The following is a 57,671-nucleotide window of genomic DNA, read 5'->3' as shown; positions in this document are numbered from 1 at the left end:
TTTTAGAACGTCGAGATACCATCGTGGTAGCATCCGTTTCTGCAATTTATGGTTTGGGTGATCCTGATAGCTATTTACAAATGATGTTGCATTTACAACAAGGTGCCATTATCGATCAACGCCAAATTTTAGCTAAGTTAGCTGAATTGCAATATACCCGCAATGATCAAGCATTTCAGCGTGGGACTTTCCGTGTTCGCGGGGAAATTATTGATATTTTCCCTGCGGAATCCGATGATCGTGCCGTGCGTATTGAATTATTTGATGATGAAATTGAACGATTAAGTTTATTTGATCCGCTCACGGGCAGTAGTTTTGGTGCAGTACCACGTTTTACGATCTATCCTAAAACGCACTATGTTACTCCAAGAGAACGTATTTTAGATGCGATAGAAAACATCAAAAAAGAACTAGTATCACGCCGTGAATACTTCATTAAAGAACATAAACTTTTAGAAGAACAACGCATCAGCCAACGTACCCAATTTGATATTGAAATGATGAATGAATTGGGCTATTGCTCGGGCATTGAAAACTACTCTCGCTATTTGTCGGGCAGAAATGAAGGCGAGCCACCACCAACATTATTTGATTATATGCCCTCTGATGCTATTTTAATTATTGATGAATCTCATGTAACTGTGCCTCAAATTGGTGGGATGTATCGCGGCGACCGTTCACGTAAAGAAACCTTAGTCGAATATGGTTTCCGTTTACCGTCCGCATTGGATAATCGTCCGTTACGCTTTGAGGAATTTGAACGCTTAGCCCCACAAACCATTTATGTTTCCGCAACACCAGGGCCTTATGAATTAGAGAAATCAGGTAGTGAAATCATCGATCAAGTGGTTCGCCCGACTGGTTTGCTTGATCCGCTCATTGAAATTCGTCCAGTGTCTATTCAAGTGGATGATTTACTTTCTGAAGCTCGCCAAAGAGCGGATAAAAATGAGCGAGTTTTAGTGACAACACTCACTAAAAAAATGGCGGAAGATTTAACAGATTATTTGGATGAACACGGGATTCGTGTGCGTTATTTACATTCCGATATTGATACTGTGGAGCGCGTCGAAATTATCCGTGATTTGCGTTTGGGCGAATTTGATGTATTGGTTGGAATTAACTTATTGCGTGAAGGTTTAGATATTCCGGAAGTGTCTCTTGTGGCGATTTTAGATGCGGACAAAGAAGGATTTTTACGTTCCGAACGCTCTTTAATCCAAACCATCGGTCGTGCTGCGCGAAACTTAAATGGTAAAGCGATTTTATATGCGGATAGCATCACAAAATCCATGGAAAAAGCCATTACTGAAACCAATCGTCGTCGTGGAAAACAAACCAAATACAATGAAGAACATGGCATTGTGCCACAAGCATTAAATAAGAAAGTCGGTGAATTGTTAGATATTGGGCAAGGTGCAAATCAAAAAGCGAAAGCCAATAAACAACGTGGAAAAATGGCGGCAGAACCAACCGCACTTTATAATGCACCGAAAAATGCTAAAGAATATCAACAACAAATCAAAAAACTGGAACAGCAAATGTATAAATTTGCACAAGATTTGGAATTTGAAAAAGCCGCGGCAATTCGTGATCAATTACATCAATTGCGTGAACAGTTTGTTTTTGATAACTAAAAGAAACGCCAGTTTAAGCTGGCGTTATGTTTATTTATTTTCATCTGAATAATACAACCGATTCTTATATAAATAGCTGCCTAATAAAGCGTGAGCCAATGCCTCTTTTTTCATTGCATCAGGCACCTCTTTTGGCGTTAAAGTTTCTGAAGCTTTATCATAATGATAACCTTGCGCTGCTTTATTTGGCATTTGAATTACTACATCATTATTGCCTTTCATCATTGCTTGAGTTTGATCGTATTGCATAAAGGCACGATCTGGGTTCACATCTTGCGTTAAATCAAAACCAATCATTGGATAATTACCACTTACACCTGCTAAAGAAAGTAACGTGGTTGGCATATCAATTTGGCTCACAAGACGGCTGTCACGACGTGGCATAATGCCCTCCCCGATAATCAAAGCTGGAATATGGAAATGCTTAATCGGCACAAGACTTGCTCCACCTACACGAGAATCGTGATCCGCAACAATTAAGAAAATCGTATCTTTCCAATAATTAGACTGTTTTGCCATTTTAAAGAAATGACCTAAGGCATAATCCGCATATTTTGCTGCATTATTACGAGTGGCTTTTGGTTGTTCATAAAGCTCAATCCTGCCGTCTGGATATTCAAATGGATCGTGATTGCTAGAGCTAAACACTAAACTAAAAAACGGTTTACCTTCATTTTGTAATTTCGTGAAAGTTTCATTGGCTTTATCAAATAAATCCTCGTCACTCACGCCCCAAGTGCCAGTAAATTTTGGATTCTGGTAATCTTGTTGATCCCAAATATCTTTAAAGCCATTACCGTAGAAAAAGCTCGCCATATTGTCGAAGTGCTTTTCTCCGCCATAAATAAAGGAAGTGTTATAACCTTGTTTATGTAATAAATCCGCAATAGTAAAGAAACCACTTTGAGCATTATTAAGTTTCACCACTGCACGAGCCGGCGTTGGCGTAAAACCTGCGATTGTTGCTTCAATACCGCGTACTGAACGTGTGCCTGTTGCATAAAGATTTTCAAATAACCACCCTTCTTTTGCAAGCTGATCCACATTTGGAGAAAGTGGTTTGCCACCGAGCGTTCCAATAAATTGAGCACCGAGACTCTCTTGTAACACAATCACGATATTTTTAGGTTTACCCTGATAAGTCGCGACATTTTTCGTTAAAGTTGGGTATTTATCTGAAATGTAATCGCTGTCTGGACGGCCACGGCTGGCTTTAACAATACGAAACATTTCGTCTGCATCCATTTTTCCATACATCTCTGAAGATTTTTCTTCATCTTTAAACTGCTGTGCGGCATAAATCACGGAATAGCCCGAATTAAGCACCAAAGAATTCACTAACGCATCAGAGGAAAATGCCACCATGGCGGGATTAATACCGCGGTGTTGAAAACTTGAACGCGCCCCAAGGAAGCTCACGACAATAACAAGCAAAGCAATCACAGAACGAAGTTTCCAACTCATTGAACGTAAATTTTTGACTGCCCAACCAGAAATTTTCCAATAAATCACGGCAGCTAAAATCGTGAAAACAAGGCTAAAAATTACCGCACTTAAATGCCCTTCCGCCAGCATTGAAAAAACTTCTTTCGGATAAATCAGATATTCGATAAATAAACGATTTGGGCGGTAATCATAGGTTTCAATAAAAGCAGGTGTGGCAATTTCCATAAAGATAATGAACACGCTACCAAGGGTTAGCCAAAGGCGTAAAATTTTTAGCCAAACTTTGCTGCAATGGAACAATGTTGTGAGCAATGCAGGTACGCCAAATAAATAACAAAGTGCCACAATATCCATTCGTACGCCTTGCAAAAATAATTGCAACCAGCCATCTACGGCGGATACACGTTCTGATTGCCACACAGCAAGTCCAAAACGGGATAAGGAAAGGATGATGAGATTAATCAACACAAATGTGAAGATGGGAAATAAAGGGGAATGCGCTTTTTTCATTGTGAAAACCACTAAACAACGGCATATAAGCCGTATTAAATTAAAGAAAGATAGGCTATATGTCTATCAGCTCCTTTTCGACAAGATAAAAGCCTTAAAGTGCGGTAAATTTTCGCATAGTTTTACTTAATCTCAAATGCAAACAATATGCCGAATTCTGTGTAGAACAATTTTAGCTAATCACATTCAATAGAATTACAAAAAATAAAGCCTCGAGAAAAATCGAGGCTTTGTTAAGTAAACGGCGGAAATTTAATAAAAATTCACCGCACTTTTTCAATTACTCTTGTTGTGCTTTCACCGCAGCATAGGCAATCATATTAATAATACGGCGAACAGATGCACCCGGATTAAGAATATGCGCAGATTTGTTCATACCCATTAAGATCGGGCCAACGGTAATTGCCGTAGTAGTGCCGCGTAATAAGCTATAACTTATACGTGATGAGCTCAAATCAGGGAACACTAATAAATTTGCACTTCCTTTCAATGGGCTATCAGGCATGACTTCTTTGCGGTGAGCTTCGTTCATCGCTAAATCGCCACGCATTTCACCATCGATCATTAAGTGTGGATTACGCTCTTTTACGATCTGTAATACATCTCGCATTTTTGGTGCACCGAGTGAATTAGATGAACCAAAATTAGAATGGGAAAGCAAGGCAACTGCAGGTTCAATACCGAAACGATGGATTTCTTCTGCTGCCATTAAGGTAATTTCAGCTAATTCTTCTGTTGTTGGATTACTGTTTACATGGGTATCAGTTAAGAATACGTTACCAGTCGGTAATACAAGGCTATTTAAAGCAGCAGCAGTTTTCACACCATCTTTTAAGCCAATAATATCGCGAATAGATGTAAGGTGTTTTCCGTATGAACCAAATAAGCCACATACTAAAGCATCTGCATAACCTAAGCTAAGTAACGTAGAAGCTAATACGGTAGTGTTAGAACGCACGACACGTTTTGCGATTGCAGGCGTGATACCTTTACGTTTGGTAAGCTCGTAATAATGTTTCCAACATTCTTCATAGCGAGGATTATCTTCGTTATCCACAATTTCAAAATCTACACCAGCAGTTAAACGCAAACCAAGTTTTTTAATTTTTTCTTCAATCACGCTACGGCGACCAATTAAAATTGGATTTGCCAAGCCCATTGAAATTACTTCTTGGGTTGCATGCAATGCTTTATTTTCTTCCCCTTCCGCTAAAATAATGCGTTGTTTTTCTGCTTTTGCTTGGCTGAAAATAGGACGCATAAACAAGCTCGTTTTGTAAACAAACTGAGTTAGTTTTTCAACATAAGCATCCCAATTTTGAATTGGACGAGTTGCCACACCAGATTCCATTGCAGCTTTTGCTACCGCTGGTGCGATACGCACAATCAAGCGAGGATCGAATGGACGAGGAATCACATAATCTGCACCAAAAGTCGCGCCTTCACCACCGTAAGCTGAAGTTACCACTTCGTTTTGCTCTTCTAATGCAAGGTCAGCGATAGCATAAACTGCCGCACGTTTCATTTCTTCATTAATAGTGGTTGCGCCCACATCTAATGCGCCACGGAAAATGAATGGGAAACAAAGCACGTTATTTACTTGGTTTGGGTAATCGGAGCGGCCTGTACATACAATCGCATCGGGACGAACCGCTTTCGCTTCTGGCGGGGTAATTTCAGGATTTGGGTTAGCTAAAGCAAGAATAATTGGATGCGCAGCCATGGTTTTCACCATATCTTGTGTAAGCGCACCAGCCGCAGAACAACCTAAGAAAATATCGGCATTTGGAATCGCATCGCCAAGTTTACGCCAGCCATTATCTTCAATTGCATAATCTTTTTTGGTTTGATCCATTTTGTCATCACGGCCTTTATATACCACGCCTTTCGAGTCGCAAACTGTGATGTTTTCACGTTTCATACCTAAAGAAAGCAATAAGTTCAAGCACGCAATAGATGCCGCACCCGCACCAGAAGCCACAAGTCGAACATCTTCAATTTTTTTACCTACAATACGAAGAGAATTTATGATCGCGGCAGCACTGATGATCGCTGTTCCATGCTGGTCATCATGGAACACAGGAATATTCATTCTCTCACGCAATTTTTGTTCGATATAGAAGCATTCAGGTGCTTTAATATCTTCAAGATTTACCCCACCAAAAGTTGGTTCTAACGAGGCAATAATATCTACAAGTTTATCGGGATCATGTTCATTTACTTCAATATCAAATACATTGATACCTGCGAACTTTTTGAACAATACGCCCTTCCCCTCCATTACAGGTTTGCCCGCAAGCGCGCCAATATTACCAAGCCCAAGTACCGCTGTACCATTGGAAATCACCGCCACTAAATTGCCACGCGCCGTATATTTGTAAGAGGCGGCAGGATCTTTTTCAATTTCTAAACAAGGCTCTGCCACACCTGGTGAATAAGCTAAAGCCAGATCGCGTTGGGTTGCTAATGATTTTGTTGGGGTAACTTCAATTTTTCCAGGAATTGGAAATTCGTGGAAATCTAAGGCTGCTTGACGTAATTGTTCGGTCATAATAAGTGCTCCATTTTCTTGAAATAGGATTGAAATATCGCGTCGATTATATCTGTTTTTTATTCAAAAATTTGTGACGAACTGCAAATTTTTACAACTTTATAACAAAATTTTTTTGATGCGAGGCATTAGCTAGACTTTTCATTTTTCAGCAAAAAAGGTAGGATTTTCGCAACAAAAGGATAAAGGATAAGAAAATGAATCCATTTCAAAAAATTAAAAGTGCGGTGAATAAATGCCAAAGATTTTTCATTAATCGCACTCTGCAACGTAAACTAACAAATCAAGGTATGACTGTCATTTCTGCCAATTGCGTGGGGGCTTTTATCTTACACGATTTACACCAGCCGTTTAATTCGCCTTTTGTGAATCTCTATCTCTCGCCACAGGATTTTTTGCGTTATTTACAAAATATGGATTTCTATCTCAATCAACCTCTCACATTTGTGCAAACGGAAAAAAGTTATCCCGTGGGAAAACTTGCCGATCTTGAAATTCATTTTATGCACTATCACAGTGAACAAGAAGCCAATAAAAAATGGCAACTTCGCACGTCACGAATGAATTTCGATAATCTTTTTATTATGATGACAGATCGAGATGGTGTAACCGAAAAAGACATTCAACTTTTTGATCAACTCCCTTTCAAAAATAAAGTGATTTTTACTCATAAGCCCTACCCAGCTTTTAAATCCGCTTATTATATAAAAGGCTTCGAGAAGCAAAATCAGGTGGGCGATATTTTTGAATTTTCTGGCTGGAATGGGAAAAAATATTACGATCAATTCGATTACGTGAAGTGGTTTAATCAAGCTTAATAGATAAAGGCTGCATTGCAGCCTTTTTTGTTTCGTTCTAAAAGCAAAAACCTGTACAATGCCTAGCGAATTTTAACAAGAGAAAACATAATGAGATTAGATAAATTTATTGCTGAAAATACGGGATTAACACGTTCTCAAGCAACGAAAGCAATCCGCCAAAGTGCGGTAAAAATTAATGGTGAAATTGTCAAAAGTGGCGCGGTACAAATTTCACAAGAAGATGAAATCTATTTTGAAGATCAATTATTAACGTGGGTGGAAGAAGGCCAGTATTTTATGTTGAATAAGCCACAAGGCTGTGTTTGTTCTAATGATGATGGCGACTATCCAACAATTTATCAATTTTTCGATTACCCTTTAGCGGGCAAATTACATAGCGCGGGTCGCTTAGATGTGGATACAACAGGTCTCGTCTTGCTTACCGATGATGGACAATGGTCACATCGCATCACTTCCCCCAAACATCATTGTGAAAAAACCTATTTGGTAACTTTAGCTGATCCCGTAGAAGAAAATTATGCAGCGACTTGTGCGGAAGGCATTTTATTGCGTGGAGAAAAAGAACCCACTAAACCAGCAAAATTAGAAATTTTAGATGATTACAATGTAAACCTAACCATTTCTGAAGGTCGTTATCATCAAGTAAAACGTATGTTTGCCGCACTTGGGAATAAAGTTGTTGGATTACATCGCTGGAAAATTGGGGATGTTGTACTAGATGAATCATTAGAAGAAGGCGAATACCGCCCATTGACTCAAAGTGAAATTGAAAGGTTGGTGAAATAAAATGAGTCAGCAAAAATCTACTTTTATCTTTATTCTTACACTCGGCATTCTCTCCATGCTACCGCCTTTTGGCGTGGATATGTATTTGCCGTCTTTTTTAGAAATTGCGAAAGATCTCGGCGTGAGTCCAGAACAAGTACAACATACACTAACCTCTTTTGCCTACGGTATGGCATTCGGTCAGCTTTTCTGGGGGCCTTTTGGCGATAGCTTTGGGCGAAAACCGATCATTTTACTCGGTGTCATTGTAGGTGCGCTAACCGCTTTAGTACTCACCGAAATAAATTCGGTCGGAAATTTCACCGCACTTCGTTTTGTGCAAGGTTTCTTTGGTGCCGCACCTGTTGTACTTTCTGGCGCATTATTGCGTGATTTATTTAGTAAAGATCAGCTATCCAAAGTGATGTCCACCATCACGTTAGTATTTATGCTTGCACCTTTAGTTGCGCCAATTATTGGTGGTTACATCGTTAAATTTTTCCACTGGCATGCGATTTTTTACGTTATTTCGCTCGTGGGATTATTAGCCGCAGCATTGGTCTTTTTCATCATTCCAGAAACCCATAAAAAAGAAAATCGCATTCCGCTGCACTTAAATATTATCGCTCGCAATTTCCTTCTGCTTTGGAAGCAAAAAGAAGTGCTCGGCTATATGTTTGCCGCCTCTTTTGGCTTTGGTGGGTTGTTTGCTTTTGTTACTGCAGGATCAATTGTCTATATCGGCATTTATGGGGTTCCTGTCGATCAGTTCGGTTACTTCTTTATGATGAATATCGTTACGATGATTTTTGCCTCCTTTTTGAATAGCCGATTTGTTACTAAAGTGGGCGCAGAAACAATGTTACGGATAGCCCTCACAATTCAATTCCTTTCTGGAATGTGGCTAATTTTGACCGCACTTTTAGATCTCGGTTTTTGGCCTATGGCAATTGGCGTCGCCTTTTTCGTCGGTCCAAATCCTGTGATTTCATCAAATGCAATGGCATCAGCTTTAGAAAGATGTCCTCAAATGGCAGGAACGGCAAATTCTTTGATTGGTAGCGTACGTTTTGCAGTGGGTGCAATTATGGGAAGTTTAGTCGCATCAATGAAGATGGATACTGCCGCACCAATGCTCTTTACTATGGGAGCATGTGTCGCGATTTCCGTGTTGGCGTATTACTTTCTAACCAGCCGAAATTTAAAAAGCCGTGGGTAAATTCCCCACGGCTCAATGATTGCTTTCTTTATTAAACGAAGACCATCCATAAAGGTAAGCAAACAGCAATAAATAATAGGATAAATAAACTATTAGCAGATAATTTCCACTTTTGGAAACTATGCAGAATCAGAATAGCCGCAATAACAAAATGGCAAACAAAATAAATGATGTAAGCAAAAATACTGTCAGAATTAACCGCACTTTCCATGCCATTTAAAAGTAAAAATAAGAACATTGCCAAGGCATTTAAAGCAAGCAATATAATCATTGCTAAGGGCAACAATGCAATAAAACCTTGTAAACGATTTCGTGCAATCACAAGCGAAAGATTTGCTAAAATCACACCAGATAAAATCGGTGCAAAAGGGTTATATTCAGCAAAATCACTCGCAGGAAGCACGGTAAAAATCATTAAATAACTCAAGCAACCTAAACCCGCAATTAATGCAGCCATCAATAAAAAGCTGTTACGGATTTTTTCAGTTTTTGGTTGTTTCCAAATAAAATACACGACAGAAAGACCACATACGCTCATCACGTTAGTAAGTGTATGATTATTCTGCAATAAACTTATTACTAACCACGCTGCCCAATAAATAGCAAAAGTCAGATTAACTTTGATTAAACGACTACGTTGTCCCGGGCAAATTTCGCCGCGATAAAACACCAATAAAGAAATTAACTGTGCAACCAATACACCTACACTCAAGTGAGGTATTACTTGCTTTTCAACTTGCAAAGAAAAAATAAATAGATCGATGCCAAGCACCATTGAGATAGATAATACCGCAAGCAATGCCGCAATATATTTAGAAGATTGTTCTGACATAATTTTGACGACTGAAAAATAATGCACCATTATGCTAAAAATTCATTAAATTTTAAAGTAGAATGAAACCAATTTTAACCGCACTTAGGTACATGAATGTTACTTAGTATTTTATATATCATCGGTATCACCGCTGAAGGAATGACTGGTGCACTTGCGGCTGGTCGTGAAAAAATGGATATTTTTGGCGTGATAATTATCGCATCTGTTACTGCCATTGGTGGCGGTTCTGTGCGTGATGTACTGCTTGGGCATTATCCTCTCGGCTGGGTTAAGCACCCAGAATATTTTTTAATGGTGGCAAGTGCGGCGGTAATTACCGTATATGTTGCGCCATTCATCAATCATTTTATGCGCTACTTTCGCACTATTTTCTTGGTGCTCGATGCGATGGGTTTGGTGGTGTATTCCATTATTGGCGCACAAATTGCGATGGATATGGGACATAGCCTTACAATTGTAAGTATTGCAGGCTGTATTACGGGTGCCTTTGGCGGGGTTTTACGCGATATGCTATGCAATCGAATTCCTCTCGTGTTCCAAAAAGAACTCTACGCCAGCATTGCGTTATTTGCCACGCTGACTTACTACGCATTAAGCACACTTCAAGTAGAACATACGCTTGCCGTGTTACTCACACTTATTAGCAGCTTTACTTTACGTCTTTTAGCTATTCATTTCGAATGGGGGTTGCCGGTGTTTAATTACCAAGAACTCACATCAGAAGAACAAGATAAGCTGCCAAAGAAAAAGAAATAAATACAATAAAGGAAATAACTATGTTAGAACAAATGGGTAAACAAGCCAAAGATGCTGCATTTATCTTGGCTCAACTCACCACTGCTGAAAAAAATCGTGCATTATCCATTATTGCAGAACAACTCGAACAACAATCCCCTCTTATCTTAGCCGAAAATGCAAAAGATATTGACCTTGCCAAACAAAATGGATTGTCTGATGCCTTGATTGATCGCCTACTGCTCACGCAAGAACGTTTGCAAGGCATTGCTAATGATGTACGCCATGTTATTTCACTCACAGATCCCGTGGGGAAAATCATAGACGGCGGTACATTGGATAGCGGACTTAAAATCGAACGCGTACGCACGCCGCTCGGTGTCATTGGTACAATTTATGAAGCTCGCCCAAATGTGACCATTGATGTGGCAAGTCTTTGCCTTAAAACGGGCAATGCAGTGATTTTACGCGGCGGTAAGGAAACACAGTTTTCTAACAAGATCTTAATCGAAGTTGTGCAAAATGCTTTAGAGCAAGCAGGCTTACCAAAATTTGCGGTACAAGCCATTACCGATCCAAACCGTGAACTCGTTATGCAATTATTAAAACTAGATCGCTATGTGGATATGATTATTCCTCGTGGTGGTGCGGGTTTACATGAATTGTGTAAACAACATTCAACTATTCCAGTTATTGTGGGTGGTGTGGGTGTTTGCCATACTTTTGTTGAAGAAAGTGCGGATCAAAATAAAGCGATTTTTGTTATCGATAACGCTAAAACACAGCGTCCAAGCACCTGTAACACATTGGAAACATTGTTAGTTCAACATTCTATTGCTGAAGAATTTTTACCCAAACTCGTCTCTCACCTCTCTGCCAAAAACGTAAAATATCACGCAAAATCCACCGCACTTAATATATTGAAACGAGCGGGTGCGAATGTCTGCGAAGTGACAGAAAAAGAATTGCGCGAAGAATGGGGATCATTGGATTTGAATGTCGTTGTTGTGGAAGATATTCATGCAGCTATTGAGCATATTCGCCAATATGGTACGCAACATTCTGAAAGTATTTTAACGTCCTCACAAAACCTCGCCAGTCAATTTATTAATCAAGTCGATGCCGCCGCCGTTTATGTGAATGCAAGCACACGCTTTACTGATGGCGGACAATTTGGATTAGGTGCAGAAGTTGCCGTGAGCACCCAAAAACTTCACGCTCGTGGCCCAATGGGATTAGAAGCATTAACCAGTTATAAATGGGTTTGTGAAGGCGAATACACCGTTCGCAAATAAAACCCAAAGTGCGGTAATTTTTAGAAGAGATTATTTGCATATAAAAAAGTCCGCGAAATGCGGACTTTCTCATTATCTTTATTTGTCAGATTTACCCAAGTTGTCAAAGAATTTTTTCACACCGTCCAAAAATCCTGAAGATTTTGGTGCATGTTTACTTAAATCTTTACCTTGTAAACTTTCTTCAAGTTTTTGGAGTAATTCTTTTTGCTCGCTGGTTAAATTAACGGGTGTTTCGACCACAATACGGCAAATTAAATCGCCCGCATAGCCACTACGTGTAGAGGCGACACCTTTGCCTCGCATGCGGAATAATTTTCCTGTTTGCGTTTCAGCAGGGATTTTAAGTTTTACTCTGCCATCTAAAGTTGGCACTTCAATTTCACCGCCAAGGGCTGCTGTGGCAAAGCTAATCGGTACTTCGCAATATAAGTTATTACCATCACGTTCAAAAATGTTATGTTCTCTCACGTGAATCACAACATATAAATCTCCAGCTGGCGCGCCATTTTCACCTGCTGCACCTTTTCCAGCTAAGCGAAGTTGGTTGCCCGTATCTACGCCTGCAGGAATTTTTACTGAAAGATTTTCTTTCTTATGAACACGCCCTTCTCCATGACAACTGCGACAAGGTTTTTCAATTTTCTTACCGCTACCATGACAAGTTGGACAGATACTTTCAGATACAAAGAAACCTTGCTGACGACGAATTCGACCAGAACCGTGACAATGCGGACAAGTTTCCACTTTAGAGCCTTTTTCAGCCCCTGAACCACCACAGCTATCACAATGTGCAAGGGTGTTAATTTGGATATCTTTAGTTGTACCTTTTACGGCTTCTTCTAAAGTGATTTCTAAGTCATAGCGTAAGTCTTCACCACGAACAACTCGTTGACGACCACGGCCACCGCCACCGCCACCAAAAATATCGCCAAAGATATCGCCGAACATATCACCAAAATCAGCACCGCCAAAGCCGCCACCGAAACCACCAGTGCCACCACCTTGTTCAAAGGCTGCATGGCCATATTGATCATAAGCTGCACGTTTTTGATCGTCGCCTAATACTTCATAAGCTTCATTAATTTCTTTGAATTTTTCTTCCGCTTCTTTACTGCCTTGATTTTTATCAGGGTGATGTTTAGACGCTAAACGTTTATACGCACGTTTAATGTCATTCTCACTCGCCCCTTTTTGTAAGCCAAGGACTTCGTAGTAATCTTTTTTTGCCATTAATTTTTCCATTAATAATTATGTAGTTGTAGCTGTAAACTTTATACTAGTATAAAGCAATAGGAGAATCCCATAAATTAGAGCATATTTTCTATTGACTTTACTTTCTGTATAGTTATCTATATCTTTCCCAAAAAATGAGAAAATATAGAATACTAAAAAATATATAAAAGCTAATATTATTAATTGTTTAGATAAATTTAAATAAAGCTTTTCTTCTTCTAAAAAGTAATCTTTTAGCTCAAAAGAAACTACCGGAATAATCATGAATAAGATAAGAAAAATAAAAGATGATATTCTACAGAATGAATATATAGATAGTTTTTCTGCTACCTTATCTTGAATGTAAATAATCTTATCGTGCTTCAGGTTTTGTAGAGCCAAGGAAACTAATGTAATTGAAGTAATAATGAAGTCAATTGAAAATAATGAATTATTCTTCGTTTGCTTTATACAATAAAAAATAAAAACCATATCAAAATAACTAACAAATATTTTAATAAAATACAGAATATTTTTTTCATTATATGTGATGATTTATTAAAAAAAGGGCGTATCACTACGCCCTATGATTATTAAACAAATTATTTATTATCTTTCACTTCTTCAAACTCAGCATCTACCACGCCATCATCTTTTGCTGATGATTGTTGTGGTTGCTCGCCACCAGCTTGTTGAGCTTTTGCTTGAGCTGCTTGCATTAATGGTTCAGAAGCTTTAATTACCGCTTCAATTTTCGCTTCAATTTCTGCTTTATCTTCGCCTTTTGCCGCTGTTTCAAGCTCAGCAACTGCTGCTTCAATTTTCTCTTTATCTGCAGCATTCAATGCATCGCCCGCTTCTGCAATTTGTTTACGTGTTGCGTGAGCAATGCCATCTGCTTGGTTACGCGCTTGAACTAACTCTTCAAATTTACGGTCTGCATCTGCATTCGCTTCTGCATCACGCACCATTTGTTGAATTTCTTCATCAGATAAACCTGAAGACGCTTGAATGCGGATTTGTTGCTCTTTACCTGTGTTTTTATCTTTCGCAGATACGTTGATTACGCCGTTCGCATCGATGTCGAAAGTAACTTCAATTTGCGGCATACCACGCGGTGCAGGGTTGATACCTTCTAGGTTGAATTGACCTAAAGATTTGTTGTCTGCCGCACGTTTACGCTCACCTTGTAATACGTGGATAGTTACCGCTGCTTGGTTATCTTCCGCAGTTGAGAACACTTGCGATTTTTTGGTTGGAATCGTTGTGTTTTTCTCAATTAAAGTGGTCATCACGCCGCCCATGGTTTCGATACCAAGTGATAACGGAGTAACGTCTAATAAAAGAACGTCTTTCACATCACCTTTTAATACACCACCTTGAACTGCCGCACCGATTGCCACCGCTTCATCAGGGTTAACATCTTTACGAGCTTCTTTACCAAAGAACTCAGCAACTTTTTGTTGAACAAGTGGCATACGAGTTTGACCACCCACAAGAATAATATCGTGAATTTCACTTACGCTTTTACCTGCATCTTTTAATACAGCTTTCAAAGACTCAATTGAGCTTGCTACTAAATCTTCTACTAATGCCTCTAATTTCGCACGAGTAATATTTAATGCTAAGTGTTTAGGGCCAGTCGCATCTGCAGTGATGTAAGGTAAGTTTACTTCGGTAGATTGCGCTGATGAAAGTTCAATTTTTGCTTTCTCTGCTGCTTCTTTTACGCGTTGTAATGCCATTGGGTCATTACGTAAATCGATGTTTTGTTCTTTTTTGAACTCATCAATAATGTAATCAATTACACGGTTATCGAAGTCTTCACCACCTAAGTGAGTGTTACCACCAGTTGCTAATACTTCGAAAGTTTGTTCACCATCAAAGTTATCAATTTCGATGATTGAAATATCGAATGTACCACCACCTAAGTCGTAAACTGCGATCACTTGGTTCTCTTTGCTTGAACCTAAACCGAACGCCAAGGCAGCTGCTGTTGGTTCATTAATGATACGTTTAACATCTAAACCTGCGATTTTACCTGCATCAATCGTTGCTTGACGTTGTGCATCGTTAAAGTATGCAGGAACGGTAATTACCGCTTCTGTTACAGATTCACCCAAGAAATCTTCTGCAGTTTTTTTCATTTTTTTCAATACTTCAGCAGAGATTTGTGGCGGTGCTAATTTATCACCTTTTACATTTACCCACGCATCGCCGTTATCTGCACGCACGATTTCGAAAGGCATAATTTTAATATCGCGTTGAACTTCTTCGCTTTCAAAACGACGACCAATTAAGCGTTTAATCGCAAACAATGTATTTTTCGGATTAGTGATTGCTTGACGTTTTGCTGGCTGACCAACTAAAGTTTCATTATCTGTATAAGCAATAATTGAAGGGGTTGTACGTGCACCTTCTGCATTTTCAATTACGCGCGCTTTGTCGCCGTCCATTACAGCTACACAAGAGTTTGTTGTACCTAAGTCAATACCAATAATTTTTCCCATTTTGTACTCCTAGTAAAAATTTTAAAATTCAGGGTAATTTATTACGAGTTTTAAGATGTGGATATTCTTTCGCATTTCAAGAGAAAATTTTAAAAATTTTTTATTTCTTAAAGTGCGGTGATTTCCGTTCTTGTTTTCAAGATAAGTCTCAAATGATGAACTTCAAGGGGAAAACAAAAATTTTCAGGCAAGAAAAAGGGATTTATGATAAATTTGGCGAAAATTTTTACGTTAAAATAGGAAAGAAATAAATGAAAAAATCAAAAATTGCTGCAGGCGTAGTCGTTGCTCTTGCTGCCGTTTGGTGTGCAGGTGCATGGTTTACAGGGAAAAAAGCTGAAGAAGAATATTTACATCAACTAAAACAGTTAAATCAACTATTTACCAAAACAGATGTATTAGAAGAAAGTAAAATTTGTTATAAAAATATAAAATTTGAAAGAGGATTATTTGCCTCTCACATTCAAGATCAAATAGAAATTCACAAGGCAAATGAAACGATCATTATTCCTTTATCATCAACGCTTTATCACGGACCTTTGCCGCTTGATCGTGTGGCGAAACTGAATTTCGTTCCAGCCATTTTTTCAAGCCAAACCTTGTTAGGAAAAAATGCAACAACTCAGGCACTCTTTGATATCACAAAATCAGAAAAACCGTTACAACTGAATTTTGCCATGAATTATGCTTTAAACGGTAATGCGGAATTAAAACTTGCATCGGGACAATATCACAATGAGCAATCTAAGGCTGATTTTGATTGGTCAAATGTCGTATTAAATGTTGATTTAGACAAAAATGAACCAAGCCATTATACGCTATCTGTAGATGCCTTGAATTCAAATAACCCTAATCATACAGCCTCAACCGCTTCATCAATTAAAATAAAAGATCTTGTCGTACAAGGCTCACTACAAAGCACAAAATGGCCATTTATTTATAGTGGAAATATCAATAGCAAAATCGGTTATTTTGAGCAAAATACCGAATCTGCAGAGACAGGAGAAAAGCTCTCTCTTATTCAGAAAAACACCCAAGCAAATTTAACTACACAAGTTGAGGGTGATACAGTAAATATCATCAATAAAACAAATCTAGATGAATTACATATTAACGGTAACAACTTAGGTAAAGTGACCTACAATATAGAATTCAACCATATTGATGGCAATGCATTACAAGAACTTTTAAATATTTTAGTTGCAATAGGCAAAGCTGACTCAGATATGCCGTTACCTAAAGCATTGGTACAAAAATTACAACAAGCAGGTATGGAAATTGCGAATAATCAGCCTCAAATTAAGTTTACCCCTCTTTCTATTTCTGATGAAAAAGGCAAAGTGGCATTGGATCTGAATATTGCTTTAGTGCCAAATCCTAAATTTGATTTAATGCGCAGCGGCTTATACAAACAATTCAAAGATTTTTCGATCAATTTTGATGTGAATAAAGAAACCGCGATTTCATTATTATCTAAATTTGTACCAGAAAATCAAAAACAAGATTTAGTTTACAGAATGGACGAATTAATTGCTGAAGACGAAGCAAATGGCATTATCGTAAACACGGACAAAACCGTCACATTAACGCTTGCTTTAGAAAATAACGAATTGAAACTAAACGGTAAGCCAATCCCAGAAGAACAGTTGAAAATGGTACTCTTTATGCTTGTGATGGGGGGCTTTGGATGATAACAAAAACAGGGCGATAAATTGTCGCCCTGTTTTGTATTTAATTAAAACGTTTTTTCAAACAACACATTCACATTCTTCTGAGTATAAGAATACATTTCTGGAATATTGCTATCTTGTTTACGCCAGCTTAATTGGAGTTTTGGCGTAATCCCCCAAATATGCCAGTCACGTTTCCATAGGGATAAATTCACGCCGTAAATTTTATCTTTTCGTTTTTTACCTACGGAAAGATCAAGCAACCCTAGCGGGGTTTGGTATGAACCAAAAGAGAATACATCTTTGTATTCTCTTTGCGTAAAAGATAAATTTAAACGAGAAGAAAAACCAAGCCATCCCCACTCTTGTCCCCAACCTAAACGTAGGCTTTTACTGTCTGAACTATATTGACGAACCTTCGTTCTTTCTGCCATGAAATCAGAACCGAGGTAGAAAAACTGTTTTGGTGTTCTTGCCCAAAGTAAGGTTGCGGAAATCAGTTTGTTATTGCCGTTTTGTGATGTACTGTCTAAATAACGTTGTTTTGAAAACTCTCCCGCCGTAGAAAGTTGCCAGTTTGGACTTAACCAGCGAGAAAATTCTACCCTTGCCCCGTTAGACCAACGGTAACTTTCGCCGCCATACCAACGTTTTTCATAAAAGGGTTTAATACGGAAATTTTGCTTCGCGGTTTTATGTGCATAGCCAACAAAAGTGCGGTTGGAAATATCATCAAATTCATGATTATCCCAATAACTCTTGCCACCGAACTCATTGCCCACTGTGAGATAATGAGAATCCCACAAATTAAAATCTCTTGAAACACCCAGCGAATAAGCCACCCCATGTGCAGTTTGAGGCAACATTGATTCAGGGCGAGTAATCACCCCACCATTACGGAGAACTAAACGGCGTCCACTGCCGACATTATTCACATTAATGTCTCGCACATAGTTAAAAGAAAAATCCACATTCCAGCTATCACGTTCTTTTAAAGCCTCTAAATAAGCACCAATTAGGCGTTTAGCTTGAAGTGGCAAATCACTTGCAGTTTGCGCTTTTTCAAATTGGTCTTTGGCAGCACCATCTTGTTTTTGATTGAATAAAGCGATAGCCAGTTCAATTCGCACAGGATTTAAATTTGGATTTTTGGCTAAAATTTCACGATATTTATCAATGGCTACAGTATAGTTTTCCGTTATCGCAGCCAATTTCCCTTCCGCAAAGCGTTCCATAATCGGGTCACGATTTGGAAAAGTGCGGTAAATTTCCAGCACTTTTTTAATCATTTCTGGATTGCGGGCATAAATGGCACGGCTTAATAATTCGTGAGTTAAAGCTGGGTTTTGTTTAAGTTGCTCAAGGGTAATTTGAATTTGTTCAGCTTGTTCTGTACCTAAGTGCGGTAAATTTGGTTCTCGTTTTTCAGGTTTCGCAATATTAATTTTATTATCAAAGTCAGTATTCACTGGGATTTGACGAACATCTTGCACAAGGATTTCTGCCGAGGCAAAAATAGGAAAAAGAGCGGTGAGAAATAGGGATGTTTTTTTCATTATGGTCAATATGTTATTTGAAGCGAACATTAGCTCAATAAAAGAAGATAAAAATGGCGGACTAAAGTCCGCCTACAATGCGATAGCTAAATTATTATGGTTGTAGTTGTCCGCCAAATACTGCTTCATAACTATTGATTTCTTTGCCATCAATACTACCTAAACTACCGTTTGCTAAACGAGGGTTGCTATAAATAGTGGCTTTACCTGCCATATCAGAAAAACCGTTCTTACCATAAAATTCTAATTCAAACCTTCCATCAGTATCAGTGTTATAGACTGCATCGCCAGTAATCTTATAATGTGTGTAATATACAAAGTCCCTTGGTTTATCAGTCTTAAGTTGAATTGTACGCCCTAATAGCTTACTACTCATTTCACCAGAGAAATCAAGTTTTTTCGATTGCCCCGCTAAGAATTCACTAGAATCTATAGTTAGCTTTACTACACCATCATTTTTATTATAAGCAATTACCTCACCCTGAATATCTTTTACCATTGCCTTAACATTTCCTTCATATGCAAACTTACCATTGCCAATCCCCCCCAAACCAGGTCCATCAGATTGAGGTAAATATGCTCCCCCAAAATATAGTACATATTTTACATGCTCTTTGGATTCTCTTGCACGATTCCTTGGATCGGGATCAACCTCAGTCGTTGCCATTCCATAGCTAGCATATGGCAAATTGACTACATCATATGTCACTTCTGTATTGTTTATTGTTTTTTTCCCTTCATGAGAACCTAATTTATTCCCTGAAATTTCGTTTAAATCTAAAGTACCAGCCACTAAAGAATCAGACCCGACAATATTAATTCCAAAACGTTCATTAGAGCCTGATGGATTATTATCTGAAGCTGTATTATTTAAATCTAATGTACGCCACTTCGTTCCATTTGACGTTTTAGATGCTTCCTCATAATTATAGTCTTTAGGTGTTGCAACCGTAATAGCTGGCGCATCTGATGAATTTTGCGGTTGAACGGGTGTTGGTTTTGCTGGCGAATTATCAGAATTAGAAAGACAAGCAGTCGCACCCAATGAAACTAAAATCGCAAGTGCGGTTGTTTTAAAAGTTGGTTTCATAATTTTTCCCTTTGGAATAAATAAAAATAGAGGAATGTTTTTATTGAAAAGGAGAGGTTTTATAAATAAAAAATCCATTTACAAAAACACCAATAAAAACTTTCCGATTGTAAAAAAAAAAAAAATGCAAGCGCAAACGATTAAATATAAAGAAATTTTTTATTTATTTTTGCTAATTGGAGGGCGTTATAAAATGGGGAAAAATAAGGGTGATGGGAATCGGTAGTATCGTAGGGTGGGCTTCAGCCCACCTTTTTTATTCATTTTTGATGGTTAACTGGTGGGCTAAAGCCCACCCTACAACTATAAAGTGCGGTAAATTTTCGTTACAGTTTAAGCTAAACGCTCTTCTAAATACCCTTCATAATCTGGCACTTCAATTTCCACATCTTGTTCAAATAAAACTGAAGTTAAAAGAAAATCTGCAGAGCTTTGATTAATCGCAACGGGGATATTCCACACTGTTGCAATACGCATGAGGGCTTTCACATCTGGATCATGTGGTGCTGCATTCATTGGATCCCAAAAGAAGATCATCATGTCGATTTTCTTTTCTGCGATTAATCCACCAAGTTGTTGGTCACCGCCCATCGGACCACTTAATAAAGATTGAATACTTAAACCTGTTTCTCGTTCTAAAATATGCCCAGTTGTACCAGTCGCATAAAGTATATGAGGCTTAAGAGTCTCTTTGTGTTTTTGAGTCCAATTCAGTAAATTTTTTTTGCAGCTATCATGAGCCACAAGCGCAATACGTTTGTGTTGGGTGAGCGTTCGTGTGGTTGTATGCATTATTGATTCCTTTTGAAATAAGTTTGAAAAACTTTAAAACAAAGCCCTGCAGAATGCAATGTTTTACTGATGATTTCAGTGAGCATAAAAAACACACGAAAAAATTACCGCACTTTCAAAAGATTACCGATTAACAAGCCCCTCAACAGGGAGATTTAATGAAAATTTACTATCTTTATCTCAAAAAATCTTCTAAAATTTACAAGATTTGTTAAATGTTTGTAAAAAGGCAAGCATTTCTGATATTCGTGTTTAGTGCTGACTAAACTAATGTTCACTTAATTAACAGATAAGGAAAACCTATGTCTGAGATTTTAAAAAATGACGTTGATCCAATCGAAACTCAAGATTGGTTACAATCATTAGATTCTTTGATTCGTGAAGAAGGCGTAGAACGTGCACAATATATTATTGAGCAAGTTATCGGCCAAGCACGCACCAATGGTGTTTCATTACCTACAGGTGTAACGACCGATTATGTCAATACTATCCCTGCTTCTGAACAACCTGCTTACCCAGGTGATCATGCCATTGAACGTCGTATTCGTTCAGCAGTACGTTGGAATGCGATCGCAATGGTTTTACGCAGTCAGAAGAAAGATCTTGACTTAGGTGGTCACATTTCAACTTTCCAATCTGCAGCAACCATGTATGAAGTTTGCTATAACCACTTCTTCAAAGCAGCAACCGAGAAAAACGGTGGCGACTTAATTTTCTTCCAAGGCCATGCTGCTCCAGGTATGTATGCGCGTGCATTCTTAGAAGGTCGTTTAACTGAAGAACAAATGGATAACTTCCGTCAAGAAGCCTTTACCGATGGTTTATCTTCATATCCACACCCTAAATTAATGCCTGAATTCTGGCAATTCTCTACGGTTTCTATGGGTTTAGGCCCTGTGAATGCCATCTACCAAGCGCGTTTCTTAAAATATCTCGATAACCGTGGCTTAAAAGATACCAAAGATCAAAAAGTCTATGCATTCTTAGGCGATGGTGAAATGGATGAAATTGAGTCTAAAGGTGCATTAACTTTTGCGGCTCGTGAAAAATTAGATAACTTAATCTTTACTATCAGCTGTAACTTACAACGTTTAGACGGTCCGGTGAATGGTAACGGTAAGATCGTTCAAGAATTAGAAGGATTATTTACTGGTGCGGGCTGGGAAGTGATTAAAGTTTTATGGGGAAGTGATTGGGATAAATTATTCGCGAAAGATACTTCAGGTAAATTAACTCAGTTAATGATGGAAGTAGTTGACGGTGATTATTTAACCTTTAAATCTAAAGATGGTGCTTATGTTCGTGAACATTTCTTCGGTCGTTATCCAGAAACTGCTGCATTAGTTGCAGATATGACTGATGATGAAATTTGGGCATTACGCCGTGGTGCACACGATAGCGAAAAATTATATGCAGCCTATGCAAAAGCACAAAATGCAACGAAACCAGTTGTGATTTTAGCGCATCAAGTTAAAGGTTATAAAATTCCCGAAGCAGAAAGTAAAAACACCGCTCACCAATCTAAAAAAATGTCTTACGAAAGCCTTAAAGGTTTCCGTGACTTCTTTGAATTATCATTAACAGATGAGCAAGTAGAAAAATTAGAATACATTAAATTTGCTGAAGGCACGCCTGAGTATGAATACTTACATGGCCACCGTAAAGCATTAAACGGCTATGTTCCTGCTCGTCGTACTAAATTTGATGTTGAATATAAAGTTCCTGCATTAGAAGAGTTTAAAGCATTATTAGAAGAACAACCTCGTGGTATTTCAACCACAATGGCGTTTACTCGTGCATTAAACATCTTATTAAAAGATAAAAACATTGGTAAAACAATTGTGCCAATGATCGCGGACGAAGCACGTACTTTCGGTATGGAAGGTTTGTTCCGTCAAGTGGGTATTTATAACCCACATGGTCAAAACTATGTTCCTTCAGACCGTGATTTAGTGGCTTACTATCGTGAAGCAAAAGATGGTCAAGTATTACAAGAAGGTATCAATGAATTAGGTGCAACCGCATCTTGGTTAGCAGCAGCGAACTCCTACTCTGTCAATAACCAACCGATGATTCCATTCTTCATCTATTACTCAATGTTTGGTTTCCAACGTGTGGGCGATATGATGTGGGCTGCTGGTGACCAATTAGCTCGTGGTTTCATGGTGGGTGGTACTTCAGGTCGTACAACCTTAAACGGCGAAGGCTTACAACACGAAGATGGCCATAGCCATATTCAAGCAGGTATCATTCCTAACTGTATCACTTATGATCCATCGTTTGCATTTGAAGTTGCTGTAATTATGCAAGACGGTATCAACCGCATGTACGGCGAAAAACAAGAAGATGTATTCTATTACATGACAACATTAAATGAAGTCATGGATCAACCTGCTATGCCTACTGGTGCGGAAGAAGGTATCCGAAAAGGTTTATACAAATTTGAAACAGTGGAAGGTAAAAAAGGCAAAGGTCACGTTCAATTGTTAGGTTCTGGTGCCATCATGCGTCATGTTCGTGAAGCGGCGCAAATTCTTGCAAATGACTACGGTGTGACTTCAGATGTATTTTCTGCGCCTTCATTCAATGAATTAGCACGCGAAGGTCATGATGCAGCACGTTGGAACTTATTACACCCAACAGAGACACAACGCGTACCATACGTTACTCAAGTATTAGCTGATTTACCAACCGTTGCTTCAACTGACTATGTTAAAGCATACGCAGATCAAATCCGTGCATTCGTACCAAGCCGTCATTATCATGTGTTAGGTACAGATGGTTTCGGTCGTTCAGACAGCCGTGCAAACTTACGTGAACACTTCGAAGTTGATGCACGTTATGTTGTGGTTGCTGCACTTTCTCAATTAGCGAAAGAAGGTACAGTATCTAACCAAGTGGTTGCAGATGCGATTGCGAAATTCGGTTTGAATGTAGATCGTATCAATCCGCTTTACGCGTAATTGATGAAAACTGCGGTCAAAAAACAGCGTGTTTTATGACCGCACTTTAAAAGGAACAAAAAATGTCAAAACAAATTCAAATTCCTGATATTGGTAGTGATGAAGTTACCGTAACAGAAGTCATGGTAAACGTAGGCGATACCATTTCTGTTGATCAATCTATCATTAACGTTGAAGGCGATAAAGCTTCAATGGAAGTGCCTGCACCAGAAGCGGGTGTTGTAAAAGAAGTTTTAGTCAAAGTGGGTGATAAAGTCACAACAGGCACCCCAATGCTCGTTTTAGAAGCTGCAGGCGCTGCGTCAGCTGCTGAAACACCGGCAGCACCAGTAGCTGCTACTGCGCCAACTGCGTCAGCTGTTGTTGAAGTAAACGTACCAGACATCGGTTCTGATGAAGTAAACGTTACTGAAATTATGGTTAAAGTGGGTGATAGTGTTGAAGTTGATCAATCAATCATCAATGTTGAAGGCGATAAAGCTTCAATGGAAGTTCCAGCACCAATCGCAGGTGTGGTAAAAGAAATTTTAATTAATGTCGGTGATAAAGTTTCAACTGGCAAACTTATCATGAAATTTGAAACTGCATCAACAGCTCCAGTTGCTGCATCAGCACCAGCTCAAACAGCGGCGCCTGTAGCTGCTACAACATCTGCAATTAAAGATGTGAATGTGCCAGATATTGGTGGCGATGAAGTCAATGTAACCGAAATTATGGTTGCCGTTGGTGATACTGTTTCAGAAGATCAATCATTAATTACCGTTGAAGGTGATAAAGCGTCAATGGAAGTTCCAGCTCCATTTGGCGGCGTAGTAAAAGAAATTCTAGTGAAATCAGGCGATAAAGTATCGACTGGTTCACTAATTATGCGCTTTGAAGTGGCGGGTGCAGCGCCAGCTGTGGCAACATCTGCTCCAGCACCACAAGTTGCATCACCTGCGCCAGCTGCACAACCTGCTCAATCTGGCAATGTATCTGGCTTAAGCCAAGAACAAGTAGTGGCAAGTGCTGGCTATGCGCACGCTACCCCAGTTATTCGTCGTTTAGCACGTGAATTTGGCGTAAACTTAGATAAAGTAAAAGGTACAGGTCGTAAAGGTCGTATTGTTAAAGAAGATATCGAAGCTTATGTGAAGACCGCCGTTAAAGCTTATGAAAGCGGTGCAACAGCACAAGCTGCTGGCAATGGTGTAGCAAATGGTGCTGGCTTAGGCTTATTACCATGGCCAAAAGTTGATTTCAGTAAATTTGGCGAAATTGAAGAAGTTGAATTAAGTCGTATCAACAAAATTTCAGGTGCTAACTTACATCGTAACTGGGTCATGATTCCACATGTTACTCACTTCGATAAAGCAGATATCACGGATTTAGAAGCATTCCGTAAAGAACAAAATGCGTTAGCAGAAAAACAAAAACTCGGCGTAAAAATCACGCCAGTTGTGTTCATTATGAAAGCGGTGGCAAAAGCATTAGAAGCGTATCCACGTTTCAACAGCTCAATTACCGAAGATGCACAACGCTTAATCCTGAAAAAATATATTAACATCGGTGTCGCAGTAGATACGCCAAATGGCTTAGTAGTGCCTGTATTCAAAAATGTGAACAAGAAAGGCATTATCGAACTTTCGCGTGAATTAATGGAAGTATCGAAAAAAGCACGTGAAGGCAAATTGACTGCATCTGATATGCAAGGTGGCTGTTTCACCATTTCAAGTCTTGGTGGTATTGGTACCACTCACTTCGCGCCAATCGTAAACGCGCCAGAAGTGGCGATTTTAGGTGTGTCTAAATCTTCAATGGAACCGGTATGGAATGGTAAAGAATTTGCGCCACGCTTAATTCTTCCAATGTCATTATCATTCGACCACCGTGTAATCGATGGTGCAGATGGTGCACGATTCATCAGCTATATCGGTGCTGTATTAGCAGATTTACGCCGTTTGATTATGTAATAATGCCCCTTTCTTCTAATTAGAAGAAAGGGCGTTTTAGCAAATCCATTATGATCGCAAAAAGTGCGGTCAATTATTTAAACGTTTTTACGAGGTAAAAATGAGTAAAGAAATCAAAACCCAAGTAGTGGTACTTGGTGCAGGTCCGGCAGGTTACTCTGCAGCATTCCGTTGCGCAGACTTAGGCTTAGAAACCGTGCTTGTTGAACGTTATTCTACCCTTGGTGGTGTGTGCTTAAACGTAGGTTGTATTCCCTCTAAAGCACTTTTACACGTTGCTAAAGTGATTGAAGAAGCGAAACACGCGACAAAAAATGGTATTTATTTCGGTGAACCACGCATTGATTTAGATGAAGTTCGTGCCGGTAAAGAAGCGGTTGTGGCAAAATTAACCAGCGGTTTAGCTGGGATGGCTAAAGCGCGTAAAGTCACTGTTGTTGAAGGTTTAGCAGCATTTACGGATCCTCACACTTTAGTGGCTCGCGATCGTGATGGTCACCCAACTACCATTAAATTCGATAATGCGATTATTGCAGCAGGATCTCGCCCAATTGAATTACCATTTATTCCACATGAAGATCCACGTATTTGGAACTCAACGGATGCGCTTAAATTAAAAGAAGTACCTAAAAAACTTCTCATTATGGGCGGTGGTATCATCGGTTTAGAAATGGGTACAGTTTACCACGCATTAGGTTCAGAAATTGAAGTGGTAGAAATGTTCGACCAAGTTATCCCAGCAGCGGATAAAGATGTTGTTGCAATTTATACCAAACAAATCGAGAAAAAATTCAAGTTAATGCTTGAAACCAAAGTAACCGCTGTTGAAGCAAAAGATGATGGTATCTACGTTTCAATGGAAGGCAAAGCATGCAATGACACCAAACGTTATGATGCAGTGCTTGTCGCTATCGGTCGTGTACCAAATGGCAAATTGATTGATGCAGGTAAAGCAGGCGTTGAAGTGGATGATCGTGGTTTCATTCATGTTGATAAACAAATGCGCACCAATGTGCCACATATCTTTGCAATCGGCGATATTGTTGGTCAACCAATGTTAGCGCACAAAGGTGTTCACGAAGGCCACGTTGCTGCAGAAGTCATTGCGGGGCAAAAACACTACTTCGATCCTAAAGTGATTCCATCCATTGCTTATACTGAACCAGAAGTAGCTTGGGTAGGTAAAACCGAGAAAGAATGTAAACAAGAAGGCTTAAACTACGAAGTCGCTAAATTCCCTTGGGCAGCCTCAGGTCGTGCGATTGCATCTGAATGTTCAGAAGGTATGACGAAGTTAATCTTTGATAAAGATACTCATCGTGTACTTGGCGGTGCAATCGTAGGTTCTAATGGGGGTGAATTATTAGGTGAAATCGGCCTTGCAATCGAAATGGGTTGTGATGCTGAAGATATCGCATTAACTATCCACGCTCACCCAACTTTACACGAATCTGTTGGTTTAGCTGCGGAAGTATTTGAAGGCTCAATCACTGACCTTCCAAATGCAAAAGCGAAGAAAAAATAATTTCTATTTAAGAAGTTTTAATTCATCTTAAATTGTAAATTCAAACCTAAATAAAATCCCCACTCGGGGATTTTTATTTTCCTACCTTTTTATTTTTTTATGATAAGATACCGTCCTAAAAACGTTTCTTTTTTTACCGCACTTTTGAGCATTATTTATGACTACACAACTTGATTTAATTAAATCTTCTATCAAATCAATTCCTAACTATCCAAAAGAAGGCATTATCTTCCGCGATATTACTACCCTTTTAGAAGTTCCAGCAGCTTTTAAAGCAACAATAGATCTTATTGTGGAACAATATCGCAACAAAGGAATTACCAAAGTGCTTGGAACTGAATCTCGTGGTTTTATTTTTGGCGCGCCCGTTGCCTTAGCACTAGGTTTACCTTTCGAATTAGTACGTAAACCTAAAAAATTACCACGTGAAACCATTTCTCAATCTTATCAACTAGAATATGGTCAAGATACTTTGGAAATGCACGTTGATGCAATTTCAGAAGGTGACAATGTTTTAATCATTGATGATTTATTAGCGACAGGTGGCACCGTTGAAGCGACGGTAAAATTAGTGCAACGTTTAGGTGGCGCGGTAAAACACGCTGCATTTGTGATTAATTTACCTGAATTAGGTGGCGAAAAACGCTTAAATAATTTGGGCGTTGATTGCTATACACTCGTCAATTTTGAAGGTCATTAATTAAGGATTCGATGAACTATCAAGTCTTAGCCAGAAAGTGGCGACCAAAAACATTTGCTGATGTCGTTGGGCAAGAACACATTATCACGGCATTAGCAAATGGATTAAAAGATAATCGACTACATCACGCTTACCTCTTTTTAGGCACGCGTGGGGTAGGAAAAACCTCTATCGCCAGATTATTTGCAAAAGGATTAAATTGTGTACATGGTGTAACCGCAACGCCCTGCGGTGAATGTGAAAATTGTAAAGCCATTGAGCAAGGCAATTTCATTGATTTAATTGAAATTGATGCGGCATCACGCACAAAAGTTGAAGATACGCGCGAATTATTGGATAACGTGCAATATAAACCTGTTGTGGGCAGATTTAAGGTTTACTTAATCGATGAAGTCCACATGCTATCCCGTCATTCATTTAATGCGTTGCTCAAGACTTTGGAAGAACCACCAGAATATGTAAAATTCTTACTCGCGACAACGGATCCACAAAAATTACCTGTAACTATTCTTTCTCGCTGTTTACAATTTCATCTCAAAGCATTAGATGAAACCCAAATTTCCCAGCATCTTGCCCATATTCTGACGCAAGAAAATATTCCTTTTGAAGAACCTGCATTAGTTAAACTTGCAAAAGCGGCGCAAGGAAGTATTCGTGATAGCTTAAGTTTAACGGATCAAGCCATTGCAATGGGAGACCGACAAGTTACGAATACTGTTGTAAGCAATATGTTAGGATTGCTTGATGATAACTATTCTGTTGATATTTTATATGCCTTACATCAAGGCAATGGTGAACTCTTAATGCGAACACTGCAAAGAGTTGCAGATGCAGCAGGCGATTGGGACAAATTACTTGGCGAATGTGCAGAAAAATTACATCAAATTGCACTCATGCAACTTCTTCCACAAAAATCTTCAGATGACAATGAACATTTTTCATTTTTAGCCAAACATATCTCTCCAGAAGATGTTCAGTTTTTTTATCAAGTCATTGTTTCTGGTAGAAAGGACTTATCAAATGCGCCAAACCGTCGTATTGGTACAGAAATGACATTATTGAGGGCATTGGCATTCCACCCAAAGTTCCTTACGGCAGTACCAAAGACTAACACTACAATTACTCCACCGCTATCAACGCCAAGTGCGGTTGAAAATACAGGTAATTATGTAGATGTGCCGGTACTGTCGCAAAGTATAAAATCTGCTTATTCTCAAGCAAAACCAAATAAAACGAGCATTCAAAATTTGGCAAGCCTTTCGGCTTTAGATGCGCTGGAACATTTAACACAACTCGAAAACCAAGAACGTCAAGTTCAAAAAGCTGAATCTGTAGCTGTTGTAAATGAAACTTTGCACCATATCCAAGAACTGGATGAAGAAAAATCTCATAAAAAAATGACCGCACTTCCCGTGCGAGAAATGACTGAGCCGAAGCCCAAACACATAGAAAAGCCTACATCACCATCAAATACTGCACTGGTTCCACAAGAAAATAGCACTGAAGAAAATTCAAGTGATGATAATGTAGAAATTGCTCAAGATGAGCAAGAAATCTTGAGTGCTGACACCTATCGTTGGGAATGGAGTAATCCAGAACTTGCTAAAGCCGATACAAGTGTTCGTCCTTCTGATATAAAACAGGCTATTTTGAAAGATATTACGCCTGAATTACGTTTAAAAATCATTACCCAAACTCAACAACAAGATGAGTGGGCAGATATAGTTGAACATTCTGGTGTAACAGGATTTAGTAAAGAATTAGCGTTAAATTGTTTCTTACAAAGCAAAACCGATGATGAAATCAATCTTGGACTACATTCAGAAAAATCCCATTTACGCCAAGACAGAAGCATAAAAAATTTGGTTGAAGCTTTGAGTAAATTGCAAGGTAAAGATATTCAATTAACAATTAATATTGATGATAGCAATGTCACGACGCCAATTGAATATCGCCGTAATATTTATCAAGCATTGCGAGAAAAGGCTCAAAATGAGTTGCAAAAAGATAGTAAATTACAAATTCTGCTCAATGAGTTTGATGCAAAATTAGATATAGAGAGTATTCGACCAGTTTAAAAATATTGTGTTTTCTCCTCACAATTTCCCTGTCAAAATTATAAAAACATCAGAATATTTTTATTAACCTCTACCATTTTGTATGTTTTTAATCTAAAATTCGTCAATTTGTTTTTTAAGAGCCAAAAGGAGAGTGAAAATGAAACTGGTTGAAGTAAAACACCCACTTGTAAAACACAAACTAGGTGTGATGCGTGAAGCTGAAATTGATACGAAAAAATTCCGTGAACTGGCAACAGAAATCGGTAGCTTATTAACCTATGAAGCAACCTCTGATTTAGAAACTGAAAAAGTAACGATCAATGGTTGGAATGGCCCTGTAGAAATTGATCGAATTAAAGGTAAAAAAGTAACGGTTGTGCCAATTTTACGTGCAGGTTTAGGAATGATGGATGGTGTACTTGAACATGTACCAAGCGCACGTATCAGTGTAGTGGGTATCTACCGTAATGAAGAAACCCTTGAGCCAGTCCCTTATTTCCAAAAATTAGCCAGCGATTTAGAAGAACGTCTTGCAATTGTGGTGGATCCAATGCTTGCAACAGGCGGTTCTATGATTGCAACCCTCGATCTTTTAAAAGCAAAAGGTTGTAAACATATCAAAGTATTAGTGTTAGTGGCTGCACCAGAAGGTATTAAAGCACTTGAAACTGCGCACCCTGACATTGAACTCTACTGCGCTTCTATTGATAGCCATTTAAATGAACAAGGTTACATTATTCCGGGTCTTGGTGACGCGGGCGATAAAATTTTTGGGACAAAATAATCCCCAAAAACAAGACGGCATTTAAGCCGTCTTTTTTCCGTGCGTGAAACACAAGAAAAACTGACCGCACTTTTAAGTTAATTCAAACAGAGAGTTGAAACTAAATGACAAACCAAATCCCTCCTTCCCTAGCGGAAAATCAAAGCAAATTAAAACAATCTTTCGTTGGCCTACAAATGCTCTTCGTCGCATTTGGTGCGCTTGTTCTTGTACCATTAATTACAGGTCTTGATTCCAATACAGCATTATTAACCGCCGGCGTTGGCACTCTACTCTTCCAACTTTGCACTGGAAAACAAGTGCCTATTTTCTTAGCCTCATCTTTTGCCTTTATAGCACCCATTCAATATGGTGTTCAAACTTGGGGCATTGCAACTACGATGGGCGGCTTAGCATTCACTGGGCTTGTTTATTTCGCCTTGAGTACGTTAGTAAAATTACGGGGAACAGAAGCACTACAACGTTTTTTTCCGCCTGTAGTTGTTGGACCTGTAATTATTATCATTGGTATGGGACTTGCACCTGTGGCAGTTGATATGTCCTTAGGCAAAAACAGTGTTTATGCGTATAACGATGCGGTATTAGTTTCAATGGTAACACTTCTCACTACTTTATCTGTGGCAGTATTTGCCAAAGGATTGATGAAACTCATCCCAATAATGTTTGGTATTACTGCGGGCTATATTTTATGTTTATTCCTAGGTTTAATTAATTTCCAACCAGTGATTGATGCGCCTTGGTTCAGTTTGCCCAAATTAACGACACCTGAATTTAACCTAGAAGCCATTCTTTATATGTTACCAATTGCTATTGCCCCTGCCGTAGAACACGTTGGTGGTATTATGGCGATTAGCTCTGTGACAGGTAAAGATTTTCTAAAAAAACCGGGATTACACCGCACTTTATTAGGCGATGGCGTCGCTACTGCTGCAGCTTCTTTAGTGGGCGGCCCACCTAATACGACTTATGCGGAAGTTACTGGTGCTGTGATGCTAACACGCAACTTTAACCCAAATATTATGACTTGGGCTGCGGTTTGGGCTATTGCGATTTCATTCTGTGGAAAAGTAGGCGCATTCCTATCAACCATTCCAACGATTGTAATGGGTGGAATTATGATGCTTGTTTTCGGTTCAATCGCGGTCGTGGGCATGAGCACCTTAATTCGTGGCAAAGTTGATGTTACCGAAGCACGTAATCTGTGTATTATTTCTGTCGTCATGACATTTGGTATCGGCAATATGTTTGTAGATGTGGGTAACGTATCACTAAAAGGTATCAGCTTGTGTGCGATTGTTGCTATCATCTTAAACCTTGTTTTACCGAAAGCAAAAAATGAAGTAGAATAAGATTCCTTTTAAAAGGGTTAAATACCAATTTAGCCCTTTTTCTTACTTATAATCTGTAATACATAAATATTTGAATAAGCAGCTTCCCTTACCCATTCATCAAATTGATGATGCCACATTAGAAAACTTTTACGGCGATAATAATCTTTTATTGCTCGATTCTTTACGCAAAAATTCATCTGATTTAAAACAACAGTTTTTCTATATTTGGGGAAATAAAGGTTCTGGAAAAACTCACCTGCTTAGAGCATTCAGTAACGAATATTTAATCAATCAACGTACTGCTATTTATGTCCCCCTTAGCAAATCTCAATATTTTTCTACCGCAGTTCTGGAAAATTTAGAACAGCAAGAATTGGTATGCTTAGATGATTTACAAAGCGTCATAGGAAATGATGAATGGGAACTAGCTATTTTTGATCTGTTTAATCGAATTAAAGCAAGCGGAAAAACGCTGTTACTAATTAGTGCAGATAAATCTCCTTCTGCACTTTCTGTAAAATTGCCTGATTTGAACTCTCGCTTAACTTGGGGCGAAATTTATCAATTAAATTCATTAACAGATGAACAAAAAGTCGAAGTGCTACAGCATACAGCTTACCAACGAGGATTCCAATTATCTGACGAAACTGCAAATTTTTTACTTACACGACTAGCACGAGATATGCATACTTTATTTGAAGCACTTGATCTACTAGATAAAGCCTCGTTACAAGCACAACGAAATCTTACGATCCCTTTCGTTAAAGAAATTTTAAATCTTTAACAAAAAAGGCGCTAATGCGCCTTTTTAATCATCCACCTGATAATTTAACGGTAAACCCTTTTTGCTCTAACAATTGCTTGAGCAAATCACGCTTTTCACCTTGAATCTCAATTATTCCATTTTTAACTGAGCCACCACATCCACAACGTTTTTTTAATTCAGCCGCTAATTTTTTCAATTCCTCATCAGATAAATCTAAACCAGTTATAACCGATACGCCCGCACCTTTCCTACCACTCGTTTGTTTTTGGATACGTACAACACCGTCTCCTTTGGGGCGAACTACAGAAGCCTTTTCCTCTTTAATTCGACCCACATCTGTTGAATACACTAAAACAGAATCTGACATCATAATTACCCAATAGATGCATTAATAGAACGAAGAACCTCTGCTGGATTATCAGCTTTAGTAATAGGACGCCCTATCACTAAATAATCTGAACCAGCACGAATTGCTGCGGTAGGTGTCATTACACGTCTTTGATCGCCAAAATCAGTTCCTATTGGACGAATCCCTGGTGTAACTAATTTAAACTCTTTACCACAAGTATTACGTAAAATTTCAACTTCTTGAGGGGAACAGACTACGCCATCCAAACCTGACCGTTGGGTTAAATGAGCTAAGCGTACAACTTGTTCCATTGGTGATGCATTAATTCCAATTTGTAATAAATCCAAGTCTTCCATACTGGTTAATACCGTCACGGCAATAAGCAATGGCGCATCTTTCCCATAAGGTTCAAGAATTTTCTTGGCTTCTTCCATCATACGCAAGCCACCACTTGCGTGTAAATCCACCATCCATACGCCTAAATCAGCAGCAGAACGAACTGCTCTTGCTACAGTATTTGGAATATCATGATATTTAAGATCTAAGAAAACATCGAAATTACGTTGATGTAATTGTTTTACAAAATTAATACCAAGTGTAGTAAACATTTCTTTACCCACTTTTAATCGACACAAACTCGGATCAATTTGATCAACTAAAGCAAGAGCCTCTGCTTCTTTCTCATAGTCCAATGCCACAATAATTTTGCTTGTCATAATGTTACCTCGCTGAGTATCAATTAATTATGTTCTTGACTTGAAACTGGTTTAATACTTTCCCATTGACGGCAAGATGGGCAATTCCATAATAGCTTATGGATTTGATAACCACAATTTGTACAACGATAAGGCGATGTTTGCTTAATCCTTTCGCCAACCATTTTATGTAATAAAATTAAGCTTTCTTTTCCCCGCCCGTCTTCTGCATCATCAATTTGATACTGCATAAAACGATGGAAAATTAAAGTACTTGGCTTTTTCGTGAGTTGCTGATAAAGCTTAGCCTGAGCAGCAGACTTACCATCTTTTTCTTCAATTAATTTGACCAAAGCTAGCTCTACTTCGTCATTATTAGTAATTTGGCCAGCACGAATTAAGAATAACTCAAAGTTATCTAACTGATTTAATTCTTCATAACAATGTTTTAAAGGTGACAAAATTTCACCCGTATAATCTGGATTTTGCTCTAAAACATTTTCTAATATTTTTGCCGCTTGTTGGTATTGACCTTCAAGCATTTCTAAATTTGCAAGTAATAAAGAAGCACGAACACAAGTAGGAGAAACTAACAAAGCTTTTTGTAAAAAACTGCGTTTTTCAACCGCACTTTCAGGCTCTAAACTTTGTGAATATTCACAATAACATTGCGCAAGTTCAATATTATTCTCTTGTTGTTTTATTTTAGCGAGTTTTTCAGCAATATTAACCGCTTTTTTCCATTCTTTAGTTTTTTGATAAATCACTAAAAGTTGCTGTAAAGCATTTTCTGCAAACTCAGGTTCATCCACTAATAAAATATAAAGATTTTCAGCCCGGTCAAAAAAACCAACCACCATAAAATCTCTAGCAAGCTGTTGCTTTGCGAGTAATTTTTGTTCAAATGTATAATTAGGGCTAAGGTCTAAAGCCTGATGAATACGCAATGCACGATCAACTTCGCCTCTAGAACGGAATAGATTGCCAAGTGTAAGCTCAGCTTCAAATTGGGAGTGGCTTTCGATTTCATTTTCAGTTTCTTGCTTCTGAAGCATGTCCAAAAACAAATCTACAGCTTTATCGGTTTGATTGGAAAGTAAGAAGTTTACCCCCGTAACATAATCTCGGGAGAGTTTATTACTAATATCATCTTGATCTTTCTTTGCACTACGCTGCCCCATGTACCAACCATAGGCTGCAGCAATAGGCAATAGTAGAAAGAGTAATTCTAGCATCAGGCGACCTTATCGCGCACAGTAGTCAACTCGTTGATTTGTAAAGTTTGGCGCTTAACTTGGCGAGCTAATGCCATATTTTTAAGTTTTAACTTAAGATAGAAAAAAGCAGTGATTAACCAGCCAAGAATCAAACCTAATCCAAATAAAATAGCAACAAGAGTTGATAGTTGGAGCTGACTTTCCGCCACAATATAATTAAATGTAATAACTTGATCGTTATTTGCCCCAATGGTAATTGCAACCAACACGATAGCGATAAAAATCACAATACCTAAAATATATTTAATCATAACATTTCCTTAAAATATGTTTTTTTAAATAATGGCAAACGTTGTAGTTTGAAAGGCATATTCGAGCATAATTTTATTAATAAATATCTACACGCTCTTTTAATTCTTTACCAGCTTTAAAGTGCGGTACAGATTTAGCTTCTAATTTAACAGAATCACCCGTTTTTGGATTACGCCCTAAACGAGGATTACGATAATGTAGTGAAAAACTACCAAATCCTCTCAACTCAACACGATCACCATTTTCAAGAGATTGAGAAATAAATTCCAAAATATCTTTTACCATATTTTCGATTTCTTTTACGGGTAAAGTCGGATGTTTCGCTAATAATTTTTCTATAAGTTCTGACTTAGTCATCGTCTTTTCTCCCTTAATATTATTCAAATTAAGATTTATTGCTAATACATTATTTCAATCTATTAGCAATAAGCCCTAAAAATAAGGCTGGACATGAGCCCAGCCTTATTAAGTGAATTAATTATTCACCTTTAGCTGCTTTAAATGCTTCAGCCATTGCGTTTGGAATAGCAACTTCTTCTTGTTTGTTATTCACATTTGCAACTGCAGCAGCTTCTTCAGCTTGGTCTTTTGCTTTCACTGATAAGTGAACGATACGAGATTTACGATCTACACCAGTGTATTTAGCTTCAACTACATCACCTGCAGCAACTTCATTTGTTAAATCAGCTGCGCGGATATAACCTTCAACGCCGCCCGCTAATTCAACTTTAGCACCTTTTGCATCTGCTTCAACTACTGTTGCAGATACTACAGCGCCTTTTTTATTGATCGCTACGAAGTTATTGAATGGATCTTCTTCAAGTTGTTTGATACCTAAAGAGATACGTTCTTTCACTGCATCAACAGCTAATACTACTGCAGAAACTTCGTCACCTTTTTTGTAGTTACGAACAGCTTCTTCACCTGATACATTCCAAGAAATATCAGATAAGTGAACTAAACCATCGATACCACCTTCAAGACCGATGAAGATACCGAAATCAGTGATAGACTTGATTTTACCAGTTACTTTATCGCCTTTATTGTGAGTTTCAGCAAATTGAGTCCATGGGTTAGCTTTACATTGTTTTAAGCCTAAAGAAATACGACGACGTTCTTCATCAATTTCTAATACCATTACTTCAACAGTATCGCCTAAGCTAACAACTTTAGATGGGTGGATATTTTTGTTAGTCCAATCCATTTCAGAAACGTGAACTAAACCTTCAACGCCATCTAAGATCTCAACAAAACAACCATAGTCTGTTAAGTTAGTTACTTTACCAGTTAATTTGCTGTTTACTGGGTGATTTTCAGCAATTGCAGCCCATGGATCTTGACCTAATTGTTTTAAGCCTAAAGATACACGAGTACGATCTTTATCAAATTTTAATACTTTAACAGTAACTTCATCGCCAACATTCACGATTTCGCTTGGATGTTTAACACGTTTCCAAGCCATATCTGTGATATGTAATAAACCATCAACACCACCAAGATCAACGAATGCACCGTACTCAGTTAAGTTTTTAACGATACCTTTAACTTCTGAACCTTCAACAAGATTTTCTAATACTTGTTCACGTTCTTGGCTGTTTTCAGATTCAATCACTGCACGACGAGAAACAACAACGTTGTTACGTTTTTGATCTAATTTGATTACTTTGAATTCTAATTCTTTACCAAGTAAGTGATCTGCTTCACGCGCTGGACGAGTATCAACTAAAGAACCCGGTAAGAATGCACGAACACCGTTTAACTCAACTGTGAAGCCACCTTTCACTTTGCCGTTGATTAAACCGATAACGGTCGCTTTTTCTTCGTAAGCTTTTTCTAATTCAATCCAAGATTCGTGACGAACAGCTTTCTCACGAGAAAGTTTAGTTTCACCGAAACCATCTTCAACTGCATCTAATGCAACATTTACAGTATCGCCAACTTGGATTTCAAGTTCGCCTTGTGCATTTAAGAATTCAGCAACTGGGATTGCAGACTCAGATTTTAAACCTGCATCAACAAGCACAAAGCCTTTTTGGATAGCTACTACAGTACCGCTAACGATTGAACCTTGACGAGTTTCAAGGCCTTTTAATGATTCTTCAAAAAGTTGAGCAAAAGATTCTGACATATAAATAATCTTCTTAATTTAAGTTAATAACATCCACATTAAAATCCATAAAATGCGGGGTTGAGGATAAATGCTTATTCTTCCTTGAACAAACAGTTAAATCGAAACTGACACCTTTTCTTGAATATAAGCTAACGCCTGATCAATAACTTCACCAATACTCAACGTTGTGCTATCCAATAACAAAGCATCATCAGCCGGTTTTAGAGGCGCAACCTCTCGATTTCTATCACGAAAATCACGCTCTTTTATCTCGGCTAAAATCTGCGCAAAGTTACCATTTATTCCTTTATTTTGCAACTGTTTATAGCGTCTTTTTGCACGTTCTTCAGCACTCGCATCTAAAAATAACTTCACTTGAGCATTCGGGAATACCACAGTCCCCATATCACGACCATCCGCAATTAAACCTTCATTTTTCGCAAAGTCTTGTTGAAGTTGTAACAAAGCTGACCGCACTTCAGGGAACACAGCTACTTTAGATGCAGCATCAGCGACTTCTTGAGTGCGAATTAAATGGCTTACATTCATGCCAGCAAGCAAAATATTCACCTCGCCATTTTGAGGAATAAATTGAATATCTAGGTGACGAGCTAATTCAGCTAACGCCGATTCATTTGTTAAATCAGTTTTACGTTGTAATGCAGCTAATGCTGTAACGCGATAAATTGCTCCACTATCCAATAATGCATAACCTAGCTTTTCTGCCAACGCATAACAAAGCGTGCCTTTCCCAGCACCACTAGGGCCATCAACGGTAATAATCGTTCCCATATAACTTATCCTTTGCTTATCAAAAGTTGACGTATTATAAAGACAAACACTCTATTTCGCTATTGCCACCTTTCAAACTTAACTCAAGATCCACTAACAAAGAGTAAAAAATAACAAACGCGCTCCTATAAGCTTTTTTAGTTAAAGAGCTAACCCACTTATCCCCTATCTTTTAAAATTAATTTTTTTCATTTTTTTAGAGTTTTGTATTAATTTTAATAAAAATTTATTGAGTTTTACAAAATACAATAAGATAATGCGAATCTTTTTCAAAAAAATAAGGAAGTAATAATGCAGAAAGTTATTCGATTAAATTTAATTACATTTTGTCTTATCAATACAATAAGTGTATCTATTGTGGAAGCTCAGGCAGAAGAAACTCTAGAGCAAATTGATGTAGTAGAAAAAAATGTCGCTAACGATAAAAAACCTTTTACGGAAGCAAAAGCGAAAAGTACCCGAGAGCATATTTTTAAAGAAACCCAGACTATCGATCAAGTCATTCGAAGTATCCCTGGTGCATTTACTCAACAAGATAAAGGCTCGGGTGTCGTTTCTGTAAATATTCGTGGCGAAAATGGATTAGGTCGTGTCAATACGATGGTTGATGGTGTAACCCAGACCTTCTATTCTACAGCCTTAGACTCTGGTCAATCAGGCGGGAGTTCTCAATTTGGTGCGGCAATCGATCCTAATTTTATTGCAGGTGTAGATATTAATAAAAGCAACTTTTCAGGATCAAGCGGTATAAATGCGTTAGCGGGCAGTGCTAATTTTAGAACATTAGGCGTTAATGATGTCATTACTGATGACAAACCATTTGGCATTATTCTGAAAGGAATGACAGGGAGCAATGCCACTAAATCCAATTTTATGACGATGACTGCAGGTAGAAAATGGCTTGATAATGGTGGCTATGTAGGCATGGTGTATGGTTATAGCCAACGTGAAGTTTCACAAGATTATCGTATCGGTGGTGGAGAACGATTAGCATCATTAGGGCAGGATATTCTTGCGAAAGAAAAAGAAGCTTATTTCCGCACTTCAGGTTATGTTTTAAATTCAGCTGGACAGTGGACTCCTGATCTAAGTAAGAACGCTTGGTCTTGTAACAAGCCAACTCCTGAGTTAGCAGAGAACAATGGTTTTATGTGTAATTTTTATAGTCGTAGTGATCCTAAAGCAAACGTTAGAAAAGAAATTCTCAAAAAATTAATAACACAAAAAATAAAACCAGAAAATATACCAGAATTACAGGGTAGTGAAGATGATAATTTTGGTGTTAAAGGAACCGACAAATCATTTGAAGATAATAAAGATCAATATAGTGTTGCGCCTATTGAACCGGGTAGTTTGCAATCTCGCTCCCGTAGCCATTTGTTAAAATTTGAATATGGCGATGATCACCAAAATTTAGGAGCGCAAATACGTACATTGGATAATAAAATTGGTTCTCGCAAAATTGAAAACCGTAATTACCAAGTCAATTATAACTTCAATAATAACAGCTATCTTGATCTTAATTTAATGGCTGCACATAACATTGGTAAAACCATTTATCCTAAAGGTGGATTTTTTGCAGGTTGGCGAGTTAGAGATAAACTTATCACAAAAAATATGGCAAATATTATTGATATTAACAACAGCCATACTTTCTTACTGCCAAAAGAAATCGATTTAAAAACCACATTAGGTTTTAACTATTTTACCAATGAATACAGTAAAAACCGTTTTCCAGAAGAGCTAAGTTTATTTTACAAAGGAGCATCAGGCGAACCTGGTCGTTACAAGTATACAGATGGGTCACTAGGGGGTAGTCAAAATTTACTGCCTCAACGTTCAGTGATTTTACAACCATCTGGCAAGCAAAAATTTAAAACAGTGTATTTTGATACCGCACTTTCTAAAGGTATTTACCATTTAAATTACAGCGTGAATTTTACCCATTATGCGTTTAATGGTGAGTATGTTGGATATGAAAATACACAAACACAAATTAATGAACCGATTTTGCATAAATCAGGCCATAAAAAGGCATTCAATCATTCCGCTACATTAAGTGCAGAGCTAAGTGATTATTTTATGCCATTTTTCACTTATTCACGCACACACAGAATGCCGAATATTCAAGAGATGTTTTTTTCTCAAGTGTCTAATGCAGGGGTAAACACGGCATTAAAACCTGAACAATCTGACACCTATCAACTAGGCTTTAATACTTATAAAAAAGGTCTATTCACTCAAGACGATGTGCTAGGCATCAAATTAGTGGGTTATCGTAGCTTTATTAAAAACTATATCCATAATGTTTACGGTGTTTGGTGGCGAGATGGCGTTGTACCTACGTGGGCAAGCAGTAATGGTTTTCGCTTTACCATCGCACATCAAAATTATCAACCTATCGTGAAAAAAAGCGGTGCCGAGTTAGAGCTTAATTATGATATGGGACGTTTTTTTGCGAATGTCTCTTACGCTTATCAACGCACTAATCAGCCAACCAATTATGCCGATGCCAGCCCACGTCCAAATAATGCTTCAAATAAAGATATTTTGCAACAAGGTTATGGTTTATCACGTATCACTATGTTACCAAAGGACTACGGCAGATTAGAGCTTGGTACACGTTGGTTTGATCAAAAATTAACCTTAGGTATGGCAGCTCGTTATTATGGAAAAAGTAAACGTGCGACAATTGAAGAAGAATATATCAATGGCTCTCGCTATGAACAATATACTGCGGGCGACAGAACTTACTATGCCGTGAAAAAAACAGAAGAGATTAAAAAACAACCGATTATTTTAGATTTACACGTCAGCTATGAACCAATCAAAGATTTGATTATTAAAGCGGAAGTACAAAATCTATTAGATAAACGTTATGTTGATCCATTAGATGCTGGAAATGACGCGGCTTCGCAAAGATATTATTCAAGTTTAAATAATTCAATTTGTAGTAAAAGTAAGGATTGTGAAGATGGAGGAAAAGATAAAACCGTGCTTTATAACTTTGCACGTGGAAGAACTTATATTCTGAGTTTAAACTATAAATTCTAATTGGCTCATATAAAAAGGCATAGCTAATAAGCTATGCCTTTAATTTTAGAATTTATTATCTTATTAAAAGATTATTACTACAGTCTGTCAATCATCCCTAACACTAACGCCGAAGACTGCTTCGCCGCTAATGGTAAAAACTCTTCAAAAGACATACTTGCTTTGCCATCGCCGCCATCAGAAATTGCTCGAACCACCACAAAAGGCACATTAAACGCATAGCAAACTTGTGCAATTGCTGTCGCTTCCATTTCAACCCCCGTCACATTCGGGAAGTCTGCTTTTATTTGTGCAATTTTGTCTTCACTATTAATAAAACTATCGCCAGAGCAAATTAAACCACGTTTTACTGATTGCCCTTGCTTTTCTGCAATTTCTTGAGCGAGATCTGCTAATTTTTTGTCCGATAAAAATGCCGCAGGATTAGCAGGTAACTGCCCTTTTTCATAGCCAAAAGCGGTCACATCCGCATCGTGATAGCGTGTTTCATCAGAAATCACAATATCCCCCACTTTTAAGCCTTTTGCTACCCCACCTGCAGAGCCAGTATTGATCACACAATCTGGCTTGGCTAATTGCAATAATGCCGTCGTGCCAATGGCAGCTGCCACTTTGCCAATGCCTGATTGTAATAATACAACATTTTTACCGTTAATTTTGCCTTCAAAAATGACCGCACTTGCTACTTGAGTTTCAGTTCTCTCTACCATTAAATTTTTTAAAATTTCTACTTCTTGCGCCATTGCGCCAACAATTCCGATTTTCATCACTTTTGTTCCTGTTCTATTTTATTTACCAAAAAATCTAGCACAGCCACGCTATAATCATCATTATAAAGCGTGCTCGCCGTGAGTACATATTTTCCCCCAATGACAACGTAAGGATAGGTAAACACACCATATTCTTCCGTCAATTCAATCGCATCTTGAATTTGTTCTTTTACTCTTTCTGAATTTTCAGTTTGAATAAATAACGGCTTATCTAGCCCTTGTTCTTCCGCCCATTGTTGAATTTTATTTGTCGCAGACAACTCTGCATAACGGGATTTTTCTGAAGTTTCAAATTATAAAACATTAGATAATTCACCCGCACTTAGTGCTTGCAAGGTATAAAAAATGCGTGCGCTAAACTGACTATTCGGCAGTTGCAATAGGATATTGTTCCAACGCAACTTTATTTGTACGCATTTGACTATAAAGCTCCAAAATATCTTGCGCTGACGAACATACGCGGCAATCGTAATCAAAAAAGAATTGAATACGTATTTTTTTATCCGCTCTAGGTGCTTGTTCAATAGGCTCTTGATAAGAAAAATAATCCCGCCCATCTTCAAAATGCATGACATCAGAAGATGGTAAGTGCGGTGGATTTTGAGTAGAAAATTCTTTTTGATTTACTTCAGCTATAGCCGATGATGTAAACCCAAATAAACCTAATACGAATAATCCATAAAATTTCAAAACATTACTCATCAATCGCTTCAATATATTCCACTAAAAGCTGTACATTTCGGTTACCACGAAACTCATTAACATCCAATTTATATGCAAATCTCGCCTGTTTAATTGAAAGATCGGGATACAATCTTGTGTCAATATTAAACGCAACGGCATCTAATAAAGGCCCGCCTTGTTTTGGCTCTACTAACATTTTGAGATGGTTTTGATTTTGTCCAATTGCACGCTGGTCTAAAATTTTAAATTCGCCATCAAAACAAGGCTCTGGGAAAGCTTGTCCCCAAGGGCCTGCTGATTTTATCAGTTCCGCCGTTTCAAGATTAAATTCATTTGAATTTAATTCGCCATCGGTCCAGATGACACCTTGTAAATGTTCTTCATCAAGCCAATCGGCAACGGTTTGATTAAAAACATGTTGGAAATCGTCAAAGTGTTCTTCTCGGAGGCTTAATCCCGCAGCCATAGCATGGCCACCAAATTTTAAAATCATATTAGGATGTTGCGAATGAATACGTTCTAAAACATCACGCATATGCAAACCTTCGATAGAACGCGCAGAACCTTTCAAGGTTCCCTCACTATCTTGTGCAAAAGCAATCACAGGACGGTGATATTGCTCTTTAATCCGAGATGACACAATGCCTAATACGCCCTGATGCCAATCTGGTTGATAAAGTGTAATCCCCGAAGGTAACTCTTTAAAAAGAGCGGTGAGATTTTGGCAAATTTCTAGCGCCTCAAGCTTCATACCTGCTTCAATCTCTTTACGCGTTTGATTGAGTTGATCAAGATCTAAAGCCAATTCTCTGGCTTTTAGCATGTCGTCCGCCAGCAAAAGCTCTACCCCAATCGACATATTGTCTAAACGCCCTGCTGCATTTAAACGAGGTCCGATACAAAAACCAAGATCACTTGAAGTAAACTGTTCAACATTACGGTTAGCCACTTCAGCCAACGCAACAATACCAGGACGACAACGCCGTGCACGAATCCGCATTAAGCCTTGATAAGCAAGGATACGATTATTTTGGTCTAAAGGCACAACATCAGCGACAGTACCCAATGCCACTAGATCTAGCAAGTCAGTAAAATTAGGTTGTGTTTCTGCAGTAAAAATACCGAGTTCACGAAATTTTGCTCGTACGGCTAACATCAAATAAAACGCAACACCAACGCCCGCTAAAGATTTTGAAGGGAAACCACACTGACTTAAATTAGGATTAACAATAGCATCGGCTAGCGGCAAAGTTTCGGGAGGTAAATGATGATCCGTGACTAAAACTCGAATGCCTTTCTCTTTCAAAAATGCAACGCCTTCAAAAGATGAAACACCGTTATCCACCGTCATTAATAACTGAACGCCCTTTTCAAGAGCCATTTCAGCCACAGGAATACTCAAACCATAACCTTGTTCAAATCGATTTGGTACAAGGTAATCTACATCGGAAAAACCAAGTTGTCTTAAAGCCAGCACACTCAATGCTGTGCTGGTTGCACCATCAGCATCGAAATCCCCAACAATCACTATTTTTTGCTGTTGTTGATAGGCTTCAACTAATAAATTTACCGCTTGATCAATGCCATATAATTGATTTGGATTGAGCATTGATTTCAAAGTGCGGTCTAATTCTTTGGTGTTTTTAATATGACGAGCGCGATAAAGGCGATCTAATAACGGATGGGTTGAAACAGAATTTCCAACTGGAATTTCACGGCGTTTGATAAGTTTTTTCACTGGATATTAATTCATACCTAAAAGCAAAAAGCTGTTGAAATCAACAGCTCTTTTATCTATACTTTTTCCTGTCGGTCAGGGCTTTTAACCCTGAATGCTGACAGGGGTTAAAAGCCCTACTGACCATTAGTCTAACTATTGTGTCAGCTAAGGATTTTAATAATGCCTAAATTATGTATTTATATCATAGTCTTAGTATTGTTAATGCTTTTAAGCTCCCCAGCATATTAAGCATAACCGACTAAATACAAGGGGTAGGCAACTGCCCCTTGTTCTTTATTATAAAATTATTGTGCCGTTTCTTCAAGAGCTCTTAATAAATCAGCTGGTTTTAAATAACCGCCAATAAGCTCACCAGTTGAGATAACAATACTTGGTGTTCCTCGTACACCAAATTGAATACCTAATTCATAATGTTTTTTCACGATATTTGGCGTTTTAACTTCTTTTGGTAAATTGCCGTCTTCAGCTTCGTTTAAAGCAAAAACGGGATCTTTCGCCGTCCAAATCGCTTCCATTTGTTTCGCCGTTTGATTATTCATACCTGCGCGAGGGAAAGCTAAATAACGTACAGTAATTCCAAGATCGTTATATTCTTTTAATTGCTGATGTAATAAATGGCAATAATGGCAAGTAATATCCATAAATACCGTCACAACATGCTTTTCATTTTTAGCGGGATAAACAATCATCTCGTTTTTATAAGAATTAAGTTTATCCACTAAAATTTTACCCGCTACATCAACAGGACCATTATTCGTGAGCTCGTAAAGTTTACCTTGGAAAGCATATTTTCCATCTTCCGTCACATAAAGTACGCCTTGATCTGTTACGGCAGTTTTGATACCTGAAATTGGCGAGGATTTCACATCAATATTTGATGCGCCAAGAGACTGTAATTTGCTTTTAATCGTGGCATCGTTTGCCATTGTATTAGCCGCAGCCACGCACAAAAGTGCGGTAAAAATTTTCTTCATTTTTTGTTCCTAAATTAGCTTGAGTAAGAAAGTCTGAAATTATAGAGAGATTGCTAATTTCTGCAAGGTCAAACTATCCAAAAACCAGAAAATAGCATATAATTCCACACTTTATCACACAGTGAATTTATTATGTTTGAAATCAATCCTGTAAAAAATAAAATCACCGACTTATCCGACCGCACTTCGGTGCTTCGGGGGTATCTTTGACTTCGATGCCAAAGTTGAGCGTTTAGAAGAAGTCAATGCGGAATTAGAACAGCCAGATGTTTGGAATGATCCGGATAAAGCCCAAGCGCTTGGTAAAGAACGCGTTTCTTTAGAACAAGTTGTAAATACCATCAAAAATTTAGAACAAGGTTTAGAAGATGTTGATGGATTATTAGAACTTGCCATCGAAGCAGAAGACGAAGACACCTTCAATGAAGCGGTAGCTGAATTAGATGAACTCGAACAACAACTCGAAAAATTAGAGTTCCGTCGAATGTTTAGTGGCGAACATGATGCTTGCGATTGCTATGTGGACTTACAAGCTGGTTCGGGCGGTACGGAAGCTCAAGATTGGACAGAAATGTTGCTCCGTATGTATCTCCGTTGGGCTGAAAGCAAGGGATTTAAAACTGAACTGATGGAAGTCTCTGACGGTGATGTAGCTGGATTGAAATCGGCAACGATTAAAGTGAGCGGTGAATATGCTTTTGGTTGGTTACGAACAGAAACCGGTATTCATCGTTTGGTGCGTAAAAGTCCATTTGATTCCAATAACCGTCGTCATACATCGTTCAGTGCGGCATTTGTCTACCCTGAAATTGATGATGATATTGATATTGAAATCAATCCTGCTGATTTACGTATTGATGTTTATCGTGCATCAGGAGCAGGTGGTCAGCACGTAAACAAAACTGAAAGTGCGGTGCGAATTACCCATATGCCAAGTGGCATTGTGGTGCAATGTCAAAACGACCGTTCACAGCACAAGAACAAAGATCAAGCAATGAAACAATTAAAAGCGAAATTGTATGAGCTTGAATTACAAAAGAAAAATGCAGATAAGCAAGCAATGGAAGATAATAAATCTGACATTGGTTGGGGAAGCCAAATTCGCTCTTATGTATTAGACGATTCACGCATTAAAGATTTACGTACTGGCGTAGAAAACCGTAATACGCAAGCCGTATTAGACGGGGATTTAGATCGATTTATTGAAGCGAGTCTCAAGGCTGGATTATAAAATTTTTGCCTTCCCCTGTTTACGGGGGAAAGTGGCGCGAAGCAACGGAAGGGGGCTTTCGATAATATATTTCCTTTAGTCTTCGACAGCTCCTAAAGTAAACAAAGAAAATAAAAATTTCTTATTAATTTATAAAAAAGGTAAACAATATGTCAGAACAAGAAGTTAAAGAATTAGATCTCAATGGCGAAATGCTCGTTCGTCGTGAAAAATTAGCCGCATTACGTGCAAAAGGTAATGCATTTCCAAACAAGTTTCGTCGTGATGCTCTCGCACAAGATTTACACAATCAATATGATTCAGAAGACGGGGAAATCTTAAAAGAAAAAGGCATTGAAGTACAAGTTGCTGGTCGTATTATGACTCGCCGTGCAATGGGTAAAGCAACTTTTATCACCATTCAAGATATGAGCGGTAAAATCCAGCTTTACGTTGCACGCGATAATTTGCCTGAAGGTGTTTATAAAGATGACGTTGGTACTTGGGATTTAGGTGATATCGTTGGCATTAAAGGCACTTTATTTAAAACAAAAACTGATGAACTCACCGTTAAAACTACGGAAGTTCAACTTTTAACCAAAGCACTTCGCCCATTACCAGACAAATTCCATGGTTTAACCGACCAAGAAGTTCGTTATCGCCAACGTTATTTAGATTTAATTTCTAACGAAGAATCTCGCCGCACTTTTATTATTCGTTCTAAAGTTGTCGCGGGTATTCGTGAATATTTCATTTCTAAAGGCTTTATGGAAGTGGAAACGCCAATGTTACAAGTGATTCCAGGCGGCGCATCTGCGCGTCCTTTCGTGACTCATCACAATGCATTAGATGTGGATATGTATTTACGTATCGCACCTGAACTTTATTTAAAACGCTTAGTAGTGGGTGGCTTTGAACGAGTATTTGAATTAAACCGTAACTTCCGTAATGAAGGGGTTTCTGTTCGTCATAATCCAGAATTTACTATGCTTGAATACTATCAAGCCTATGCAGATTACCACGATTTAATGGATAACACCGAAGAACTTCTTCGTAAATTAGCGATTGATATTCTTGGTACAACCATTGTGAAATACGGTGATTTAGAATTTGACTTCGGCAAACCATTCGAACGTATTACGTTACACGATGCAACCATTAAATATGGTGCAGACAAAGGTATCGTAAAAGAAGATTTATATGACTTTAATCGTGCAAAAGCCACGGCAGAACGCTTAGGTATTGAAGTACAAAAATCTTGGGGTTTAGGCAGTATTGTGAACGCAATTTTTGAAGAAGTGGCTGAACATCACTTAATTCAACCAACCTTCTTAATGGCTCACCCTGCGGAAATTTCGCCACTTGCACGTCGTAATGATGAAAACCCTGAAGTGACTGACCGTTTTGAATTATTCATCGGCGGACGTGAAATTGGTAATGGTTTCTCAGAATTAAATGACGCGGAAGATCAAAATGAACGTTTTGATGCACAAGTGGCTGCGAAAGAAGCGGGCGATGATGAAGCGATGTTTAAAGATGAAGACTTTGTTGTTGCACTAGAACACGGCTTACCACCAACAGCTGGGGAAGGTTTAGGTATCGACCGTCTAGCGATGCTTTATGCAAATGCACCATCAATTCGTGATGTTATCTTATTCCCTGCAATGCGTCAGAAATAATAAAGATACAAACAAAAGCCACCAAATGGTGGCTTTTTTATCGAAACATAAAAAGAGAGCTAACTCCCCCTTATTTTTTAATGATTAACCATTAATAAATTTTTCGCCTAATTCAATATCTGCACGTAAAGTCGGCAACATATTTTCTAAGGCTTGTTGTTCAAAATTGCTTAATGGACCAATTGGTAAAATTTCTTCTACACCTTCTTTGCCTAAACGAACTGGCTGAGAGAAGAAACGAGCATATTTGCCATCCCCTTCAACATAAGTACATTCAACAACTGTCTCGCCACTCAATCCTTTCACTAAAGAACGAGCAAAACGCGCTGCAGCTTGCGCCATTGAGAGGGTTGCAGAACCGCCACCCACTTTTGCATTGACAACTTCTGTACCTGCATTTTGGATACGTTTTGTTAATGGTTCGATTTCATCTTCATTCCATTCAGCATATTGAACTTGAGAAAGTAATGGAAGAATAGTCACACCTGAGTGACCACCAATAACAGGAACGCTCGTACGAGAAACATTTAAACCTTTTAATTCAGCCACAAAGGTTTCAGAACGTAACACGTCTAAAGTAGTCACACCAAATAATTTACGTTTGTCGTAAACGCCCGCTTTTTTCAATACTTCAGCCGCAATCGCAACAGTAGTATTTACTGGGTTAGTGATGATACCAACGCATGCTTTCGGGCAAGTAACCGCGACTTTCTCAATTAAACCACGAACAATGCCTGCATTAATATTGAATAAATCAGAGCGGTCCATACCAGGTTTACGCGCAACACCAGCAGAAATTAATACAACATCCGCACCTTCAAGTGCAGGCGTTGGATCTTCACCAGAAAAACCTTTCACATTCACTGCGGTTGGAATATGGCTCACATCCACTGCAACACCTGGGGTAACAGGGGCAATATCATATAATGCTAAATCTGAACCAGCAGGCAACTGAAGTTTTAGTAATAACGCTAATGCTTGACCAATACCGCCTGCGGCACCTAATACTGCAACTTTCATAAATACTCCTTATGTGTTAGTTAATTTAAGATGACCTGATTTTAAAATTTTCATCTCACAATTACAAACAGAGAAATATCATTCTATGATCTAGTTCACATTTCTGAGGTAATTTTTTCTTTCTCTTTACTTTTATTCACATTCAAGTTGATGAAAATGAATTTTTATGCAATTCTTATGCAAATTTTGACTATTGAAAAATAAAATGACTGACAATTTAACTCGCGCTTTTAAAGAATTACTCAATCAAGAACGCTTTGGCTCTCAAAGTGAGATTGTCGATGCCTTAAAAAAACAAGGCTTTACAGGCATTAATCAATCAAAAATATCAAGAATGCTCACCAAATTTGGTGCTGTTCGCACCCGAAATACCAAAATGGAAATGGTCTATTGCTTACCAAGTGAATTGAGTGTTCCGAATACCAGTAGTCCATTAAAAAATCTTGTATTAGACGTTGATTATAATGACATGTTAATTGTCATTAAGACTTCTCCAGGTGCGGCACAACTCATCGCTCGTTTGCTCGATTCAATTGGAAAATCAGAAGGCATCTTAGGTACTATCGCAGGCGATGACACAATTTTTATCACACCAACGTGTGACACAAAAATTGTCGATTTACTCAAAAATGTTCAACGTTTATTTGAAAACGCGTTGTAATGAACATTTTATTAACTGGAGGAACGGGACTTATCGGCAAAGCACTTGTTGAACAACTCTGCTTACGCAATGAACAAGTAACGATCTTAACGCGCTCAAGTACGCCGCACACTATCTCAAAACAAAAAAACATCAAATTTATTACCGCACTTTCAGAACTCGATTTACAAGAACAGTTTGATGCCATCATCAATCTTGCTGGTGAGCCGATTTTTCATAAAGCTTGGACGAAAAATCAGAAATCTATTTTACGAGAAAGTCGTTTAAGCCTCACTAGCCAACTGGTTAAATTCATTAATCAATATCAGCAACACCCTATTTTTATTTCAGGTTCAGCGACTGGAATTTACGGCGATCAAGACGAACAAAAAATTACCGAAACAAGCAAAACAGCAAAAACCTTCACCGCACAATTATGCCAAGATTGGGAAAATATTGCGCGACAAGCTAATGCGAGGGTTTGTTTGATTCGAACAGGCATGGTCTTTTCTAAGAAAGGAGGCGCACTTGCTCAAATGTTGCCTTTATACAAATGGGGACTTGGCGGCAAACTGGGCAATGGAGAGCAATATTTTCCCTGGATTGCTTTGGAAGATATGGTCAATGGCATTTTATTTTTACTCGATCATTCAGAGTGCCAAGGCTCATTTAACTTCACCGCCCCGAATCCCATAAAACAACATAAATTTAACCGCACTTTGGCTCGAATATTAAAACGTCCTGCCTTTGCAACCATTCCAAAATGGCTATTACATTTCATGCTTGGCGAACGAGCTAATCTATTACTCGAAAGCCAAAATGTTGTGCCTGAAAAATTACTCAACTCGGGATTCCAATTTCAGTATTCTGATTGCAAAAACTATCTAGAAGAAATTCTAAAAAACAAATAAAAAATCACCGCACTTTTAATGCGATGATTTTAAATACCTAGCATTTATTGTTCATTATAAATTTCAAGATTGGATGCTTGTTTTTCACGTTTTTTCTTTGCACTATCGTTGCGTTGAGTTGCGATTTTATTAAGATATTCAGGACTAATATCGCCTGTAATATATTCTCCCGTGAAAACAGAACAATCAAAACCTTGAATGGCTGGGTTTTCTAATTGAACAGATTCAGTAAGTGCGGTCAGATCTTGGAAAATTAATTTGTCTACGCCAATTAATTCTGCAATTTCATCAACATTTCGCCCATAAGCGATCAGTTCATCACAACTCGGCATATCAATACCATATACATTCGGATAACGAATTTCAGGAGCAGCAGAGGCAAAGTAAATTTTCTTCGCACCAGCTGAGCGAGCCATTTCAACAATTTGCTCAGAGGTTGTGCCACGAACGATAGAATCGTCCACCAATAACACATTTTTATCTTTAAATTCAGCTTTAATGGTATTCAATTTGCGACGAACAGAACTAATACGCTGTGCTTGTCCTGGCATAATAAACGTACGACCAACATAGCGATTTTTCACAAATCCTTGGCGATAAGGTTTCCCTAGTACACGAGCTATTTGTAACGCAATATCTGTTGAAGTTTCAGGAATAGGAATGACCACATCAATATTATCAATTTCATCTGCCCATTCTTTTACAATTTTTTTCCCGAGTTTTTCCCCCATATGAACACGTGCCGCATAAACAGAGACACCATCAATCGTTGAATCTGGGCGTGCAAAATAAACATACTCAAAAATACAAGGATTTAACACCGACACTTTCGGTACATTGTTGTGAATAAAGCTCGCCATCAAACGTCACATAAACGGCTTCACCTGCAGCAATATCACGCACAAACTCGAAACCTACAATATCTAAAGCCACTGTTTCAGAGGCAAACATATAATCGGTTTTTCCATTTTCTTCGCGTTTACCCAACACCAAAGGACGAATGCCAAAAGGATCACGAAACGCAACCATGCCATGCCCAATAATCATCGCTAAACAAGCATAAGCACCGCGAACATCCTTGTGAGTTTTACGAACAGCATAGAAAATATCTTGTGGATCGAGGTGATCTTGAGGAATGTGATCGAGGTGATTGGCTAGAATATTAAGAAGAAGTTCGGAATCTGAATTAGTGTTTACATGGCGGCGAGCTGTTTTAAAGACTTTTTCTTTTAACTCCACTGAGTTGGTTAAATTACCGTTATGCACCAAAGTGACACCATAGGGGGAATTCACATAAAAAGGCTGCGCCTCTGAGACGCTAGAACTCCCCGCTGTAGGATAACGAACATGCCCCAATCCAGCATTTCCCTGCAACCGTAGCATATGCTCTTGACGGAACACATCACTCACTAAACCATTAGCTTTACGTAAGCGGAAACGGTTTTCATCATCAACCGTCACTATGCCCGCAGCATCTTGCCCACGATGTTGCAAAAGAGTTAATGCTGCATAAATAGATTCATTAACCGGACTTTGGCTAACAATACCGACAATACCACACATTTTGTGTTCCTTATTGATTAAGCGTTGAATTTAAAAAACTTGAACTAGCCTGAAGTTGTTGAAAGAACCATTCAATAATAAAACCAAAGTGCGGTATTAATTGAGATTCTTTCCACCAATCAGTTTGTTCAAAATTGGTAAAAGTATCCATAAAAAATAACAACGCAGCCACAATTAGCGCACCGCGCACTAAGCCAAAAGCCACACCTAAAACACGATCGGTGCCACTTAAACCCGTCTTATCCACTAATTGACTAATTACATAATTTACTATGGCGCCCACGATTAAAGTCAGTACAAATAAAATCCCGATTGCGGTTCCATTACGAATATACATTGATTCAATTTGCGTAAGATAAGCGGCAAGATAAGGATAGAACTGGCTTGCTACAATAAATGCCACAACCCAGCTACCTAGTGAAAGCACTTCGCGCACAAAACCGCGTAATAAACTGACAAGAATGGAAAAAGCGATAATGCCAATAATAATGTAATCGATCATTAAAAAATCTCTCAATGAAAAACGGCCGTTTAAAACGACCGAGGTATTCTACAAAAATAAAGCCAAAAAGAAAACGTTTGCGTAAACTAAATTTCCTGCCAAAAAGCTCGTTCAAATTTGCTTTGAGCTTTCTTTAAGACTTCTGCTAAATGTTGGTATGTCGGTTGATCTTGCACAAAAGGCAAGGGTTCATGTCGTTGTTTTAAGCGTTCGCAAATATCATAAAACCATACCGCACTTTGATTTTCTAACGGCGTATTGGCACGCTTACCAAGCCAATAAAGACCTTGAAAAGGAATAAGCAAAGCAAAAAGTGCGGTCAAAATTGCAATAGAAAAGGCCATCAAATCATTTTTTGCATAAAACTGCTGCCATAGAATTGCAAACACAGCAACAAAAGGCATAAATTTTTGTGCAAAATTCGTAGCTTTCATAATGCGGTTTTCTGGGAAAATAATCCCTAACTTAGCCTCCTGCGGCCAAGTATTAAGATAAATTTGTCCCTGTTTTAAAATAGAAAAAAATGCCATAAAAACACCTTTAAAAAACAACCGCACTTATCATACCCCAGTTTGCCTGAAATTGTCACCTTACTGAAAAAGTTTAATTTTTCAAAAAGTTCCATAAATCCTTGTCTTTTTATGCTGAGATGAATTTATTTTGTTTGTCAAAAGGTGTATCCTATGCCAGATTTTTTCAGTCCATCTACAAGGTGGATTTCCATTAACTTTAATCAAATATAGGGTTCCCATGTCAAAACTTGTTCTTATCCTTAACTGTGGTAGTTCTTCACTAAAATTTGCAATTCTTGATCCAGCAACAGGGGAAGAAAAATTATCCGGCTTAGCCGAAGCATTTTTCTTACCAGAAGCGCGTATCAAATGGAAACTCAATGGTGAGAAAGGTAACGCAGATTTAGGCGCAGGTGCAGCTCATACTGAAGCGCTTACCTTTATTGCGTCTAATATCATGACAGATGAGCTTAAAAACTCTATCGCGGCAATTGGTCACCGTATCGTGCATGGTGGCGAAAAATACACCCAATCTGTTATCATCACTGATGAAGTCGTTAAAGGTATTGAAGATGCTGCACAATTTGCGCCACTTCACAATCCAGCGCACTTAATCGGTATTCGCGAAGCATTCAACGCATTCCCGCACTTAAAAGATAAAAACGTGGTAGTTTTTGATACTGCATTCCACCAAACCATGCCTGAAGAAGCATTTCTTTATGCCCTTCCATACTCTTTATATAAAGAACACGGTGTACGTCGCTATGGCGCACACGGAACAAGTCACTACTTCGTTTCTCGTGAAGTCGCTGAATATGTAGGCAAACCTGCAGACCAAGTCAATGCTATTATTTGTCACTTAGGTAATGGTGGTTCTGTTTCTGTTGTGCGTAACGGTCAATGTATTGATACTTCAATGGGCTTAACTCCGCTAGAAGGTTTAGTAATGGGTACGCGTTGTGGCGATATTGACCCCGCAATCGTATTCTACCTATACAAAACTTTAGGTATGTCTATGGAACAAATTGAAGAGACTTTAGTGAAAAAATCGGGTCTTTTAGGTTTAACTGAAGTAACAAGCGACTGCCGTTATGCTGAAGATAACTACGATGACGCATCTAAACCAGAAGCAAAACGCGCTTTAAATGTTTATAGCTATCGTTTAGCGAAATACATTGGTGCTTATATGGCTGTATTGGGCGATGATCACTTAGATGCAATTGCATTCACTGGTGGTATTGGCGAAAACTCAGCGCACGTTCGTGAATTAGCCTTAAATCACTTAAGATTATTCGGCATTAAAATCGATAACGAACGAAATCTTGCTGCACGTTTTGGTAAAGATGGCGTAATCACTACTGATGATTCCGCATTTAAAGCAATTGTTCTTCCAACTAACGAAGAATTGGTTATCGCACAAGATACCGCAAAACTTTGTTTCTAATTCAACAACAAGCTGCCGAATTTTTCGGCAGTTTTTATTTATAACATATACATATTAAGGTTTAACTATGTCTCGCACGATTATTCTTATCCCTGTAAGTACAGGCGTGGGTTTAACTAGCATTAGTCTTGGATTAATCCACTCTCTCGAACAAAAAGGCGCAAAAGTTGCTTTTATGAAACCAGTTTCTCAACCAAGCACTGGCGAAGATAAATTGGATCGCACAACTTCTATTATTCGCACTAGCACTAGCCTTGAAACTTCTGAACCGTTTATGTTAAGCGTAGCAGAATCATTAATTGGGCAAAATCAGTCTGATGTATTGTTAGAAAAAATTGTGGCAAATCACCAACAATTAACTAAAAACAACGATATCGTTGTGGTTGAAGGCTTAATTCCTACAAGAAAACACGGTTACGCAAATAGCATCAACTATGAAATTGCACAAGCATTAGATGCGGAAATCGTATTAGTTGCAGCACCTGCAACTGAAACCCCAACAGAATTAAAAGATCGCGTAGAAGCAGCAGCCTCTCTATTTGGTGGTAAAAACAATCCAAATCTTTTAGGCGTGGTTGTAAATAAATTTAATGCACCCGTTGATGAATCTGGCCGTACACGCCCTGATCTTGCTGAAATCTTTGATTCATTCCAACATAGCCATGCATGTGAAGCAGAAGTGAGCAAATTATTTGCAAATAGCTCAATCAAATTATTAGCTTGCGTGCCTTGGTCAGCAGATTTAATCGCAACACGTGCGATCGATTTAGTGAAATACTTAGGTGCATCCATTATCACTGAAGGAGATATTAACCGTCGTATCCGTGGTATCACTTTCTGCGCAAGAAGTTTACCAAATATGGTTGAGCATTTCCGTGCAGGCAGCTTATTAGTCGCTTCAGCAGATCGTCCAGATGTACTTGTGGCAGCCGCTCTCGCAGCGTCAAATGGTATTGAAATCGGCGGCCTTTTATTAACTGGCGGTTACAAAATTGATGCTCAAATCAATAAACTTTGCCAACCCGCTTTTGAAAAAGCAAAATTGCCAATCTTCCGTATTGAAGGTAATACTTGGCAAACAGCATTAAATTTACAAAACTTTAATCTTGAAGTGCCTGTTGATGATAAAGAGCGTATTGAAAACATCAAACAATACACTAGCCAGCACTTTAATGCTGACTTTATCAATAACCTAGTTGCAGATTCTACTCGTTTACGTCGTTTATCTCCACCAGCATTCCGTTTCCAATTGACCGAACTTGCTCGTGCAGCGAAAAAACGCATTGTGCTTCCTGAAGGTGATGAACCTCGTACAATCAAAGCAGCCGTACTTTGTGCAGAACGAGGCATTGCGGAATGTGTGCTTTTAGCAGATCCTGCATCTGTTCAACGTGTAGCTGAAGCACAAGGTGTTAAACTAGGTAAAGGCATTACAATCATTAACCCAGCAGATGTTCGTGAAAACTATGTTGCTCGTTTAGTTGAATTACGTAAAGCAAAAGGTATGACTGAAACCGCAGCTCGTGAACAATTAGAAGATACCGTGGTCCTTGGTACTATGATGTTAGAAGCAAATGAAGTGGATGGTTTAGTATCAGGTGCCGTTCACACAACTGCAAACACCATTCGCCCACCAATGCAAATCATCAAAACTGCACCGGGTAGTTCTATTGTTTCTTCTATCTTCTTTATGTTATTACCAGATCAAGTGCTTGTTTACGGTGACTGTGCGGTAAACCCAGATCCAACAGCAGAACAACTTGCAGAAATCGCAATTCAATCTGCGGATTCTGCAAAAGCATTTGGTATTGATCCAAAAGTCGCGATGATTTCTTACTCAACAGGTACATCTGGTAGCGGTGCTGATGTGGAAAAAGTGAAAGAAGCAACTCGAATTGCGAAAGAAAAACGCCCTGATTTATTAATCGATGGCCCATTACAATACGATGCGGCTGTGATGGAAGATGTGGCTCGCTCTAAAGCACCAAATTCACCAGTGGCAGGTAAAGCAACAGTATTCGTATTCCCTGACTTGAACACTGGTAACACTACTTACAAAGCAGTACAACGTTCTGCAGATTTAGTGTCTATTGGCCCAATGCTTCAAGGTATGCGCAAACCAGTGAACGATTTATCTCGTGGTGCCTTAGTTGATGATATTGTGTACACAATTGCCTTAACCGCAATTCAAGCGACACAATAGTTCAAGTAAAAACATAAAAGAAAATACCGTACTTTGCCACTGGCAGTAGAAGTGCGGTATTTTTTTATAACGTTTTTTACAAATCAACCAAAATTAAAATTGCGGCCTCACCGCCCCATTCTCTTGGCGCTTGATGTAATGCCCGCACTTTAGGATGTTGTACTAGCCAACGTGGAATTTGTTTTTTCAATGTAAAGGTGCCATAGCCCGTCATAATACTGGCACAATCAACATGCTCATTTTCACAAGCCAGTAAAAGTGCGGCTAATTCTTGTTTAGCTTGTTCACGGGTTAAACCGTGTAAATCTAAAAACAATTCTGGCGAAAAATCCCCACGACGAAGTTGTTTTAATAAATGGGAATCTTCTCCGTCACGTAAATATTTCACAACACCATCATGCTCATTCAGTAACGGCTCATATTCATCAGAAAAATAGAACAATGTATCTTCTTTCGCTCGTAATTCTTTCAATTCTATTTTTTTCTGATCACGTTTTTGGCGAGGAGCAACAAAAATATCTTGTTTCATTGGCTTAATACCTTTGGTTTCCGCACGGAATA

The 57,671-nt window shown here is 38.4% G+C and carries 44 protein-coding genes and 2 pseudogenes (2 of these 46 cut by a window edge); 22 read left to right on the top strand and 24 right to left on the bottom strand.

Annotation, left to right across the window (positions count from 1 at the left end; translation table 11 throughout):
- Positions 1 to 1,637, top strand: the 3' portion of a protein-coding gene (uvrB, locus tag GG9_RS06060; protein WP_005630787.1) for an excinuclease ABC subunit UvrB. The gene continues 403 nt to the left of window position 1, outside the view; the window shows 1,637 of its 2,040 coding nt (coding positions 404-2,040); the start codon falls outside the window, past its left edge; it ends in the stop codon at positions 1,635 to 1,637.
- Between the two features lie 30 nt (positions 1,638 to 1,667).
- Here uvrB and GG9_RS06065 read toward each other — a convergent pair whose 3' ends face one another.
- Together GG9_RS06065 and GG9_RS06070 are read right to left on the bottom strand one after the other, a co-directional pair.
- Complete coding sequence (locus GG9_RS06065; RefSeq protein WP_005630785.1) at positions 1,668 to 3,593, bottom strand: LTA synthase family protein; 1,926 nt, start codon at positions 3,591 to 3,593, stop codon at positions 1,668 to 1,670.
- Positions 3,594 to 3,873: 280 nt separating this feature from the next.
- A complete protein-coding gene (locus GG9_RS06070) occupies positions 3,874 to 6,144 on the bottom strand; it encodes an NADP-dependent malic enzyme (RefSeq protein ID WP_005630783.1) in 2,271 nt (756 codons plus the stop codon).
- Between the two features lie 197 nt (positions 6,145 to 6,341).
- Here GG9_RS06070 and GG9_RS06075 point away from each other — a divergent pair, with 197 nt between their 5' ends.
- From GG9_RS06075 to GG9_RS06085, 3 genes are all read left to right on the top strand, one after another.
- Positions 6,342 to 6,962, top strand: a complete 621-nt coding sequence (locus GG9_RS06075; protein WP_005630780.1) for a DUF1919 domain-containing protein — start codon at positions 6,342 to 6,344, stop codon at positions 6,960 to 6,962.
- Positions 6,963 to 7,052: 90 nt separating this feature from the next.
- Positions 7,053 to 7,751 carry a 16S rRNA pseudouridine(516) synthase RsuA gene (rsuA, locus tag GG9_RS06080; protein WP_005630777.1) on the top strand — a complete coding sequence of 233 codons (699 nt, stop codon included), beginning with the start codon at positions 7,053 to 7,055 and terminating at the stop codon, positions 7,749 to 7,751.
- Between the two features lies 1 nt (position 7,752).
- Positions 7,753 to 8,949: a Bcr/CflA family multidrug efflux MFS transporter gene (locus tag GG9_RS06085; protein ID WP_005630775.1), complete on the top strand. Its 1,197-nt coding sequence runs from the start codon at positions 7,753 to 7,755 to the stop codon at positions 8,947 to 8,949.
- Between the two features lie 31 nt (positions 8,950 to 8,980).
- On the opposite strand, the gene GG9_RS06090 is transcribed toward GG9_RS06085, so the two are convergent.
- A complete protein-coding gene (locus GG9_RS06090; RefSeq protein WP_032825053.1) occupies positions 8,981 to 9,781 on the bottom strand; it encodes a hypothetical protein in 801 nt (266 codons plus the stop codon).
- 96 nt (positions 9,782 to 9,877) lie between these two features.
- Between GG9_RS06090 and GG9_RS06095 the strand changes: the two genes are divergently transcribed.
- Together GG9_RS06095 and proA are read left to right on the top strand one after the other, a co-directional pair.
- Positions 9,878 to 10,540 carry a trimeric intracellular cation channel family protein gene (locus tag GG9_RS06095; protein WP_005630771.1) on the top strand — a complete coding sequence of 221 codons (663 nt, stop codon included), beginning with the start codon at positions 9,878 to 9,880 and terminating at the stop codon, positions 10,538 to 10,540.
- A 20-nt stretch (positions 10,541 to 10,560) separates the two neighbouring features.
- Positions 10,561 to 11,814 carry a glutamate-5-semialdehyde dehydrogenase gene (proA, locus tag GG9_RS06100; protein WP_005630770.1) on the top strand — a complete coding sequence of 418 codons (1,254 nt, stop codon included), beginning with the start codon at positions 10,561 to 10,563 and terminating at the stop codon, positions 11,812 to 11,814.
- Between the two features lie 78 nt (positions 11,815 to 11,892).
- Here the strand turns inward: proA and dnaJ are convergent, their stop codons facing one another.
- On the bottom strand, positions 11,893 to 13,047 hold the full coding sequence (gene dnaJ / locus GG9_RS06105; protein WP_032825052.1) for a molecular chaperone DnaJ: 1,155 nt from the start codon (positions 13,045 to 13,047) through the stop codon (positions 11,893 to 11,895).
- Between the two features lie 584 nt (positions 13,048 to 13,631).
- On the bottom strand, positions 13,632 to 15,539 hold the full coding sequence (dnaK, locus tag GG9_RS06110) for a molecular chaperone DnaK (protein WP_005630766.1): 1,908 nt from the start codon (positions 15,537 to 15,539) through the stop codon (positions 13,632 to 13,634).
- Positions 15,540 to 15,790: 251 nt separating this feature from the next.
- Between dnaK and GG9_RS06115 the strand changes: the two genes are divergently transcribed.
- Positions 15,791 to 17,230, top strand: coding sequence for a YdgA family protein (locus GG9_RS06115; protein WP_005630763.1), 1,440 nt, complete (start codon positions 15,791 to 15,793; stop codon positions 17,228 to 17,230).
- A 44-nt stretch (positions 17,231 to 17,274) separates the two neighbouring features.
- Here GG9_RS06115 and GG9_RS06120 read toward each other — a convergent pair whose 3' ends face one another.
- The 3 genes from GG9_RS06120 to mgsA all read right to left on the bottom strand — a co-directional run bounded on the left by GG9_RS06120 (position 17,275) and on the right by mgsA (position 20,647).
- Positions 17,275 to 18,765: a surface lipoprotein assembly modifier gene (locus GG9_RS06120; RefSeq protein WP_005630762.1), complete on the bottom strand. Its 1,491-nt coding sequence runs from the start codon at positions 18,763 to 18,765 to the stop codon at positions 17,275 to 17,277.
- Positions 18,766 to 18,859: 94 nt separating this feature from the next.
- Positions 18,860 to 19,933, bottom strand: a complete 1,074-nt coding sequence (locus tag GG9_RS0108560) for a hypothetical protein (RefSeq protein WP_141561826.1) — start codon at positions 19,931 to 19,933, stop codon at positions 18,860 to 18,862.
- A gap of 255 nt (positions 19,934 to 20,188) precedes the next feature.
- Positions 20,189 to 20,647, bottom strand: coding sequence for a methylglyoxal synthase (mgsA, locus tag GG9_RS06125; protein ID WP_005630761.1), 459 nt, complete (start codon positions 20,645 to 20,647; stop codon positions 20,189 to 20,191).
- 302 nt (positions 20,648 to 20,949) lie between these two features.
- Between mgsA and aceE the strand changes: the two genes are divergently transcribed.
- The 8 genes from aceE (at position 20,950) to hda (ending at position 32,746) form a co-directional block, all read left to right on the top strand.
- Positions 20,950 to 23,610 carry a pyruvate dehydrogenase (acetyl-transferring), homodimeric type gene (gene aceE / locus GG9_RS06130; RefSeq protein ID WP_005630760.1) on the top strand — a complete coding sequence of 887 codons (2,661 nt, stop codon included), beginning with the start codon at positions 20,950 to 20,952 and terminating at the stop codon, positions 23,608 to 23,610.
- Positions 23,611 to 23,672: 62 nt separating this feature from the next.
- The gene (aceF, locus tag GG9_RS06135; protein WP_005630759.1) at positions 23,673 to 25,562 is read left to right on the top strand and encodes a pyruvate dehydrogenase complex dihydrolipoyllysine-residue acetyltransferase; all 1,890 of its coding nucleotides are present in this window, start codon (positions 23,673 to 23,675) and stop codon (positions 25,560 to 25,562) included.
- A gap of 100 nt (positions 25,563 to 25,662) precedes the next feature.
- Positions 25,663 to 27,087, top strand: a complete 1,425-nt coding sequence (gene lpdA / locus GG9_RS06140; protein WP_005630758.1) for a dihydrolipoyl dehydrogenase — start codon at positions 25,663 to 25,665, stop codon at positions 27,085 to 27,087.
- A gap of 157 nt (positions 27,088 to 27,244) precedes the next feature.
- Positions 27,245 to 27,787, top strand: a complete 543-nt coding sequence (apt, locus tag GG9_RS06145; protein WP_005630756.1) for an adenine phosphoribosyltransferase — start codon at positions 27,245 to 27,247, stop codon at positions 27,785 to 27,787.
- A gap of 11 nt (positions 27,788 to 27,798) precedes the next feature.
- A complete protein-coding gene (gene dnaX, locus GG9_RS06150) occupies positions 27,799 to 29,865 on the top strand; it encodes a DNA polymerase III subunit gamma/tau (RefSeq protein WP_005630754.1) in 2,067 nt (688 codons plus the stop codon).
- A gap of 139 nt (positions 29,866 to 30,004) precedes the next feature.
- Entirely contained in the window at positions 30,005 to 30,631 is a 627-nt protein-coding gene (gene upp, locus GG9_RS06155) for a uracil phosphoribosyltransferase (RefSeq protein ID WP_005630752.1), read from the top strand.
- 104 nt (positions 30,632 to 30,735) lie between these two features.
- Entirely contained in the window at positions 30,736 to 31,980 is a 1,245-nt protein-coding gene (locus tag GG9_RS06160) for a nucleobase:cation symporter-2 family protein (protein ID WP_005630751.1), read from the top strand.
- A gap of 70 nt (positions 31,981 to 32,050) precedes the next feature.
- Positions 32,051 to 32,746 carry a DnaA regulatory inactivator Hda gene (gene hda / locus GG9_RS06165; RefSeq protein ID WP_005630749.1) on the top strand — a complete coding sequence of 232 codons (696 nt, stop codon included), beginning with the start codon at positions 32,051 to 32,053 and terminating at the stop codon, positions 32,744 to 32,746.
- A 28-nt stretch (positions 32,747 to 32,774) separates the two neighbouring features.
- Here the strand turns inward: hda and yciH are convergent, their stop codons facing one another.
- The 7 genes from yciH to cmk all read right to left on the bottom strand — a co-directional run bounded on the left by yciH (position 32,775) and on the right by cmk (position 38,203).
- The gene (gene yciH / locus GG9_RS06170; RefSeq protein WP_032825048.1) at positions 32,775 to 33,095 is read right to left on the bottom strand and encodes a stress response translation initiation inhibitor YciH; all 321 of its coding nucleotides are present in this window, start codon (positions 33,093 to 33,095) and stop codon (positions 32,775 to 32,777) included.
- A 5-nt stretch (positions 33,096 to 33,100) separates the two neighbouring features.
- Complete coding sequence (gene pyrF, locus GG9_RS06175) at positions 33,101 to 33,793, bottom strand: orotidine-5'-phosphate decarboxylase (protein WP_005630745.1); 693 nt, start codon at positions 33,791 to 33,793, stop codon at positions 33,101 to 33,103.
- A gap of 23 nt (positions 33,794 to 33,816) precedes the next feature.
- Positions 33,817 to 35,007: a lipopolysaccharide assembly protein LapB gene (lapB, locus tag GG9_RS06180; protein WP_005630742.1), complete on the bottom strand. Its 1,191-nt coding sequence runs from the start codon at positions 35,005 to 35,007 to the stop codon at positions 33,817 to 33,819.
- Positions 35,007 to 35,300, bottom strand: coding sequence for a LapA family protein (locus GG9_RS06185; protein WP_005628856.1), 294 nt, complete (start codon positions 35,298 to 35,300; stop codon positions 35,007 to 35,009). Before GG9_RS06185 ends, lapB begins: the two co-directional genes overlap by 1 nt.
- A 76-nt stretch (positions 35,301 to 35,376) precedes the next feature.
- Entirely contained in the window at positions 35,377 to 35,676 is a 300-nt protein-coding gene (locus GG9_RS06190) for an integration host factor subunit beta (protein ID WP_474509137.1), read from the bottom strand.
- A gap of 103 nt (positions 35,677 to 35,779) precedes the next feature.
- On the bottom strand, positions 35,780 to 37,429 hold the full coding sequence (gene rpsA / locus GG9_RS06195; protein WP_005630739.1) for a 30S ribosomal protein S1: 1,650 nt from the start codon (positions 37,427 to 37,429) through the stop codon (positions 35,780 to 35,782).
- Positions 37,430 to 37,525: 96 nt separating this feature from the next.
- The gene (cmk, locus tag GG9_RS06200; protein ID WP_005630737.1) at positions 37,526 to 38,203 is read right to left on the bottom strand and encodes a (d)CMP kinase; all 678 of its coding nucleotides are present in this window, start codon (positions 38,201 to 38,203) and stop codon (positions 37,526 to 37,528) included.
- 291 nt (positions 38,204 to 38,494) lie between these two features.
- Between cmk and GG9_RS06205 the strand changes: the two genes are divergently transcribed.
- Positions 38,495 to 41,257: a TonB-dependent receptor domain-containing protein gene (locus GG9_RS06205; RefSeq protein WP_005630735.1), complete on the top strand. Its 2,763-nt coding sequence runs from the start codon at positions 38,495 to 38,497 to the stop codon at positions 41,255 to 41,257.
- 77 nt (positions 41,258 to 41,334) lie between these two features.
- Here the strand turns inward: GG9_RS06205 and GG9_RS06210 are convergent, their stop codons facing one another.
- From GG9_RS06210 to dsbC, 4 genes and pseudogenes are all read right to left on the bottom strand, one after another.
- Positions 41,335 to 42,024 carry a 5'-methylthioadenosine/adenosylhomocysteine nucleosidase gene (locus tag GG9_RS06210; RefSeq protein WP_005630734.1) on the bottom strand — a complete coding sequence of 230 codons (690 nt, stop codon included), beginning with the start codon at positions 42,022 to 42,024 and terminating at the stop codon, positions 41,335 to 41,337.
- A pseudogene (locus tag GG9_RS0108550) lies at positions 42,024 to 42,729 on the bottom strand (thiol:disulfide interchange protein DsbA/DsbL). The gene GG9_RS06210 and the pseudogene GG9_RS0108550 overlap by 1 nt, the downstream one beginning before the upstream one ends.
- Positions 42,722 to 44,449 carry a single-stranded-DNA-specific exonuclease RecJ gene (recJ, locus tag GG9_RS06215; RefSeq protein WP_005630728.1) on the bottom strand — a complete coding sequence of 576 codons (1,728 nt, stop codon included), beginning with the start codon at positions 44,447 to 44,449 and terminating at the stop codon, positions 42,722 to 42,724. The pseudogene GG9_RS0108550 and the gene recJ overlap by 8 nt, the downstream one beginning before the upstream one ends.
- Before the next feature lie 287 nt (positions 44,450 to 44,736).
- Positions 44,737 to 45,426, bottom strand: coding sequence for a bifunctional protein-disulfide isomerase/oxidoreductase DsbC (gene dsbC / locus GG9_RS06220; protein WP_005630726.1), 690 nt, complete (start codon positions 45,424 to 45,426; stop codon positions 44,737 to 44,739).
- Positions 45,427 to 45,558: 132 nt separating this feature from the next.
- On the opposite strand from dsbC, the gene prfB reads away from it, so the two are divergent.
- Positions 45,559 to 46,657 (top strand): peptide chain release factor 2 gene (gene prfB, locus GG9_RS06225; RefSeq protein ID WP_100185028.1). Its coding sequence is split into 2 segments (ribosomal slippage): positions 45,559 to 45,633 and positions 45,635 to 46,657, totalling 1,098 coding nucleotides; the frame shifts between segments, so codons are not numbered across the junction.
- Positions 46,658 to 46,806: 149 nt separating this feature from the next.
- Entirely contained in the window at positions 46,807 to 48,315 is a 1,509-nt protein-coding gene (lysS, locus tag GG9_RS06230; protein ID WP_005630724.1) for a lysine--tRNA ligase, read from the top strand.
- An 84-nt stretch (positions 48,316 to 48,399) separates the two neighbouring features.
- On the opposite strand, the gene mdh is transcribed toward lysS, so the two are convergent.
- The gene (gene mdh / locus GG9_RS06235; protein ID WP_005630722.1) at positions 48,400 to 49,335 is read right to left on the bottom strand and encodes a malate dehydrogenase; all 936 of its coding nucleotides are present in this window, start codon (positions 49,333 to 49,335) and stop codon (positions 48,400 to 48,402) included.
- Positions 49,336 to 49,540: 205 nt separating this feature from the next.
- Here mdh and argR point away from each other — a divergent pair, with 205 nt between their 5' ends.
- Together argR and GG9_RS06245 are read left to right on the top strand one after the other, a co-directional pair.
- Positions 49,541 to 49,996, top strand: coding sequence for a transcriptional regulator ArgR (argR, locus tag GG9_RS06240; protein WP_005630720.1), 456 nt, complete (start codon positions 49,541 to 49,543; stop codon positions 49,994 to 49,996).
- Positions 49,996 to 50,886, top strand: coding sequence for a TIGR01777 family oxidoreductase (locus GG9_RS06245; RefSeq protein ID WP_005630719.1), 891 nt, complete (start codon positions 49,996 to 49,998; stop codon positions 50,884 to 50,886). The genes argR and GG9_RS06245 overlap by 1 nt, the downstream gene beginning before the upstream one ends.
- A gap of 44 nt (positions 50,887 to 50,930) precedes the next feature.
- Here GG9_RS06245 and purF read toward each other — a convergent pair.
- From purF to yfbV, 3 genes and pseudogenes are all read right to left on the bottom strand, one after another.
- Positions 50,931 to 52,449 (bottom strand): annotated as a pseudogene (gene purF, locus GG9_RS0108545) (amidophosphoribosyltransferase).
- A 10-nt stretch (positions 52,450 to 52,459) separates the two neighbouring features.
- Positions 52,460 to 52,951 carry a CvpA family protein gene (locus GG9_RS06250; RefSeq protein WP_005630714.1) on the bottom strand — a complete coding sequence of 164 codons (492 nt, stop codon included), beginning with the start codon at positions 52,949 to 52,951 and terminating at the stop codon, positions 52,460 to 52,462.
- Between the two features lie 86 nt (positions 52,952 to 53,037).
- Positions 53,038 to 53,481, bottom strand: coding sequence for a terminus macrodomain insulation protein YfbV (yfbV, locus tag GG9_RS06255; protein ID WP_005630712.1), 444 nt, complete (start codon positions 53,479 to 53,481; stop codon positions 53,038 to 53,040).
- A 220-nt stretch (positions 53,482 to 53,701) separates the two neighbouring features.
- Between yfbV and GG9_RS06260 the strand changes: the two genes are divergently transcribed.
- Positions 53,702 to 54,907: an acetate kinase gene (locus GG9_RS06260; RefSeq protein ID WP_005630709.1), complete on the top strand. Its 1,206-nt coding sequence runs from the start codon at positions 53,702 to 53,704 to the stop codon at positions 54,905 to 54,907.
- A gap of 67 nt (positions 54,908 to 54,974) precedes the next feature.
- Positions 54,975 to 57,110, top strand: coding sequence for a phosphate acetyltransferase (pta, locus tag GG9_RS06265; protein ID WP_005630708.1), 2,136 nt, complete (start codon positions 54,975 to 54,977; stop codon positions 57,108 to 57,110).
- 76 nt (positions 57,111 to 57,186) lie between these two features.
- On the opposite strand, the gene smrB is transcribed toward pta, so the two are convergent.
- Positions 57,187 to 57,671 carry the 3' portion of an endonuclease SmrB gene (gene smrB, locus GG9_RS06270; protein ID WP_005630706.1) on the bottom strand. It continues 19 nt past the right edge of the window, so the window shows 485 of its 504 coding nt (coding positions 20-504); its start codon lies off the right edge, out of view; the stop codon is at positions 57,187 to 57,189.

Origin of the sequence: Haemophilus haemolyticus M19501 (assembly GCF_000222025.1) — a bacterium.
GTDB lineage: Bacteria > Pseudomonadota > Gammaproteobacteria > Enterobacterales > Pasteurellaceae > Haemophilus > Haemophilus haemolyticus_G.
Note: the sequence above shows the minus strand (reverse complement) of the source record. Positions and strands in the feature narration are given on the sequence as shown.

Excerpts from the sequence above, each read along its gene's own strand:
- GG9_RS06250 (WP_005630714.1), bottom strand. The coding sequence starts at position 52,951 with ATGATCGATTACATTATTATTGGCATTATCGCTTTTTCCATTCTTGTC.
- GG9_RS06075 (WP_005630780.1), top strand. The coding sequence starts at position 6,342 with ATGAATCCATTTCAAAAAATTAAAAGTGCGGTGAATAAATGCCAAAGA.
- GG9_RS06115 (WP_005630763.1), top strand. The coding sequence starts at position 15,791 with ATGAAAAAATCAAAAATTGCTGCAGGCGTAGTCGTTGCTCTTGCTGCC.
- GG9_RS06095 (WP_005630771.1), top strand. The coding sequence starts at position 9,878 with ATGTTACTTAGTATTTTATATATCATCGGTATCACCGCTGAAGGAATG.
- GG9_RS06260 (WP_005630709.1), top strand. The coding sequence starts at position 53,702 with ATGTCAAAACTTGTTCTTATCCTTAACTGTGGTAGTTCTTCACTAAAA.
- mdh (WP_005630722.1), bottom strand. The coding sequence starts at position 49,335 with ATGAAAGTTGCAGTATTAGGTGCCGCAGGCGGTATTGGTCAAGCATTA.
- GG9_RS06070 (WP_005630783.1), bottom strand. The coding sequence starts at position 6,144 with ATGACCGAACAATTACGTCAAGCAGCCTTAGATTTCCACGAATTTCCA.
- GG9_RS06160 (WP_005630751.1), top strand. The coding sequence starts at position 30,736 with ATGACAAACCAAATCCCTCCTTCCCTAGCGGAAAATCAAAGCAAATTA.
- lpdA (WP_005630758.1), top strand. The coding sequence starts at position 25,663 with ATGAGTAAAGAAATCAAAACCCAAGTAGTGGTACTTGGTGCAGGTCCG.
- GG9_RS06065 (WP_005630785.1), bottom strand. The coding sequence starts at position 3,593 with ATGAAAAAAGCGCATTCCCCTTTATTTCCCATCTTCACATTTGTGTTG.
- GG9_RS06090 (WP_032825053.1), bottom strand. The coding sequence starts at position 9,781 with ATGTCAGAACAATCTTCTAAATATATTGCGGCATTGCTTGCGGTATTA.
- GG9_RS0108560 (WP_141561826.1), bottom strand. The coding sequence starts at position 19,933 with ATGGATTTTTTATTTATAAAACCTCTCCTTTTCAATAAAAACATTCCT.
- dnaK (WP_005630766.1), bottom strand. The coding sequence starts at position 15,539 with ATGGGAAAAATTATTGGTATTGACTTAGGTACAACAAACTCTTGTGTA.
- cmk (WP_005630737.1), bottom strand. The coding sequence starts at position 38,203 with ATGGGAACGATTATTACCGTTGATGGCCCTAGTGGTGCTGGGAAAGGC.
- yfbV (WP_005630712.1), bottom strand. The coding sequence starts at position 53,481 with ATGGCATTTTTTTCTATTTTAAAACAGGGACAAATTTATCTTAATACT.
- lysS (WP_005630724.1), top strand. The coding sequence starts at position 46,807 with ATGTCAGAACAAGAAGTTAAAGAATTAGATCTCAATGGCGAAATGCTC.
- yciH (WP_032825048.1), bottom strand. The coding sequence starts at position 33,095 with ATGTCAGATTCTGTTTTAGTGTATTCAACAGATGTGGGTCGAATTAAA.
- rsuA (WP_005630777.1), top strand. The coding sequence starts at position 7,053 with ATGAGATTAGATAAATTTATTGCTGAAAATACGGGATTAACACGTTCT.
- pyrF (WP_005630745.1), bottom strand. The coding sequence starts at position 33,793 with ATGACAAGCAAAATTATTGTGGCATTGGACTATGAGAAAGAAGCAGAG.
- lapB (WP_005630742.1), bottom strand. The coding sequence starts at position 35,007 with ATGCTAGAATTACTCTTTCTACTATTGCCTATTGCTGCAGCCTATGGT.
- proA (WP_005630770.1), top strand. The coding sequence starts at position 10,561 with ATGTTAGAACAAATGGGTAAACAAGCCAAAGATGCTGCATTTATCTTG.
- pta (WP_005630708.1), top strand. The coding sequence starts at position 54,975 with ATGTCTCGCACGATTATTCTTATCCCTGTAAGTACAGGCGTGGGTTTA.
- mgsA (WP_005630761.1), bottom strand. The coding sequence starts at position 20,647 with ATGCATACAACCACACGAACGCTCACCCAACACAAACGTATTGCGCTT.
- GG9_RS06085 (WP_005630775.1), top strand. The coding sequence starts at position 7,753 with ATGAGTCAGCAAAAATCTACTTTTATCTTTATTCTTACACTCGGCATT.
- GG9_RS06185 (WP_005628856.1), bottom strand. The coding sequence starts at position 35,300 with ATGATTAAATATATTTTAGGTATTGTGATTTTTATCGCTATCGTGTTG.
- aceE (WP_005630760.1), top strand. The coding sequence starts at position 20,950 with ATGTCTGAGATTTTAAAAAATGACGTTGATCCAATCGAAACTCAAGAT.
- argR (WP_005630720.1), top strand. The coding sequence starts at position 49,541 with ATGACTGACAATTTAACTCGCGCTTTTAAAGAATTACTCAATCAAGAA.
- dnaX (WP_005630754.1), top strand. The coding sequence starts at position 27,799 with ATGAACTATCAAGTCTTAGCCAGAAAGTGGCGACCAAAAACATTTGCT.
- apt (WP_005630756.1), top strand. The coding sequence starts at position 27,245 with ATGACTACACAACTTGATTTAATTAAATCTTCTATCAAATCAATTCCT.
- GG9_RS06120 (WP_005630762.1), bottom strand. The coding sequence starts at position 18,765 with ATGAAAAAAACATCCCTATTTCTCACCGCTCTTTTTCCTATTTTTGCC.
- aceF (WP_005630759.1), top strand. The coding sequence starts at position 23,673 with ATGTCAAAACAAATTCAAATTCCTGATATTGGTAGTGATGAAGTTACC.
- GG9_RS06205 (WP_005630735.1), top strand. The coding sequence starts at position 38,495 with ATGCAGAAAGTTATTCGATTAAATTTAATTACATTTTGTCTTATCAAT.
- rpsA (WP_005630739.1), bottom strand. The coding sequence starts at position 37,429 with ATGTCAGAATCTTTTGCTCAACTTTTTGAAGAATCATTAAAAGGCCTT.
- GG9_RS06210 (WP_005630734.1), bottom strand. The coding sequence starts at position 42,024 with ATGAAAATCGGAATTGTTGGCGCAATGGCGCAAGAAGTAGAAATTTTA.
- GG9_RS06245 (WP_005630719.1), top strand. The coding sequence starts at position 49,996 with ATGAACATTTTATTAACTGGAGGAACGGGACTTATCGGCAAAGCACTT.
- upp (WP_005630752.1), top strand. The coding sequence starts at position 30,005 with ATGAAACTGGTTGAAGTAAAACACCCACTTGTAAAACACAAACTAGGT.
- dsbC (WP_005630726.1), bottom strand. The coding sequence starts at position 45,426 with ATGAAGAAAATTTTTACCGCACTTTTGTGCGTGGCTGCGGCTAATACA.
- dnaJ (WP_032825052.1), bottom strand. The coding sequence starts at position 13,047 with ATGGCAAAAAAAGATTACTACGAAGTCCTTGGCTTACAAAAAGGGGCG.